Below are 57,671 nucleotides of genomic sequence, written 5' to 3'. Positions count from 1 at the left end.
TCTGTTTGCTGATTGTTGTGCACGGACATATTGAGCACCCTCTTCAATTTCTGCAGCACGTGCAAGCAGAGGAGCAAGAGAGAAACCATAAGCATTGGCAATCACACCTTGTTTATCTTTATGAGCGTAACGCTTACCGTTTGGACTATCCTTGCGAATGATCAGACCAGCTTCTAACAGGCAAGCTAAATGCCGACGCAATGTAGCATCTGCCATGCCATGGGCACGCAGTGACAATTGACGGTTCGATGGAAACACTATTAGGCTGTTGTCCGTGCTCAACATATTGGACGGATAAAATGACAATAAAGCATTGAGCACAGCAAGGGTACGATCCCCTACTTTGAATAATGACTTACCTTCACACAGCCAGCGATAGAGTTTCCATTTATCGACGGATGTATTTTCAGTGATTCGGTGTGCTTGCTTTTGTGTAGAAAAAAGAGCAAACGACATCGGTCGAGCACCAAACGGTGTCGATACAATATTGGAATCCATGTTTTCCTCACCTAAAATCAGGCAAAAGAAATCATGCCGCCAAAATGACGCTCAAAAAGCTTGACAGTGATTCGGGGAAATGCGATTCTCAAGTTACCACACACGAGAAGGGCTTCCACGACGGCGACGTTAAGGGGGCCTTTTTCTTTTGCTGTTTAATGTCTCCAGTTAATCTGACGTTTTACGTGCACGATACTCGTCAAAAAGCGCATCCATACGCTCTTCAACAAAGCTTGCAAAATCATCCGCAGCTTTACGATCGAAGACAAAAGTTACCTTTGAATTCGTCTCAGTAATTTTAAGCGGCTTTACACCTGTCGGAGCAGTCCACACACGGGTGAACTTTTCTGACGGAGTCTTGGTTTTCAAAGTCTCATAAAGCTTGATGAAGCGATCATCACTGCGCAGAAGAACGAAATCCGGTTGCTCAATAAGCAGTTTTGCCTTTGAAAAGCGGGGTTTTTCATCCAAAAGATCAGCAAGTTCAGCCCATCTTTGACGACCAAAGGAAGGCGCTGCACCAATTGCTTTGATAAATTCGGCCGGAAGACGCTCAACCAGCGAAATCATGCGGGAAAGTGCTGCTTTATCAACACCGAGCGATGACATGATAATCTCACGCGAGAAACCGCGCTGCTCCAGCTGCCATCCAAAGAAACAACGCTCAATGAAGCTTAAATCAGTACGGGCATTGTTTTCTTGACCCTGACTGACAACCAGCTGCTCATCGCTTAGAGCGCGTACAACCGCTTTGATCTTGCCGCCAATGGTTTTGATCGCGGCTAAACGACGATGACCATATGCAACCTGATAAAAGCCAGGTTTCTCAGGATGTGGACGCACCAAAATAGGCACTTGCTGACCATGTTCTTTGATCTGATCGATCAAAGCCTGCTGATCTTCAAGTTCAACGCCTAAACGGTCGACAACAAACGAACTTTCCAGAAATTCGGGATCCAACTCGACGATTGTTTGACCTTCGGCAAGCTGTTTTTCAATTTCATCTGCACGATTGGCGCGCACATTCATATTTTCCAATGATTGTGAAATCGCACCAACAGGGCTTGATGGCTTAATGTTTTCACCAAGCCCCATCAAAGGACGGCCTAACGGACGTGTTCTTTGTTCAACTGGTTCATTAGCTTCAGTTGGCGGAGTTACCTTGATATCAAACAGGTTTTTACGTGCCATGGATTACTTGCGCCCCCATGTTTTACGGATCATTTCTTCAATCTCGCCATTAACAAGTGTCAGAGATTCAAGCGCGCGGTCATAAGTGCCACGCGTAAATTGTGCACGGTCAACTTCATAAAGCGTTTGCTTTGTCAGGCCGGCATCGGAAATAGCGGTGGATTTAACCATCGCATTCTCAAGTACGCGATTGCCGAAGATGGAACGCATAAAGCCGGCCATTTGGCTTTGCGGTCCATCATTAGGCTCAAAACGCGTAATCAGATAACGCATCCAGTCATATTCAGTATTGCCCCCTGCTCTCTCAACAACATTGAGAAGATCAGAGGTCATATGCAAAAACTGCGACATAGACATAACGTCAAGCATTTGTGGATGAACAGTGATCAGAACCGAAGTCGCAGCACACAAAGCAGACAGGGTCAAAAAGCCCAGTTGTGGCGGACAGTCGATAACGATCACATCATAAACGCTTTCAATCTCAGCCAGACATTCGCCAATACGGGAGAAGAACATTGTCTCCTGTTGGCGGTCGGCCAGAACTTTTGGCGTTTCATGTTCAAATTCCATAAGCTCCAGATTGCCGGGAATGATATGTAAGCCAGGTGTATAAGTGGAACGTACGATTTCGGTGATGTGACGACGATGTTTATCATAGCGGATCGCCGCATAGATCGTTTCGTTGTGATCAACATCAATTTCAGGCTGATGCCCAAACATTGCTGAAAGACTGGCTTGCGGATCAAGATCAATGGCAAGTACGCGGTAACCGCGCAAAGCCAGATATTGAGCAAGATGTGCAGTGCTGGTGGTTTTTGCACTGCCGCCTTTAAAGTTCATCACCGAGATGATTTGTAGCTTTTCACCTTCGCGACGATGACGGATATATTTTGGCGAGTTTTTGCCTGAACCTTCATCTAAGATTGTGCGAAGTTCTTCGATGTCGTGAATGGAGTACATACGGCGGCCATTTGGCAATGGTTCTGGCCCGTGCCCTTCAGCAACGATCTGACGCAGATAACCCTCATGAATGCCGATAAATTCTGCGGCTTCATGGGGGGTAAATAAACGGATGGTTTTTTGGGCTGTCGGCGGAAATGTTCTCAACTGATGCGCTTGTAGCTGCCGCGATAATTCCGCAGCATCAGCAGCAATCAAAGAACGCAGACTTTCGCCAACCGGACGTTCTGTTTCATTGTTGATAGACATACCCACCTCGTTGATCAGCGCTTTTTTCCGAAATGGACTAATATAAGCGCTGATTATTATGACCCGATTCTAATCAGAGAGCAATCGCTGATTAAGAGATTAGTTACCATAGTGATATCAGCTCTTTAAACGCCGTACAACAGCTGCAATTAGCAGAGGATGCCTTGTTATCTTACAAGAATCAAGCAGTTACTTGGTTTTTATAATCGGCTTAGTTTTGCTGACAGGCTGAGTTTGAGCGGTGCCAGAATGATTAATCTGCCGGCATCAGCGCTGCTGAAGATATTCAGCACTTTAAGCGCATATTGTGATGTGTGTTTTCATAGCAATGAAATGCATAGTTTGGTTGTACACGTACAACAAAAGATCAAGGAGTTGTACGTGTACAACTCCTTGAGTGATATTTTAATGGTGCATTGTTTTTAAAAGGTAGCGTTGAATTTTGCCTGTAGGTGTTTTTGGCAGCGCATCAACAAACAAAATTCTGCGAGGATATTTATAAGGCGCGATTAGCTGTTTTACATGGTCTTGTAAGCGCTTTATCATTTCGTCTGATTGTACGGCGCCTTTCTGCAAGACAATATAGGCCTGCACGCGTTGGCCGCGCTCTTCATCTTCGGCTCCAATAACAGCGCATTCACTGACATCGGGATGGGCGAGGAGGGCTGCTTCAACCTCAGGGCCGGCAATATTATATCCGGCTGAGATAATCATATCATCATTGCGCGCTGCAAAATGAAAATAGCCATTGTCGTCTTGATAAAATGCATCGCCGGTTAAGTTCCAGCCATCGCGAACATAATCTTGCTGGCGTTTGTCGGAAAGGTAGCGACAGCCGGTTGGCCCGCGCACAGCCAGACGCCCGACCGTATTGCGCGGAACTTCCTGCATATTGTCATCGACGATTTTTGCTTCATAGCCGCTAACCGGTTTGCCGGTGCTTCCGGGGCTGGAATCCTCCAGGCGGTTACTGATGAAAATATGGAGCATTTCGGTTGCTCCAATGCCGTCAAGCAAAGGTTTGCCGGTCGCTTTGATCCATGCCTCATAAATAGGCGCTGGCAAAGTTTCACCGGCAGCAACCGCCACACGAAGGGAGGAAAGATCGGCGCCATCTTCCATTGCTTGTAGCATCACCCGATAGGCTGTGGGTGCGGTAAAGCTGATGGTTGCTTTATAGGTTTCAATGAGTTTGATCATATTGGGCGGGCTTGCCTGTTCCAGCAAAGCGGCAGTTGCGCCAAAACGCAGAGGAAATACCGCCAATCCCCCAAGGCCGAATGTAAAGGCGAGAGGAGGGGAGCCGACAAAAATGTCTTCTGGCTGCACATTAAGTACTTCTTTGGCATAGCCATCGGCAATCATCAGCAGGTCACGATGAAAGTGCATAGTTGCTTTTGGCTCACCAGTCGTTCCGGATGTGAAACCAAGCAGAGCGACATCATCGCGGCCGGTTTTTATCGCCTCAAATTGCACCGGTTTATCCAGAGCCGCATAATCAAGCTCGGCGTCATGATTGGCAGTGCCGTCAAAGGCGACGACACGTTTGAGGTATTTGCTGCCTTCAGCGCATGCCAACATGTCATCCATTAAACGATTATCGCAGAGTGCGAGACTGACTTGCGCCTTATCGACGATTTTTGTCAGTTCACCAGCGCGCAGCATCGGCATGGTATTAATGACCACCGCGCCCGCTTTAGTGGCAGCCAGCCAACAGGCGACCATCGCAGGGTTATTGGCCGAGCGTATCAGGACGCGGTTACCCGGTACAATGCCGTAATCTTCCACCAGCACATGCGCCAGACGGTTGGTCCAGTCGGATAATTCTTTGTAAGTACGACGCCGTCCATTCCCGATCAGTGCGGTTTTGTCACCAAAGCCCTTGGCAACCATAGCATCGGTTAGTTCGACGGCAGCGTTAAGATAGTCTGGGTATTGAAAGTTGTACGTGTGCAACTCAGGCCATTCCTGAAATGGCGGCAAATTTTTTCGCGAAAAATCATCAATATGCGCGGAAGGACCAAGCATGTTTATTCCCCTGCTATGCTCTATATTTGTTTTAAATAAAACAATAGGCAGGCTGTGGGAGGTCAGCCTTCAGTAAAACCACGGGAGTGGTCAATTTCATCCATTATCGTTAAAAGCGCGGCGCTTTGTTCAGGCTCCAAAACCTGCAAGACGTCGTCAATCCATTTTTCATGTGCGTCGGCTAAGGTTTCAAAGCTAGCTTTGCCAGTTTTTGTCAACCGCACAATGGTTGCCCGTTTGTCACCAGAAACGGTTTCTCTGATGACAAGACCATCAGAAACCAGCCGTTCAATAATGCCGGTAACATTGCCGTTTGAAACGCGTAAGGCGGCGGATAGTTCCGACATGCGCAATCCTTCATCAAAACGATAAAGCGCGGACATCACGTCGAAACGGGGCAATGTTGTATCGAATTCATCACGAAGTTTTTCGCGAATCATAGCTTCAATATGCTTGGTCGTTTTAAGAACTTTCAGCCAAACGCGCAGGTTTTGCTTTGATGTTAAACGGTCAGCACATGTCATTTTGGACGCTAAAACTTTGTTTTCTGGCATTAGCGAGGTTCATCCGGCCAAAGCAGTATGGTCATATAAGACATTGTTTCCTCCCAAAAACGGATATCTTATTCACTCATCCATCCTGACACCAAACAAAATAATTTCAAGTATGAAACTTCATGCTTGAAATTATTTTCATCTTGTGTCGACAATAGGGGCGTTGCCACGCATATTATCATGGTAAAAAGAAACGGGCAGCAAAATTCGACTGAACACACGGGGAGGTGCGAAGTTTGAATGAGAGGATAAAAACAGATTGGGATCTGGCTTATTCCAATGTGCTGCATGTTGCCAATTCGGCGGATTATCCGCTGTTATGGCAAGAGAAATCGCTTAAATTTCGCGAAAAGGCACAGCAAGATGAAAGATTGGAAGCCGATATTGCTTACGGGGCATTGCCACGTAACCATTACGATTTGTTTTTTCCGGTCAATAAAAAAGATAAAAAGAATCAAAGCATTAAGGGCTTAGTCGTCTATGTTCATGGCGGCTACTGGATGAAGCTTGATAAGTCTTATTCTTCTTATTTAGCATCTGGGGCTCTTGCTCACGGCTATGCAGTTGCAGTCGTTTCTTACACTTTATGCCCTGATGCTTTGATTGGAGATATTGTGCGTGAGGTGGCCATAGCAATTCACCACGCAGCACAAAAAATCAATGGGCCGGTATATCTGGTCGGGCATTCAGCTGGTGGCCAGATTGTCGGCCGTATGATTACAAAAACATCGCCACTTGAGGTGAAAACGCAGCAAAGAATAAAAAATACGGTTTCGATCTCAGGTTTAAGTGACTTACGGCCATTGATGAAAACGCAAATGAACGCGGTTTTACGGCTTGATGATGATCAGGCTTATACAGAAAGCCCGGCTTTGTTGGAGCCTGTCAGCGGAGCCAAGCTGACAACATGGGTCGGCGGCGCAGAACTCCCTGAATTTATTAGACAAAGTGCTTTGCATGCGAATGTCTGGCGTGGGTTCGATTGTGATACTTATTCTGTCGGCGAGGCGGGTAAGCACCACTTAAATATTATAGACGGATTAAGTGATCCGGAACATATTCTAATAAAAACGCTTCTGGAAATTGCTTGAATTTATGCTAGCAAAGAACAAAACGAATAAAAATAAAGAGCGAGGGGAATTTCATGAGAAAACTATCATCAGCTATTTTAGGGCTTAGCATGTTGCTTTCCGGCACAGCTTTGGCCGAACCTATTAAAGTGGGAATGATCACCACATTGTCCGGCGGAGGAGCGGGGCTTGGCGTTGATATTCGCGACGGCTTTTTGTTGGCTTTGAAACAGGCCGGCAATAAAGATATTGAAGTCGTTGTTGAAGACGATGCGCAAAAGCCTGAATTGGCGGTGCAAATTGCCGATAAAATGATTCAGAGCGATAAGGTAGACATTCTTACCGGTATTGTTTGGTCGAATTTGGCGATGGCTGTGGTGCCAGGCGCTGTCGCACAAGATAAGATTTATATCTCCACCAATGCGGGGCCTTCGGCTTTGGCAGGTGAAAAATGCAGCCCTAACTACTTCAATGCCGCTTATCAGAACGATAATTTGCATGAAGCTGTTGGCAATTATGCCAATGATGCAGGCTATAAAAAAGCTTTCATCCTCGCGCCAAATTATCCGGCAGGTACGGATGCGCTGACTGGTTTCAAGCGTTTCTTCAAAGGCGAATTGGCTGGTGAAGTTTATACCAAAGTTGGACAGACCGATTATGCGGCTGAAATTGCTGAAATCCGCGCCTCCGGTGCAGATTCTGTCTACTTCTTCTTACCAGGCGGCATGGGCATTGCTTTCATGAAGCAATATTCACAGTCTGGCGTTGACATTCCGGTGATGGGACCAGGGTTTTCCTTCGATCAGGATGTTTTGGCCGCGATTGGTGATGCAGCGCTGGGTGTGAAAAACTCGTCGCATTGGTCGAAAGATCTCGATAACGCAGCCAACAAGAAATATGTCGAAGCGTTTAAAGCTGAGTTTGGCCGCATCCCATCGCTTTATGCGACCCAAGGTTATGATGCTGCTAATCTGATTTTGTCAGCTGCGACGAAAGCAAGCATTAAAGACAAAGATGCTTTCCGCGCTGCTTTGAAAGAAGCAGATTTTGACAGCGTTCGTGGCAAGTTTAAATTCGGCAATAATAATCACCCGATTCAGGATATTTATATCCGTGAAGTGATTAAAGAAGATGGCGTGCTGACCAACAAGATCGTAGCGACATCCTTCACCGACCATCAAGATGCTTACGCGTCCGAGTGCAAAATGTAAAAACGCTGTGGTTTCAAGCGTTTAAATCCAAGCCATTGAAACATGCGGATGCCGTGTAGGGAGCATTCGCATGTTTTAATCACCTGATTAACTAACTTATTGATATATCAGGTTTTTACGGCAGGCGCTTAAACAGTCTTCCCACATTTAACCACAGGATGATCGTGTGTCGCTGGCTCTTATTATTGAACAGCTCCTCAACGGCCTGCAATTTGGCGTAATGCTATTTTTGATGGCGGCAGGGCTGACCCTGATTTTCGGTGTTATGGGCATTATCAACCTTGCTCATGGCTCTCTTTTTATGATTGGCGCTTTTGCCTGTGCGGCAGTTGCGGCTTATACCGGCTCATTTTGGATCGGGCTGATGGCAAGTCTCGCAGGCGCTGCGGCGGCTGGCGCATTGATGGAAATTACCGTTGTGCGAAGGCTCTACGGGCGCGAGCATTTGGATCAGGTTTTGGCGACTTTCGCGCTGATTTTGATATTTTCCGATGCAACGCGCTATGTTTTCGGCTCATTTCCGCTTTATCTCGACATTCCGCCCCTGTTACAGGGCTCTGTTACATTGCCGGGCGGGGCGCATTATCAGCTATATCGTTTAGCGATTATCGGCGCTGGTATTTTGGTCGCGCTGGGGCTTTACCTTCTCATCAACAAAACGCGTCTTGGAATGCGTATTCGGGCCGGTGAATCTGATCGTGAAATGATCAGCGCATTGGGAGTTGATATTGCTAAGCTCAATACGATTGTTTTTGCGCTTGGTGCGGCACTTGCTGGTTTTGCCGGTGCGCTGGTGGGAGCTTTGCAATCGGTGCAGGTTGGCATGGGTGAACCGGTGCTTATTCTGGCCTTTGTGGTGATTGTTATTGGCGGTATCGGTTCGATTAAAGGCGCGCTTTATGCGGCAATTCTGGTGGGCGTAGTAGATACAATGGGGCGTTTTTTGCTGCCAAAGCTGTTTGCGCTGTTCATTCCGCCATCACAGGCCTCCACAACTGGTACAGCCCTTGCTTCCATGCTGATTTATATTGTTATGGCGATTATTCTGACATTCAGGCCAAAAGGCCTGTTTGTGACTGAGCGATAGGGAAGTGTGATGAAAACAGAAACTCTTCTCAATCTTTTCCTCGCACTCGTTTTGCCATTGGTCGCAATGGTGGCTTATTGGATCGGCGAGCCGTTTTATTTCAATTTAACCACCCGCATTGCGGTTTTGGCACTTGCAGCAACAGGTTTAAACCTGGCTCTTGGTCTTGGCGGGCTGGTCTCCTTCGGTCATGCGGCGTTTTTTGGCATTGGCGGCTATGTGGCGGGCATTTTTGCCACTCATGCCATGTCCGGCACGCCCTTTATTGAATGGCCGTTTGCTATTGGTGCAACCAATCAGATGCTGGTCATCTGGGTTGTCGCGATGCTGGTTGCAGGGCTTGCAGCACTGGTGATTGGTGCGATCAGTTTGCGCACTTCCGGTGTTTATTTTATCATGATTACGCTCGCTTTCGCGCAGATGGTTTATTATTTCGCCATCTCATGGCCGGCTTATGGTGGTGAAGACGGCCTGTCCATGCCTGTGCGCAATACGTTTTTCGGTCTCAATACATTTGATCCGCTTAATCTGTTTTTGATTGCTTATCTGGTGTTGATGGCGGTGATTTATGGCTTTTGGCGGCTGACAAATTCACGCTTTGGTGCGGCACTACAAGGCGCGCGCCAAAATGAGGTGCGGCTTGCCTCCATTGGTATCAAACCGTTTCAGATCCGTTTGACGGCTTTTGTGCTTTCAGCGATGATCACCGCGCTGGCGGGGGCGCTTTTTGCTGATCTTAATCGCTTTGTCAGTCCGACAATGTTGTCATGGCATATGTCGGGTGAGCTGATTGTGCTGATCGTTTTGGGTGGAACGGGGCGTTTGTTCGGGCCTTTGGCAGGTGCTGTGCTTTATGTTCTGTTTGAGTTTGCTTTGGGCAGCACGGTGGAGCATTGGCAATTTTTCTTAGGGCTGATCTTGTTGGGTGTGGTGATGTTCGCACGTGGCGGATTGATAGGCCTCATTGCGGGGAGGGCACGTCATGGCTGAACCAATTCTCTCCATTCAGAACTTAAAGAAGACATTTGGTGCTCTTAAAGCCACGGATGATGTCAGCGTTGATTTACGTAAAGGTGAGATTCATGCGCTTATTGGCCCCAATGGAGCGGGCAAATCAACGCTGATCCATCAAATTGCGGGCACTTTGCGTCAAAACAGCGGGACAATTCACTTCAATGGCGCGGAAATTTCCGATCTGTCTGTAGCAGAGCGCGCGCAATGCGGTCTGGGGCGGACATTTCAAATTTCATCTTTGATGCCAGGATATTCAGCACTGCGTAATGTCACTTTGGCACTGCAATCAAGGCAAGGCTCAAGTTTTCGCTTTTGGAAATCAGCGATTACGGATCTCGCGCTGGTGGATGAAGCAGAAGAGATTTTGCAACGCGTCGGGCTTTATGAGCGTCGCTTAATCACCAGCGCAGAGCTTTCTCATGGTGAAAGGCGGCAATTAGAAATCGCAATTGTGCTGGCTTTGCAGGCAAAAGCACTGTTGCTGGATGAACCGATGGCTGGTATGGGACCGGAAGGCTCACTGGCGCTCACCGGCTTTCTTGATAAATTACGCGATGAAGCCCCGATCTTGCTGGTTGAGCATGATATGGATGCGGTTTTCGCGCTCGCAGATCGCATTTCTGTGCTGGTCTATGGCCGCGTCATTGCGACGGGAAGCGTTAGTGAAATTCGTAACAATCCGCTGGTGCGGGAAGCTTATTTGGGGGAGGGGCATTAAATGTTGCTGCAAATTGAACAGCTCGAGACATTTTATGGCGCTTCACAGGCTTTGTTCGGCGTTGATCTCTCCATTGCCAAAGGTGAGGTGCTGGCGCTGATGGGGCGCAATGGTATGGGTAAAACCACTACAATCAGCTCTGTTTTCGGGCTTAATCCGGCAAAACGTGGCAAAGTGGTATTCAATGGTACCGATATCACCAAGCAAAAGCCTTACAAGATTGCCCGTCTCGGCCTTGGACTTGTGCCGGAGGGACGGCGTTGTTTTCCTAATCTGACTGTTAATGAAAATCTGCTGGCTTCAGCGCGTCATGGCGAATGGACGATTGAAGGGGTGCGTAAGCTTTTTCCGCGTCTTGAAGAACGCGGCCAGCAATCCGCTCAGACGCTTTCGGGCGGCGAGCAGCAAATGCTGGCGGTAGGGCGCGCTTTAATGACCAATCCGGAGCTGATCGTGCTGGATGAAGCAACGGAAGGGTTGGCACCTGTTATCCGGCAGGAAATATGGAAAGCGATCCGGGCTTTAAAAAACACCGGACAGTCCATTATCGTCGTTGATAAAACTCTGTCGGAATTATTGCCTGTCGCCGATCAGTGCGTGATTTTAGAAAAAGGTGTGACGGTTTGGCGGGGGACACCGGATAATCTTGATGCCGATGTGCAGGAGCGCTATCTCGGCGTTTGATAAGTAATTGATAATATAAAGCTTTAAATCATTGCTTTGAGGGTAAAAGCAATGGTTATTTGCATGATTCTCTGTCTAATTATATAGATGTATCCTTCCTTTTTCGGAAATTCTTTCTAATTTCGGTCATACTGAGAATGATTCTTCTCCGCGGTTCAGGCTGAAACAGGGATTTTTATTGATGACATTACCCCAAATTCTGGCCTCTGGAACAATTGCGCTGATGATGGCTGCCTTTTTATGGGGCAAGTTTCGTTATGACCTCGTGGCTGTGTGTGCGCTATTATTAGGTATCGCGGTTGGTGTTGTGCCTTATGATAAGGCATTTAGTGGTTTCAGTGATGAAATTGTCATTATTGTCGGCAGCGCTCTCATCGTTTCCGCAGGGGTAGCGCGTTCCGGTTTGATGGAAGCAGCAGTTCAGAAATTTTTTCCGAAAGTGTCTTCTGTACGCATCCAACTGGTCATTCTGGTTGCTGTTGTGACAGTTTTATCGGCTTTTATCAAAAATGTCGGCGCTTTGGCGATTATGATACCGGTGGCGTTTCAATTTGCGCGTCGCTCCAATGTATCGGCATCGGTATTTTTAATGCCAATGGCTTTTGGCGCTTTGCTTGGCGGATTGATGACGCAGATTGGCACATCGCCTAACATTGTCGTTTCGCGCTTGCGCGCCGAAATGGTGGGCGATAGTTTCACTATGTTTGATTTTACCCCTGTTGGCGCTACGCTTGCCGTTGTGGGTATTCTTTACTTGGCTTTTTTCTACAAGCTGATCCCTGAGCGAAAAAAGGAAAATGTCTCTGCAACGGATGCGATTGCGATCAGAAACTACGCATCGGAAGCAAAAATTGCCAAAAATTCCAGCGTCATCGGCAAAACAATCGTTGAACTGATTAAACCTGCGGAAGGTAATGCGATGATTACCGCGATCATCCGCGATGGCCGCCGCATCACGCCTTTGCCTGACCGCACCGTGTTAGAAGGCGATGTGGTGTTGCTGGAAGGTGATTCCAAAGCGCTGGATGCAGTTATCAGCAATGGTAAGCTTCAAATCGCCGAAAATCGTAATCCGAATGATACGGACGGTTCTGAAGAGATTGAGGCGATTGAAGCCGTTATCGGGAAGAATTCGCCGTTGATTGGTATGTCGGCGCGTAATCTCGATCTTTATAGTCGTTATGATGTGAACCTGCTGGCGGTTAGCCGTGAGGAAGAACGTATTACGCAGCGCTTAGGCGAAGTAGAGTTTCGTTTTGGCGATGTGATTGTGTTGCAGGGGCGTGCAAACATTTTACCGCCATTGTTGCGCGAATTTGGTTGTTTGCCACTTGCCAAGCGCACGATTTTGCTTGGCAGCGTGCGCCGCGGACTGGTGCCTTTGGCAATTCTGGTCGTCGCGATCATGGCGACTGTATTAGGGCTTTTGCCGGTGTCGATTGCTTTCTTTGCCGCAGCTGTGGCGATGATCTTGTTTAAAGTGATCCCGATCAATGAGATTTATTCGGCAATTGACGGACCAATTTTGATCATGCTGGCCGCACTCATTCCGGTCAGTGATGCCTTGCGCACAACGGGCAGTACAGATTTGATTGCTGAAGGCCTGTCAATGGTCGCCACTTATCTGCCGCCATCAGGCGCATTGGCAATGATTTTGCTGACTGCAATGGCTGTCACGCCGTTTCTCAATAACGCGGCAACTGTGCTGGTGATGGCACCGATTGCCACGAGTTTTGCCGCTGGTTTAGGTTATAAGCCGGAAGCATTCCTCATGGCGGTTGCCATTGGCGCTGGTTGCGATTTTCTGACCCCCATTGGTCATCAGTGCAATATGCTGGTGATGAGTCCAGGTGGTTATAAATTCAGCGATTATCCGCGGCTCGGTCTGCCACTGTCAGCAATTATTGCTCTTGTGGCGGTGCCTGCATTGATTTTCTTCTGGCCGCTGAGTTAAAAAGTAAAAGAAGCCCAAAAAAAAGCCCCGCATGAAATCACTTTTATGCGGGGCTTTTGATGATTTGAAGCTTGATAATTTTATATCGCCAGATACTCGTTGCGAAGTTCAGGATTATCGAGCAATTCTTTGGCGCTGCCGCTAAAGACCAGCTCGCCGGAATCCAAGATCACCGCCCGGTCAGAAAGTCGCAAAGCTGCAACTGCATTTTGCTCGACGATGATCGTTGTAATGCCGCGCTCTTTAATATCATAGACGATATTTTCGATCTCCTTGACGATAACCGGTGCCAAGCCTTCATAAGGCTCATCCAGCAGCAGAAGCTTCACGTCACGCGCAAGCGCGCGTGCTACGGCCAGCATTTGCTGCTCACCGCCTGACATCGTCACGCCTTCCTGATTACGCCGCTCGGCCAAACGTGGAAAATGCGCGTAAATTTGCTCTAAACTCCAGCCTTTATTCGGTGCAATTTGCGACAAAATCAGGTTTTCTTCCACTGTCATGCCCGGAATAATACGGCGATCTTCCGGCACCAATTGAATGCCGGCTTGCGCGGCCTGGTAGGATTTCATGGTGTGTAAAGGCTGGCCCTCAAGCCAGATTTCACCCGCACGGGCTTCCGGCTCGGCTAAACGCGCAATGGCGCGCATGGTAGAGGTTTTTCCTGCACCATTTCGGCCAAGGAGCGCCAGAATTTCACCCTTTTTAATGTCGAGATTAACACCTTGAACAATGTAGCTCTCGCCATAATAGGCGTGAAGGTCGCGGATGGCGAAAAACTCCTGCGAAGGATCACTATTATTGGCGGCAGAGATTGCCTCTTTTTTCATTGAGACTGCACTCATTCCTCAATCCCTCCCAGATAAGCCATTTTTACGCGTGGATCGTCTTTAATCTCTTCCGGCAGGCCGGTTGCGATAATCTTGCCCTGAGCCAGCACTGAAATTTTATCGGCCAAAGAAAACACAACATGCATGTCATGCTCAATGATGACCTTGGTCATGCCGGTCATTTTGATTTTTTTGAGCAGTTCAATGGTGGTGTTGGTATCGTGGCGCGACATACCCGCAGTTGGCTCATCCAGCAGCAGCAAACGCGGGCGCTGGATCAGGCACATGGCAAGCTCCAACCGTCTTTTGTCACCGCGCGATAAAACGCCAGCCAGGCTTTCACGATGATTATAAAGACCGATATCATTAAGCAAAGCCTCCGCTTCATCGCGAATTTCGGCTTCCTTGGCGACAGAGCGGAACATATTGACTTTAAACGCACCATCACGGCGGGCAAATGCCGGTGCCATAACATTTTGCAAAACATCAAGATCAGCAAAGATTTCCGGTGTTTGGAAAACGCGGGAGATACCGAGCTGATTGATTTCATGCGGCTTTTTACCGGTCAGAATAGTGCCGTCAAAGACAACAGCACCACTGCTTGGCGGAATACGCCCGATGATCACATTAAGGAGTGTTGATTTACCGGCCCCGTTGGGGCCGATAATCGCGTGGGTTTTGCCTTCTTCGATTTGCAGGTCAATATCGGACAAAGCCTGCAAACCACCAAAGTTTTTAAATACATCTGCTGCATGCAGAACAATATTACCTGGTGTCTCACTCATGACATCATAATCCTATTCTGCGGGTTGCGGATGAAGGGCTTTGGCGGTTTTGGGTTCTGGCCTGAGCTTTTTTAACAAGCGCTGGTAACCTTCAACCAAACCACCTGGCAGGAACACGACGATCAGCACAAAGATGAGGCCGAGGGTCAGGTGCCAGCCTTCGCCGACAAATTTGGAAAGCACGGTGACAACTACATTTTCCAAACCATCCGGTAAGAAGGAAAAGGCTTTATGCAGCGTGTTGATATTGATGGCGGAGAAAATATTTTCGAAATATTTGATCAGCCATGCGCCAATGACAGGGCCTGTGAGCGTGCCGACACCACCTAAAATGGTCATAAGCACAACATTGCCGGATTCTGTCCATTTCATGCGCTCGGCACCTGCAATCGGGTCGGTAACGGCAAGAAGAGCGCCTGCAAGTCCTGCGAACATACCTGAAATAACAAAGGCCGAAAGCATATAAGGCTTGGTGTTAAATCCGGTATAGACCATACGGGTCTGATTGGATTTGATGCCGCGTAGTGCCATGCCAAAAGGAGAGGCAAAGATTTTCTGCGACAGATAGAAAGCCAGGATCAGCAGAACAGCCGAGATATAGAAGCCGAAATAACCACTGATTTCCATACCGAACAGACTTGGTGTCGGCAGACCGGTGCCGCTGGTGGTAGCGCCGACCATTTTGTCGAAAACCCGCGGATCATCGCGCGCCAAAAGTAGGCCGGTTTCACCATTGGTGATCGGAGTGAGCACTGAATAGGCCAGACTGTAGCTCATTTGCGCAAAAGCGAGGGTCAGAATGGAGAAGTAAATACCGGATCTGCGCAGGCTGAAAAAGCCGATGATCAGGGCAAAAATACCAGCCATTACCACTGCCAGCAGGGTGGCAGGTATAATATCCATGGAAAAAAGCTTGAATGACCAAACTGCGGTGTAAGAGCCGACGCCTAAGAATACGGCATGGCCGAAGCTTAAATAGCCGGTAAGACCAAAAAGAATGTTAAAACCGATTGCAAAGATGGCGTAGATGGCGAATTTTTGCATCAAACCCGGATAGGCTGCGCCGATAGGGGCAAGCCATAAAGGCATGGCAATCACAACCAGCGCAAAAATTGCAAATGTAAGCGTGTCTTTTCTGGATAGTGAAAACATGGCTATCAGGTCTCCATCACACCGCGGCGTCCCATCAGACCACGCGGACGTACCAGCAGAATAACCACAGCCACCAGATAGATAATGACTTGGTCAATGCCCGGAATAATTGACTTAATCTCGGTCATCGAAGCGAAAGATTGCAGGATGCCGAGTAGGAAACCGGCAATAACAGCGCCCGGCAGCGAGCCCATACCGCCCACCACAACGACCACGAAGCTGAGAACAAGGAAGTCCATGCCGATATGATAGTTCGGCGGCAATAATGGCGTGTACATAACGCCTGCAACACCGGCCACAACGGCCGCAAGCCCGAAAACCACGGTAAAGCGGCGGTCAATATCAATGCCCAGCAGCCCGACTGTTTCACGATCAGCCATACCAGCGCGTACAACCATACCGAAAGTGGTGAATTGCAGAAAGGCAAAAACCCCACCGATAACGGCTAAAGAGAAGACGAGATAAACAAGACGCCACCACGGATAGGTGAGGGTGTGTGCCTGCATACCGATCCAAGAGCCGATATCTGCCGCACCGCGTAAATCTGACGGCACCGGTTGAGGCACGGGATTGGCGCCGAAAAAGCTTTTGATGATTTCCTGCAGAACAATCGCCAACCCGAAAGTGACGAGAATTTGCTCGGCATGGGTGCGTTTGTAAAAATGTTTGATCAGGCCGCGTTCCAACACGATACCGATAATCAGCATCACCGGAACGGCCAGAAGGATGGAAATGGGTACCGAATAATCGACAAGCACCGCGCCGAAATCGCCAAGCCAGTTCTGCACCAGTGGTGTGCGCACTTCCAGCGGTGCACCCCAAGGTGAGAGTTTCGTCGGGTCTGTGGTGACGACTTCCATCGTGATGAGATAGCGAAACATCACTGCACAAAAGCAGCCAAGCATAAATAAAGCGCCGTGAGCGAAGTTAACCACGCCCAGCGTACCAAAGACCAGCGTAAGGCCAAGGGCGATAAGAGCGTATGCACCGCCTTTATCCAGACCATTGAGCAATTGCGCAAATAACGCGTTCATATCTGTTCCTGCGGGTTAGAACCTTAAAAGGTGAAAATGATGATTTATCCGGCGCATGGTTTGCGCCGGATAAAATGCCCGTATTTTATGATCAGCAGGTTTTAGGGTCGTAAGGGCCCAGTTCACCGCCAAAAATGCTCGGGTCATAGGTCACATCGGCGCGTGCTGCCTTGCCAACCACATTGAGAACATCGAATTTGCTGGTCGGATTTTCATTGCCGCGCACCACAAGCACATCTTTGAAGCACTGGTGATCGCTGCCGCGATAAAGGGTAGGGCCATTGCCCATACCGTCAAATTCAAAATCTTCCAGCGCTTTGATAACTTCCGGCGGATAGAATGTGCCGGCACGCTCACAGGCATCGGCATAAAGAATAGCCTGAACATAGCCTGTATGGGCGGACTGTGATGGCGGTGAACCATAGGCTTCACCATAGGCTTTGGTGAAGGCTTTGGTACCTTCATCATCAAGCGCCCAATGCCAGTTGGACGTGCCGAAAATACCTTTCACGGCTTCGCCTGCACCAACAGCCATCAATTCAGAGAACATCGGCACAACGATTTCAAAGTTTTTGCCGTTTGCCTGACGGTCACGCAGACCAAATTGTACGGCCTGCGGCAGTGAGTTGACCATATCATGGCCGTAGTGGTTGAGGATCAGCACGTCAGCGCCTGAATTCATCACCGGTGTCAGATATTGCGAATAGTCGCCAAGACCAAGCGGTGTGCGCACGGTTGCGACGGTTTCCCAGCCCAGCGCTTCTGTAGCGGCTTTGATGGATTCTTCCTGTGTCCAGCCCCATGTATAGTCGGCGGTCAGGTGATAAGCACGGCGCTCGCGGCCATATTCTTCGGCCAAAAATGGTGCAATCGCGACACCGGATTGATAGGCGTTGAAGAAGTGGCGGAAGCCATAACGGCGTTTGTCTTTACCGGTGGTATCATTGGAGTGGGTCAGGCCGGACATGTAAATCACGCCTTTTTCCTGACAAAGGCTCTGTACGGCAATCGCTTCACCCGATGTCACGGAGCCCGTTACCATAACGGCTTTGTCGCGTTCGATCATGCGGCGTGCGCCATCGCGTGCGGCGTCAGTGTTTGTTTGGGTGTCACCCGTTACAAACTCGACTTTTTTACCTAAGATACCGTTCCCCTTCAAGGATAGTGGTTTGAGTGTGTTGAGAGCGCCGCCGTCGCCTTCACCATTGATATGTTTGATAGCCAGTTCATAGGCTTTCAGCTGCTCCAGACCTTCTTCGGCATAAGAGCCGGTTTGTGGTACGATGAAACCGAATACAGGGTTGCCGCTGCCAGGATTGTTGCAAAATTCTTGCGCCCAAGCGCCTTTGCTGAATACAAGCGGGGTGGCGAGAGAGGTCACCAGACCAGCACCGGCACCTTTGATAACAGAACGCCTGTTGATACGAAATGACATATGAGCTCCTCCTCGAGCATAGTTTTTTTATGCTTATTGTTCCCAAGGAGTAGTGTCGTTCAAAAGAAATATACTTCAATAACAAATTGATATTGCTACATGAATTTGTAAAGAATATAGTTTTTGTAAATGTTATTTTGTCAATAATTTACATATCTGTTTAATCATAACCGGAGTTACCATGCGCGCACCCATCGGTTTACAGATCAGAAAGCAAAGAAAAGCGACCGGGCAATCACAGGCAAGTCTGGCAAAAGCTGTTGGCATTTCAGCCAGTTACTTAAATCTTATCGAGAGCAACAAGCGTGCTATTGGTGGCGCATTATTATTGCGTTTGGCCGAGCGTCTCAATCTGGATGTGGAGCATTTATCCGGCCGAAGCGAGCAGCGCCAGATTTTGGCTCTGCAGGAAATTGCGACCGATCCGGTTTTGCAAAAAATTGACCTGAGCGCGATTGAAATGACGGATTTTGTCGCCCGCTATCCGGAAGCGGCAAAAGCAATTCAGCTGCTTTATCAGGCCTATACGGATGCGAATGAAGATATGGAGGCCTATGCCAGCCGCCTGCGTTCCGACCCGTTTTTGTCGGAAACGCTGCATGAAGTGCTGAACCGCATTGCCGCGATCCGCTCAAGTGCGGAAATCCTTTTCACCATGCCGGATTTGAATGCTTCTGACCGGCATCGCTTCACCGGCATGATAAATAGCGAAGGCGGCAGCCTGACCAGCACGGTACGAAATCTCGCTTCTTATTTTGATGAATCGACCGCTCGGCGCAAAGCAATTACGCCTTTGCAGGAGGTGGAAGAGGCAATTATTGCCTGGGAAAATTATTATCCGCGTCTGGAAGAGGCGGCTGTTGAATTGCGCCGTGAAATTGAAGCGCATGGAGAGTTTTCAGAAACAACATTGACTTTAGCGCTGGAGAAGAAGCTGAAAATCCGCTGCCGCAAATGGGCGGAAAAGCAAAATGTCAGTTGGGGGCATTGGTTTGATGCGGGCAATGACACGCTTTGGTTTCGCGGTAATACAACAGCTGCGACACGCCAGTTTCAGATGGCCAATCTTTATGCAGCTCAACTAAGCCGAAATGTGATTGTCGCGCAGGCCGATCTTTTCAACCTGTCTTCACCGGAAGCGCGCAGTATCGCAGAACATGCTCTATCATCTTATATCGCTGGTGCGATTATGATGCCCTATGAAGCGTTTTTTAACGATGCGGAAGAACATTTCTATGACATTGATTTATTAGCGCAAATCTATAGTTCCAGCTTTGAGCAGGTGGCGCATCGGCTGGTGACATTGCGGCGTAAGGGACAAGAAGGCGTACCTTTTGGCTTTTTGCGCGCTGATATGGCAGGGCGTTTGAGTAAGCGTTTTCCGCTTCCAGGATTTACATTGCCGGTTTCGGGGCATGGTTGTTTACTCTGGCCACTTTATGATGCTTTTGCTTCCAATAGCGCAATCCGGCAAATTTCTGAATTTACCAATGGAAACAAATATTTGCTGATCGCTAAAGCGGTGCCGAAACGTGTTTCTGCTTTTGGTGATCGCCCGCTTGTGTTTTCGGTGATGCTGGCTTGCGATATTTTGCATGCCGACAGAACCATTTATGGCAAAGGGCTGGAATTGAGCGCTAAACCGGTGCCGATCGGCCCTTCTTGCCGCCTTTGCATCCGTTATGATTGCAGTCACCGGCAGGAACCGGCATCAGCGCCTTGAGTTTCAGGCACTGACAGGCTGGCGCAAAGGCAGGCTGATGCGGAAACAAACACCGGTCTGTCCATTATTGACCAGTTGAAGTGAACCACTCATTTTAGTGATGATGCGGTGGCTGATATTAAGCCCCAAGCCTAAACCATGGCTGCCATGAGCGTTTTCACGTGATGAACCACGCACAAATTTATCGAAAATGCTGCGTCTAAACTCTTCCGGTATGCCGGAGCCATTATCGGAAATATCGACATGGTAATGATCTGCAGCAATATAGGAGCTGATTTTTACCACTGGAAAGACCGCATCATTATGAGCAATTGCATTGGCGATAATATTGATAAACACCTGTGAAAGCCGGTCGGGATCGGTGTGTACCCAGGCTTCTTTAACCCGTTCACCGCTTTCAACCATCATGGATCTTTGTTGCGCCAATGCTTCGCAAACGGCAACCGCACGCTCTAAAACTTCCTCCGCATTGGCTTCGATATTTTCCCAGTTGCGTTCGCCATGCTCCAAAGCGTTGAGGTCGAGGATTTCATCCAGCAGCTTGGTCAGACGCATGCTTTCGCGATGGATTGTATTTATAAAGCGCTTTTTGTGATCGTCGTCGAGCTGATCATCGGTGAGCAAAATTTCAGAAAATGAACGAATTGACGTCATGGGGGTGCGCACTTCATGGCTTACCTGAGACAAAAAATCATCCTTTTGCCGGTGCAATTCATGCAAAAGTGCGTTGGCTTCGGTTAGTTTTTGTGCTGTTTCGCGTAGTTCCTGCGATTTTTCTTCCAATTCATGCGAATATTCGATCACTTGTTGCGTTTCATCGGCAATGCGCATCACCTCTTCCAATGTGATGATATCGCCGGCGACAATTTTGCTGAGCAACAGATGCGCAGAGGCAGAACCGATGGAGCTGGCAAGACTGCGCTCCAATTCGGCAATAAATTCAGCGGAAGCCTCAAACCGTTCGCGACCGTGACCGCGTGGAATATTATGGATATCGAAGAAGTTTTTGGCGCGTGACCAGCCAAGCACACGTTCGGCCACGAAAAAAAGTTCATCCGTTGAGACCGAGCCTTGAATGATATGTGATTGCGCTGCCTGACCGGGCTTAAATACATCCACAAATAAGGCTGCCTGAATGTGCTCCATGACGCTTTGATTGGTGAGCATGGAAACGGAAATCAGCGTGGAGATGTTAAAAAACATACTCCAGAAAACGGAATGTACCAGCGGATCATAACCTTCCATGCCAAAAAGCGCTTCAGGGCGCAGCATGGACAGGCCCCATGGGCCAAATTCCACGATCTGCGCGACAACTTGGCTGGTTGTGCCAAAGCTTGGCAAAAAGGATGTCCATGCCCAGATGATAAAACCGATGAGAATGCCGGAAAATGCACCTTTAACGGTTGCTGCATGCCAATAAAGGGCGGCGACCATAGCGGGCAATAATTGCGCGACACCGGCAAAGGAAATCAGCCCGATTGGTGCCAAAGCATCGGAATTGGAGGTAAACCAAAAATAAAGAAAGCCGAGACATAAAAGGGCGGCAATGGAAATGCGCCTTGTGCGCAGCAAAAGCCGCGCAATACCACGCTCGCCTGCTGCTTCCAGATTGTCGGAATGACGCAGCGCAATTGGCAAAACGACATGGTTGGAAACCATGATGGAAAGCGCAATTGAGGCGACAATAATCATTGAAGTGGCGCTGGAAAAGCCGCCGATAAAGGCAAAAAGTGCCAATCCGTCATTGCCGGTGGACATCGGCAATGTGAGCACAAACATATCCGGATTGGAACCGGCAGGCATGGTGGAAAGGCCATAAAGCGCAATCGGCATGGTAAAAATGCTCATTACCAGCAAATAAGCCGGAAACGCCCAGCCAGCGGTGCGTAAATGCTCTTCATTGGAGTTTTCCACGACAGTGATTTGAAACTGGCGCGGCAGGCAAATGACGGCACAGGCTGATAAAAATAAGACGGTTACCCAGCGGCTGCCGAAACTTTCGCGCTCATGAATATTAATACCGGTTTCAGCTGCCTGGGCATAAATCTGCTCCATACCGCCTCCGAGGCTGAAAACCACAAAAATACCAACAGCAATCAGTGCAAGCAGTTTAACAATGGCTTCAAAGGCAATGGCAGCAACAACGCCATGATGCTGTTCGCGCGCGTCCACATTGCGGGTGCCGAATAAAATGGTGAAAAGTGCCATACCGATGGCCACACCAAGCGCAAGTTTCACCTCATCCAGCCCGCCGCCGCTTTTGGCAATGGAAATGACCTGAATGGAGCCGGTAATGGCTTTGAGTTGCAGTGCAATATAGGGCGTAATGGTTATCACTGCGATGAGGGTTACCAACACTGCGAGCGGGCTGGATTTTCCAAAGCGGGAGGATAATAAATCCGCCACCGATGTGATGCGCTGCACATGGCTGATGCGGATGAGTTTGCGCAGTAAAAACCACCAGCCGACAAAAACTAAAGTCGGCCCCATATAGATGGCCATATATTCCAGCCCGCTACGTGCTGCCGTGCCGACAGCGCCGTAAAATGTCCAGCTGGTACAATAAACCGAGATAGAAAGCGTATAAATAAAAGGAGAGCGCAGAAAACCGGCATTGCCGCGCTGCGCGCGTTGATCGGAAATATAAGCTAGCAGAAATAAAAGCCCGACATAGGCAACGGCTGTCAGAATAACGAAATTCGGTGACAGCATCACATTTGCCTGTTCTGATCTGAGCTAAGATCGGCTGTTTGAAGTGTGGTGTCAGGGGAGGGTGATGTTGTTTTGCGGCTTTTACGCGAAATCAGGAAAGCAATCAGAACCATCAAAAACCAAACGCCAAGCAAATATAAAAAGGCGAGCGGTATACCGAAGACGAGGACTTTGTGATTAAACAGGTTCATCATCGGCGGCAGAGAGAAAATACAACCGAAAAGAGGCAACAAAAACACTGCATTATCGCGTTTTTTATCGCCATCTCCTTGGGCAAGACGTGCATGACTCCGATTTTGAACCATGTTAACTCGCCACAATTTGCGGGGTCGACAATAAACGACTAACCTCGGCGATGACCTCGCTGTTGGAATAAGGTTTGGTAATAAAGCCGTCGGCGTTTAAATCCGAAGCCATTTTACGATCATAACGCTGGCCACGCGCGGTCAGTACCAAGACATTGGCCTGATAAAGATCTGGCTGGGCACGGATCGTTTTTAAAACATCCATGCCGTTTTTACGCGGCAGCATAATGTCGAGCAATAATAAGCGCGGTTGCAGCCGAACGAGGGCTTCTAAAGCGGCCTCACCATCATGGACCGCGGCGACGCTCCAGCCTTTTCGTTGCAGGATAAACTCAAGGGATTCTAAAATTGCGGGTTCATCTTCTGCGATAAGAATATCCAGCACCACTTAACTCCCTATTGTGAAGTCTTGATCAGCGCCGTTCCCTTGATCTTTTATGGTTGTTAAAGCGCTGCTGACTTTTTTCTTTATGTTTTGTCACTATTGAAGCCGAAAAACACCGGCGGCACAAGCCGCATCCCTCAATCACCGATATTGTTTCAATGCCCAACGTGATTCTTTTAGTTTAATATGGGCTGTTGTTATAAGCAGCCTATTCAATGGTCTAATACTGGCGTAAATAGCGGCATTTACGTTCTTTGCAGTTTAAAACGATTATGTATGCTTTGCAAAACAATCCCAATATGAAATGTTGCGATCTCTTTGTAAGATTAAGAACTAACAATAATTAAAATGACGGACACTTGAGAATGACGGGTATTGATACATATGAACTGGTGTGGCTGGTCATCGGCCTGCTGGTTGCCGGTGGTATTACAGGAATGCTGGCCGGATTGTTTGGCGTTGGCGGCGGCACGGTCGCTGTACCTATTCTCTATGAATTGTTCCGTTATTTAGGTGTGCCGGAAGATGTGCGCATGCAATTATGTATCGGTACATCGCTGGCAATTATCGTACCAACATCCATCCGCTCTTTTTACAGCCATCGTTCAAAAGGCGCGATTGATCTGGCCTTGCTGCAAAGCTGGGCAGTTCCGATGGTGGTGGGTGTTATTATCGGTGCGCTGATTGCGCGCTATGCTCCGGCAGAACTGTTTAAAATCATTTTCGTTGTGGTGGCTGGTTTCACTGCTATCCGGTTGCTGTTTGGCAAAGATAACTGGCATTTGGGCGAAGTTTATCCGAAAAAAATCATCGTCAAACTGGTTGGTGGTGTTATCGGCGTTCTTGCCTCTTTGATGGGCATTGGCGGCGGTCAGCTTTCCACCTTGTTCATGACCTTTTACAAACGCCCGATCCATGAAGCCGTGGCAACATCATCAGGTGTTGGTGTGCTGATCTCTATTCCGGGTGCTTTGGGTTATATTTATGCAGGTTGGCCAACCGCAGCACTTTACCCGGATGTGGCGGCTTTGCAGCCGCCGATGACATTGGGTTATGTGTCACTGGTCGGCTTCCTGCTCTTCATCCCGACCAGCATTTACATGGCACCGGTTGGTGCAAAATTGGCGCATAGCCTTTCCCGCCGTAAGCTGGAAATGGCATTTGGTCTGTTCCTGACCGCAATTTGTCTGCGCTTTTTATACAGCATTTTCTTTTAAGAGCTGCTTTTTACGTTCTGCCGCGCGCTTTTGCTCGCGGTAGAACACAAATAATCCGCTGCCAACAACGATGAAGCCGCCGATAAATGTCCAGAGATCCGGCATATCGCGGAAAACAATCCAGCCGACAATGATGGACCAGACCAGCTGCAAATAGTTAAATGGTTGCAATAATGTTGCCGGTGCCAGTGTCAGCGCTTTAATCAAAAAGAAATGCGCGGACATGGCCATCACGCATAAAAGTCCAAGCCATAATAAATCAACCGGTGCCATACTGACCCAGAAAAGTGGCAGACCTAGTGTCATGAGAACCGCACCAACAGCTCCCACATAAAAGAATGATGTGACAGCACTGTCGCTGGTGCCGGAAACGCGGGTTAAAATCTGATATAGTGCATAAGCAATAGCACCAAGCATGGTGTAAACGGCACCAAATTCCATCACGCCGCTGCCGGGGCGCAAGATGACCAAAATACCGCCGAAACCAACGGCCAAAGCCAGCCAGCGGCGCCAACCAACTTTTTCGCCTAAAAAAATCGCCGCTAACGCGGTAACAAAGAGAGGGTAGGATTGAAAGAGAGCGATAACTTCCGCAAGCCCCATGGTTTTGAACGCCAAACCAACCATGGCAATTTCAAAAACTAATATCAGTCCGCGTGCGATTTGAATGGCAGGTTTACGGCTGCGGACAGTATTTTTAAAACCCGCATCGGCGCGCGCTGCCATGATAGTTCCGACGGCAAAAAATACCCAGTAACGCGCCATAATAATAAAAGTGATAGGATAATCAGTGACCAGATGCTTGGTAATTGCATCCTGCATAGCGAAAATGGCGGTTGCGCCGATCACCAATGCAATGCCGACTTTATGGTTGTGCTCGGTTTGGCTGTTTGCAACCGGACTGGATGAGCCGGAAAGGCCAGCGGAACCTTGTGCAGGTTCAACAGCGTGATGTTTTTTATTATTCAACTATTTATGCCAACCTGATGGATATTTGCTGAAAGAAGAGAAAATATCAGTAAAAATAGCCCGCTTATGAATAAAGCGATGCGTCTAAAAACAGCCTATATGATTTTACTTAATGATCAATTCCTAAAAAAATCAACATAAAATCAAGGCCAATACCGAAGGATAAAAGGCCAATCAGGAAGAACTGGAATTTCTTTGTTTTAACGCGCATAGCGAGCAGAATGCACAGCGTGCTAAAAGCTAAAAGGCCAAATTCTATTATCAAGCCTCTCATATTATGAGCGCTTAGTTCATTACGAATTTCATTCAGGTTTTGCACGATATTGATGGCGATAAAAAATGAGAAAAGCCATTTTTTGCGCGAGAAGAAATATTCTTCATAGCCGCCATATTCGTTCACATCATCGGGTGTTAGGGTTACGCATATAAAGAAAAGGCCGAAAACATAAGATAAATCAACTATATAGGTGTAGATGTCGTAGACTTTTTCGCCGCTTTCAAACAGATAATCCCACCAGAACTGGATGATCCAGAGCAGGATGACAAAAACCCAGCCCATATGGATTTTGGAGATTTTGTGCTTTGTCGGGTGCTGGATGAAACGGGATAAAAAAATCAGAATACGCGACAGGCACAGGCTGATCCCCATGCCATTGATAATGCGCATATGTGTAAATGTATCCGACGCAGTAATTGCGGTTTCAAGACCGGAAGCCAACAAAACACCTGAATTTTGTTTGAAATAAACGAGATTGATAAGCACTTTTGAGGAAAGGATATACTCCGTAATGATTTGACGCAACAAGCTAAAAAAGCGAGCTTTCGTGTGATTTCAAATCGGTAAGCGGCTTAAACGCCCGGTCAGTAGCGTGAAAAAGCCATCTGCATCGACATCGTGGATATAATAAGCGTTTTTTGGGCGTTGCGTTACGCCCCATCAGTCTACAACGGTTGTACCGATGGTAAGATCGGAGTTGATCTCAATTTCAACATTGCAATGGCGGCCGGAGTAAAGCTCTGGTTTGAGTAAATATGCAATAAAGTTCGGGTCATGTAACGGTGCACCGTCAGTGCCATATTCGGCCTCATCATGGCGCTGATAAGAGGTCAGCCATGCAGCAACAATCTGACTGCCTCGCGTGCCAATGTGGCGGATGGCATCAATGCGATTTTTGGTGGTTAAATCCTGATGCGTGACATCCAGTGGCAGTATTGTCCGGTGTAAACCGGCATTGAAAACGACATGGGCTGCATGCGGATCAACATAGATATTAAACTCGGCAATTGGCGTAATAATGGCCTTAATGCACCGGCAAATCTCTTCACATCTTTTCGCCCTGCCACTTCACAAATCTTGCGCGCATTGTTTTGAGTGCGTGCCAGCGGGATGTTACCCGCCACGGTGGTGATGCCTAGAATATCGAGTTCAGGACTGGCGAGTGCCAGTAAAATCGCCACCGCATCATCTTGTCCCGGATCGGTATCAATAATGATCTTTGTTTTCACGATGAAACCTTCCGGTTGTTACGCAGAGAATGGAGCCAATAATATGTGCATTGGTCAATCATAGCAGCGCTTATTTCAATATATATATAACTTATTCAAATGATATTGGTTTTTTCTTTGCCATACTGAATTTTCATTGACAACATGCCTGTGAAGGGCAATCAATTACAGTAAAAATGCGCATCTGTTTTAATTGTGCGGATGATTTTAATAATAGTATATACGGGATCACTTTATGTCATATTCGATCATGCCAAAATACTTGATATTAATTGCGGCTTTGTTGGTTTCTTGCGGAGGCATATTAACTGCACATGCGAAGAATAAAGCATCGCCTTTGCCTGGTGGTGCAAGTTCTTTGTCTGAAACGCACGGTGACTGGGCAGTGCAATGTCGTTTGCAGGCAATAAAAGATGAGGCACCTAAGCCGCTTTGCTCACTTTCACAGCAACAGCAGGATAATAAAGGTTCTCGTGTTTTGGCGGTTGAACTACAGCCAACAACGGATGGTGCAACAGGTGCGCTGGTGCTGCCTTTTGGCCTGCAATTGAGCAAAGGTGTTTCTTTGCAGATCGATGAAGCTAAAGCCGGCGCTGCGCAGCCATTTTCAACTTGCTTGCCTGCCGGTTGTATTGTTCCGCTCAATTTTGGTGATGCGCAGTTAAAGGCACTCAATTCCGGCAAGGCACTGAATTTGATTGCGGAAGCCGTGTCTGGTGATGAAGTAAAGCTTAGTGTTTCACTGGAAGGTTTTTCGGCAGCTTTGAACCGCGTTAAAGAACTGCTGAAATAAATTTTTTGAAATTATGCAGTAAAAAGGCAGATTATTCTGCCTTTTTTATGTTATTTTTCACAAACTCTATGAATAATGCATAAAGTGAGCGGGAATATGAATAAAGATGTTGCTGAGATTTCGGGGCAATGCCACTGCGGTGGCGTTAAATTCCATGTGCGTTTGTCGGATGGGCTACATACTGCGCGCCGCTGCACATGTTCTTATTGCCGTATGCGTGGCGCAATTGCAGTTTCTGCCGAATTATCCGACATTCATATTCTAGAAGGCGAAGATAAACTCACGCTTTATCAATTTAACACGAAAAGTGCGAAGCACTATTTCTGCTCGGTTTGTGGTATTTATACGCATCATCAACGACGCTCTAATCCACATCAATATGGCGTGAATGTTGCGTGCCTGGAAGGTATCAGCCCGTTTGATTTTGATGAGGTGCCGGTCAATGATGGTGTCTCTCATCCTTCAGATGTAGTTGCGCAAGAACCTAAAAAAGCGGTGCAATTGGCAGGGATTTTGAAGTTCGTTGCCACGGATGCAACCGGACAAAAATCTTAAAACTTTTAAAGAGAAAAAAATTATAAAAATGCCCCTGCAAAACAGGGGCATTTTTTGATCATATCAGAGCTTTTGCAATTTAAGTTTTGATGCACGGCCTTTGTGCATGAAAACTGTATTCACGGCTGTTTTCTTACGGCGGCTGGTGCCTTCCGGTTCGCCGGTGTTTGGGTTCACATCATATTTAGGGAAATTTGATGAGGAAATATCCAAACGGATGCGGTGGCCTTTTTTGAACATATTGGCTGTCGCAAAAGGGGAAATGGTGATTTTAAACACTTCACCTTTGCCAACCGGTTCCGGCTTGTCAAAACCATTGCGATAGCGCACGCGGAAAATACCGTCGGTAATATTGAGCGCGTAGCCACGCGGATAGTCTTCAGATGGCGGATAAACATCAACCAGTTTGGCGGTGAAATCCGTATCCAAAGCGTCTGTTGTGACCCAAAGTTCAATTTCAACCGGCCCTGCAATGCTGGTATCTTCAGCCAAAATATCGGTTTCGAAGCTTAAAACATCATGACGTGCTGTCAGTGGCAGACCCGGACGGGAGCAGCCATAAAAGGCTTCCGATTCAACCTGATTGAAGCCGCCGCCCGTGAAAATCGGTTCACCGGATGTGAGCGAGCCGCCAATGGTCGGCACCGGATTGCGGGGGTCAAAATCATAGCTGATTGCTGCTGTTTCTGCTTGCGGCGCTGATGTTTGCAGACTCATATCTGCATGCAGATAGAGATCAAGCGGCTTTGCTTCCGGCAGCGGCCAGTCGGTGCTTTCAATCCAGCGGCCGCCATGGTCGAGATGTCCGGCTTCGGTTTTTTTGCCCGTTCCTGTCCCCATCAGGAAGAGATGAACGCGTCCGGCCTGTTTCGGGTTTGCTTGATCTTTTAAATAATGCGCAAACCATTTTTCACGATAGGTCAGCCAATCTTCGTCGATCTGGCCGTCAAAAACGGCCTGTGCACCAAAATCCACATCGCCAAAAATCTGTCGTGAACGATTGCCATGGGTCCAGGGACCCATGATGAGGCTCAACGGGCGCTCGGAATCGCCTTTCAGCGCGGTGAAATTTTCAAGTGTTGTAGTGACATAGGCATCATACCAGCTCGACATGAAAATCGTCGGCACTTTTGGAAACGTGTCGTAGTAACCGGCGGCATAAATACCGACTTTTTTCCAAAAATCATTGAAAGTGCCGTTTTGCCACTGTTCAATGAGATAATCTTCATATTCTCCGTTCCAGCGCACTGGTGAACGGCCTTTTGTCCACGGCATCTGGGCAAACCAGTCATGCAGGTTTTCATCTGCCACTGCCGCCGCAGTGCGATCGTCAGTTCCCTCTTGCGCGCGGTGATATGCCCATGTGGCCTGTTTTAATTCAAATGCGCCGCCCTGACGGATGCCGCAGGTATAAGCATTGGAAAAACCACCGGAATCGACAGACATGGCAGCAAGTCCGGGGGGATTAAGACATGCCATCGCCATCTGGGTATGCGCATTATAAGAAAGGCCTTGCGTGCCGATACGCCCGTTCATCCAAGGTTGCGCAGCAATCCACTCCATCGTGTCGAAGCCATCTTCGCCTTCAGACAGATATTTGGTGAAATGGCCTTCGCTTTCATAGCGGCCTCGGCAATCCTGCCAAACAGCAATATAACCAAGACGCACCAGATGGATCGCCAGTTCCTGACGCGACATGGGGGTCGGTTTTTTCACCGACAATTCTGTGCGAGGCGTGCCTGCTTTATCATAGGGCGTGCGCTCCAAAATAACCGGCAAAGGCTTTTCCACCGGTTTACCGTCCTTGGAAGGACGGTAAATATCAGTTGCCAGATGAACGCCGTCACGCATCGCAATCATCACGTTGCGATGCACGATGACATCGTCGGCGACCAAAGTCGCCGACGTCAATTCATTCGGTGTAAAGGTCATTTTTGCTTCCGCACATCCTGTGCAATGGTTCGTTCGGACAAGTTGGGGGTGAAATCGAGGCCGTCACGCGATGCCCAGTAAATTTTCTGGAAGTAGAGCGGCACAATCGCCTGATCTTCCATGGCAATTTTGGTGGCATCTTCCAGCTTTTTCATGCGGGTTTCATGGTCAAATTCTTCCATGGCTGAAGTTAGCATCGCATCAAATTCGGGGTTGGAATAACGCATACGGTTGAAGCCACCGGTGCCGGCATCTTTGCTATAGGTTTGCAAAAGCGAACGCAGGCTGCCTTCTGAGTTTGGTGTGGATGCACCGAGCGAGAAGATATAAGCGCCATACTCGCCCTTGGTGGCTGCTGCCGCATAGACGTTATAGGGCTGTGTCTGCACGCCGTTGACCTTCAAACCGCCACGCGCCAACATCTGGCCCATAGCCTGAGCAATGTCGCCGTCCCCTGGGAAGCGGTTGTTGGAGGAATAAAGCGTGATGCCGAAACCTTCAGGGAAACCGGCTTCAGTCAGAAGCTTTTTGGCTTCAGCAGCATCCGGTTTGGTTGGCTGCAAGTCTTTGACATAGCCACCCAGAACCGACGGGACGATCTGTGCGGAGGCAACGCCGGAACCATTCAAAATACGATCAACCATCAGGTTGCGGTCGATCATGCTTGAAATCGCTTTACGAACGCGTGCATCGCGGAACGGATTTGGCTCGATGAGCTTGCCCGCAGCATCCACTACGCCTGGTGCTGTGTCATCACGCATATTCAGCGCGAGATAAACCAGACGGCCGGATTCAATTGGGTAGACTTTGATGCTTTTTTCGCCTTGTAAACGAGCAACATCGGCAGGGGAGACGGCGTCAATCAGATCAACGGAGCCGGAAAGAAGAGCGGCAGTACGTGCAGCATCATTGGCGATAAAGCGGAATTCAACATTGTCGTAATCGGGCTTTTCACCCCAATAGCCGTCATAAGCGACGAGCTTCAAAGATTCTGCTGGTTTCCATTCAACAAATTTGTAAGGGCCGGTGCCGATAGCCGCTTTGCCGGAGTTGAAGTCTTCAAGGCTTGCATTTTCGGCGGCTTTTTTGGAAACGAGGAAAACACGGCCGATTTGTTCCATCAATGCCGGATTAGGGCGTTTGGTGGTTACACGGATGGTGTGGTCGTCGATTTTTTCAGCTTTGGCGACCGTGCTGACCATATCCGTAAATGGTGCCGGGCTGTTTGGCACTTTATCGGTGCGCTCAATGGAGAAAACCACATCATCCGCAGTAAAAGGCGAACCATCATGGAAGGTTACGTCTTTGCGTAAAGAAATTTCCCATGTCAGCGGATCGATATTTTTCCACTCTGTGGCCAGATGCGGATGCATTTGCAGATTGGCATCGGTTGACAACAATGTTTCAAACATATTGTCGGCGGTCATCTGATTGTTGCCGGTGCGCGAAAATTGCGGGTCAATCGCTGATGGTTCATTGGCGCGGCCGATAACCACATTATCAGCGAAAGCTGAAAGCGATGTGGTTGCCAGCATTGCAGCTGCAAAAGCAGCGGTTGTTACAGATTTCAAAAACGTCATGACAGGTTCTCCCTTTTATGCCCCGTATTGTCGAAGAGTGGTCTTTGTTCGAGATCGTTTAAGTGACAAGCACTTTGGTGCCGGTTTTCCAGACTGCGCAAAACCGGCCGCTCATTGCGGCAGCGGTCCATTGCATAAGGGCAACGCGGATGGAAATGGCAGCCTGCCGGCGGGTTCATCGGTGAAGGAATTTCACCTTTTACCGGACTGAATGCACGGTGGCGGCGATCAATTCGCGGCACCTCTGCCAGCAAGGCTGCGGTATATGGATGGTTAGGATTTTCAAAAATTGTCTCGGCAGTGCCTGCCTCGACAATACGTCCCAGATACATAATCACCACACGATCTGCGATGTGGTTCACAACGCTTAGATCATGACTGATGAAAAGATAGGTGAGATCAAAGCTTTTGCGCAGATCCATAAACAGGTTGATCACTTGCGCCTGAATGGAAATATCAAGCGCTGCGATACTTTCATCACAGATCAGAAATTCCGGTTTGACCGCCAAAGCGCGGGCAATACCGATACGCTGGCGCTGACCACCGGAAAACTGGTGCGGATAGCGGTTGGCCATTGACGGATCAAGACCGACGGTTTCCAGAAGCTCGGTGACAAGTTTTTCTTTTTCGCTGCGCTTAATCAGACCATGGGCGACAGGCGCTTCACCGATAATATCAATGACGCGCTTGCGCGGATTAAGCGATGACATCGGATCCTGAAAGATGATCTGCGTGTTCAAACGGGTATTTTTGGCCGCCTTGCCGCGCAGTTTGTTGCGCTCTTCGCCTTTGATAAACACTTCGCCTTCAGTTGCAGGCAGCATTCCGGCAATAACACGGCCGAGGGTGGATTTTCCGCAACCGGATTCACCCACCAAACCAACCACTTCACCTTTGCGGATTTGCAGATCAACGCCATCCAGCGCATGAACCACACGCGGGTCGGATTGTGCGCCGAGTTTGGCGGCGATTTTCTCGGCAAAGTCAGGCTCGGTAAAAAAGCGTTTGGAGACATTTTTGGCTTCAGCAAAAATTTCACTCATAATGTTTGCTCCCCTGCAACAGGTGAAAGCGGATGGAAACAACGCCAGCGATGGCTATGCTCGCCAAATGTTTCCGCAGGTTCTGAAAGGCAGGTATCATTTGCAAAATCGCAGCGTGTGCGGAACGCACAACCTTCAGGGCGCTTGAGCGGATGGGGAGCTGCACCGCGAATTTGCGTAAGCCGCGCACCACGTTCATTGGCCGCTGGTGCTGAGCCGATAAGCCCTGCCGTATAAGGATGTTTCGGGCGATCCAGCACATCATCAACCAAGCCTTGCTCAACGATGCGTCCGGCATACATAACCGCCACACGGTCGGCGAGGCCTGCAACAACGCCCAGATCATGGCTGATCCAAATCAGCCCCATGCCCAGCTCACGGCAAAGCGTTTGCACTTCTGATAAGATCTGGCTTTGAATGGTCACATCCAAAGCGGTTGTCGGTTCATCGGCGATAATCAGGTCAGGTTTGTGCAAAAGAGCAATCGCAATAGCAACACGCTGGCGCATACCGCCAGAAAACTCATGCGGATAGCTCTCAATGCGCAATTCAGGCTGCGAAATTCCTACCATACTAAGTGCTTCAATCGAGCGGCGTAATGCTTCCTGACGGCTGACATTGTCATGGGCAAGCACGGTTTCAATCATATGGGTTTTGACCGATAAAACCGGATTAAGGGTCATCATCGGGTCTTGGAAAATCATCGCAATGCGATTGCCGCGCAAATGCTGCAATTGCTTGGGCGAAGCATTGAGCAGTTCCTCACCCTTGAAAAGAATGGAACCGCCAACATTGCGCCCCGGCTTATCCACCAGACCGATGATCGAAAAACCGGTGATGGATTTACCTGAGCCGGATTCACCGACAAGCCCTAAAATTTCGCCACGGCGAACCGTCAGGCTGACACCATCTACAGATTTGACCACGCCAGCTGGTGTGAAAAAATGCGTTTGCAGATTACGGACATCGAGGACGATTTCGCCGTTCAAATTTTGCGCTTCCGTCATTGTGCCAACCTCGGATTGAGAACCTCACGCAGACGGTCGCCTACGATATTGATGGAAAAAACCAGTGTGAGTAGCAACAGGCCGGGGAAAACGCTGATCCAATAAAGGCCGGCGAGAAGTACCTGATAACCGTTGGAAATGAGCAAGCCGAGGGAAGGTTCGGTGATCGGCAAGCCGATACCTAAAAAACTGAGCGTCGCCTCGGCAGCGATAGCGCTGGCGATCTGGATTGTGCCGATAACAATGAGCGGCGGCATGCAGTTTGGCAGTAAATGTGCAAACAGAATGCGGGCTTTTCCAAGCCCCAAACAGCGTGCAGCCTCGACATAATCTTTATTCACTTCAACAAGCGCTGCGGCGCGCGCGGCACGGGCAAAATAAGCCCATTGTACAAAAACCAGCGCCATAATGACTTTCCATGTGCCTTGTCCAAGCACGGCCAAAATCAGCAAAGCCACCAGAATGGTCGGGAAACCGAGCATCAGATCGACAAAACGCATGATAAATGCATCAAGACGGCCACCGCTATAAGCAGCCAGAAGACCAAGTGCCGAACCGATAAAAAGTGCAAGCAAACCGGCCGTCAGGCCAACGCTCAAGCTGGTGCGCAGCCCGTAAAGCATGGCGGAAAGCATGTCGCGACCCTGGCCATCGGTGCCAAGCCAATAGATCATGCCATTATAGCCTTCTGACATTGGCGGCAGTTTGGCATCGAAAATGTCGATCTGCATTAGATCATAAGGGTTTTGCGGCGCAAGAAATGGCGCAAAAACCGCACAGAAAATCAGAATAATACAGATAATTAGTGCAAGCGTGGCTTTAATGCTGCCGAAAATGCCGGTGATAGCAGTGGTGACAAGACCATCACCGAAGACGGAGTGAACAAGACGGAGCATTAGCGTTTACTCCTGATGCGTGGATCGAGGAGCGAATATAAAATGTCGACGACCAGATTAATGATGATGAACATGGAAACGACGACCAGAATATAAGCAACGACAATTGGCCGGTCGAGAATATTGATACTGTCGATGATCAACTTGCCGACGCCCGGCCATGCGAAGATGGTTTCGGTAACAACAGCAAAGGCAATAAGCGAGCCGAACTCGATGCCGATCACGGTGATGATCGGGATAAGAATGTTTTTCAAAACATGCACGCTGATGATGCGGAAAGGCGAAAGACCGCGCGCGCGAGCAAATTTAACAAAATCCAGCGGTATGGTTTCCTGCACGCCGGTGCGGGTGAGGCGGATTACCAGCGAGATTTTAGCCAAGGACAAATTGATGGCAGGCAGGATGAGATGCTGGATGCCGTCCCATGTCGCCAGACTGGTTTCAATGCCTAAAATAGTACCGGTCTGGCCGCGTCCGGTGGATGGCAACCAGCCAAGATAAACCGAAAAAATCATGATCAGCATCATGCCTTGCCAGAAATTCGGCAGACTGAAACCGAGGATAGAGCAGGTCATGATGGTTTCATCGGTTGCGCTGCCGCTTTTAAGGCCGGACAGTAGCCCAAGCGGAATACCGATCAGGAGCGCCAAAATCAACGCGCAAAAAGCCAGTTCCAATGTGGCGGGTAAGCGTTGCAAAATAACGCTGACAGAGGGCTGGTTATAAACAAAGGATGTGCCGAGATCGCCATGCAGGGCATTCCACAAGAAATGGCCGTATTGAATGATCAAAGGCTTATCTAGACCTAAAGATTGTGTGACCTGTGCGCGTTCTGCCATGGTGGCATCAGCAGGGAGCAAAATCTCCAGCGGGTCGCCGATTGCGTAAACACCGGCAAAGACAATCACAGATGTAATAAATAAAACGATCAGTGCCTGAAAAAGGCGGCGAATGATAAACGCCGTCATTGCAAGCCCGCCTGATCAAAATTGGCTGATAAAACTTCCACCCATCCACCTCCAGTTTGGAATTAGAATAATTTGACACAACCATAAAACACTTGCAATATTATGATATAAACGCGAATATGTATGCGTAAAGCGCATAGATATTGACATGAGTTTTAAGTTGGCTGCTGATGAAGTTTAAAGATCTGGAAGCCTATCGTGCTGTTATGAGTACCGGCTCGACGCAGGCTGCGTCGGAACTTTTGGGCATTTCGCAATCGGCTATCAGCCGTCGGATCACGCAATTGGAAGAAGATCTGGAAATTGATCTTTTTGTGCGTGAAGGCGCGCGGCTGGTGCCCTCGCGTATCAACCATCTGCTTGAAACTTATGTTTCTGATGTGATGGAGCGCATCCATATTCTTAATGAGGCAGCACAGAAAATCCGCTCTGGCCGCTATTCCAATGCTCTGCTGCGGGTAGCTGTACCGCCAGGTCTTTGCCGCCGTATCCTGCCTGAAATCATTGCGGATTTTCTAAAAGTCCATCCTGATGTGCGCTTTGAGATTTTGCATGGCACTTATGATGTGATCCAGCGTTTCATGGAAGAGAAAACTGCCGATATTGGCTTCATGCGTCTGCCCGCTATTGAGCAGGGTTTTGTGCGCTCCGAAACAGTTTTGGGGCATTCGGTTTGCGTCATGGCGAAAGATCACCGGCTGACAAAGTTGAAAGTGATAAGGCCTGAAGATTTGCGCGATGAGCCACTTGTTCTGCTTGGCTGGCGCCGCGCGCCGCGTCATGATCTGGAACTGGCTTTTTCAGCGCATGGGATCAAACCGCATGTGCGGTTGGAGGCGCATTCGGTGAGTTCCGCATGCGGCTTTTCGGCACAAGGCATAGGTGTTTCCATTGTTAACTCATTGCTTGTACAAGATTGTCTTGATTTGGATATCGAAGTGCGCAGTTTTCTCCCCGATATTCCGCATCATTTTGCGTTTATTTATCCGGAGCGTCCGAGCATTTCGGAAATTGGTGCCGAATTTGTGGAGTTTACCACTGCACGACTACAAAAAATTGCAGACCGCTTATCTCTTTAAAATATAAGCTCCGGCCACAATGACCGGAGCTTTTTTATGGCAAGGATGCAGCGTATTAACGAAGCGGATGATGGATGCAGATATTTTTGATCAGCTGATATGCGCCAAGAACTACCAAGCCTTTTTCACGGCCAAAGCCTCAAAATTTATAGCCACTGAGCGGAAACTCCACATCAAGTACGACACCAACAGAATTGACCCAGACCTGCGCGCAGATGCTGACGAAAGCCTAAAGCGCGGTTGATATTGGTAGTATCTACACCAGCCACCAAGCCAAAATCTGAATCATTGGCAATGCGAATGGCTTCTTCTTCTGATCAAACGGAATAACCGTCATAATAGAACCAAAATTTCTTCACGTGCAATGCGCGTCATATTGTTGGCACACACAATCAAAACAGGGCGCACGAATGCCCCATCACTAAGCTCATGCGCTTGTGGCAGGTCTGCATCCCGCAAAACTTCTCCGTCCTTGGCGGCCGCATCATAATAGCTGCCATTGCACTCGATGGCGGAAAACCACGCGCATATTAAGGGAGAGAGAATAATGCTGAATAAGCAGATACAGCGTGATGGTGGTGTCACTATCGTTCAATGGCTTCTCGGTGCCGGTGAGCAGCGTCATCAGCCCGTAAATTGAATATACTTCTTAATATAAAGTCTGAGCTGTGCTGTGTTTTCATTGAAAATGCAGCGCAGTTTGAACTTTGCCGATTATCACATGGCTGATAAACCAGAGAGATAATTGAACATCTGGAAAGATGGCGACAAGCACGGCATTACACCGCCTAATCATTATGGCGGAACTGAAAAATCTGGCACAACGCCTCGGCCTTGATAAAGAGTTCTTTAAAGATGAGGGCGGACATTACGGCCTTTCCAGCGTTAAGGCGCTTGGTGGTGCTTATGCGGTTGCGCGGGTTGTGCATACCTATGTGGAAGAAAAGCCTGGCCGCAAAATTGCGCCACCCGAACTCACCAGCGATGAATGTAAAAAAGTGGCAAGCGAATTGACAATTTGCTGTGCGATTGATGGCAATTATGGCCAAGCTTAGCTTGAAGAGTGATTCCCTCGAGCTGCTGACTGGCACAAAAGGCGCGGCAGACGAAGCACTTTATCAGTGCCTGCTTACCGGCCGACGCTTGTAAAATTTAGGAAAAATTTCGCTAAAATTCCGGACGGCAGCTTTTCCGTCCTGAAATGCGCGATAAAAATTAAAAATAAAATTTATCCAGTCGTTGTTGAACGCGATTGAAGCGTACTTTGATCCTTTGCAATGTAAAGAAAGGACAGTATTGCTTACCTATTGAAAGAATTGAATAAACCGACACTTTTATGTCAGTTTGGAATAAGGTTGGAATAAAATATTCAGCTTATACGAACGAAAATTTCGTTTTGTGCCTTTTCAAGCGGGAGACTGCAAGCAACTATCTTATTGATATTCCGTCTTAATTAGTTCAGAAAATTATAAAAATGTGAATTGAGAGTTACGTTTGCAGTAAATTCCACCAGATAAAATACGGGAGACTTTATCTTGTCCATCAGGAAGATTCTTGTCGCTAATCGTTCCGAGATTGCTATCCGTGTGTTTCGCGCGGCCAACGAACTGGGGCTTAAAACGGTAGCCATATGGGCTGAAGAAGATAAACTTTCCCTTCATCGCTTTAAAGCGGATGAGAGTTATCAGGTGGGACGCGGGCCGCATCTGGAGCGTGATCTGGGGCCGATTGAAAGCTATCTCTCTATTGATGAAATTATCCGTGTTGCCAAATTATCCGGCGCTGATGCCATTCATCCGGGCTATGGATTGCTTTCCGAAAGCCCTGAATTTGTTGATGCCTGCCGTGAAAATGGTTTGATTTTTATCGGCCCTAAAGCCGAAACCATGCGCCGTCTGGGCAATAAAGTGGCTGCGCGCAATCTGGCTATCGAAGTGGGCGTGCCGGTGGTGCCTGCCACTGATCCGCTGCCTGATGATATTGAAGAAGTGAAAAAACTGGCAGCTAAAATCGGCTATCCGGTGATGCTGAAAGCCTCTTGGGGTGGTGGTGGCCGCGGTATGCGTGCTATCCGCTCTGAAAAGGATTTGGAACGCGAAGTGGTGGAAGCCAAGCGCGAGGCCAAGGCGGCTTTCGGTAAAGACGAAGTTTATCTGGAAAAGCTGCTGGAGCGCGCGCGCCATGTGGAAGTGCAGATTTTGGGCGACCGCCACGGCAATGCTGTTCATTTATATGAGCGCGATTGTTCTATTCAGCGCCGCAACCAAAAGGTGGTTGAGCGCGCACCGGCGCCTTATTTAAGCGATGAAAAGCGGCAGGAAGTGGCGTCTTATGCGCTGAAAATTGCTAAAGCCACCGATTATATCGGCGCTGGCACTGTCGAATTTTTGATGGATGTCGACAGTAATGAATTTTATTTCATTGAGGTCAATCCGCGTATTCAGGTTGAGCATACCGTGACTGAAGAAGTCACAGGTATTGATATTGTCAAAGCGCAAATTCACATTTTGGAAGGCTTTGCCATTGGCACGCCGGAATCCGGTGTGCCTGCGCAAGAAGACATTCATTTGCATGGCCATGCGCTGCAATGTCGTATCACAACAGAAGATCCGGAACAGAATTTCATTCCCGACTATGGCCGTATTCAGGCCTATCGTTCGGCTTCCGGTTTCGGCATTCGTCTTGATGGCGGCACGGCTTATTCGGGCGCTTATATTACCCGTTATTATGACCCGCTGCTGGTAAAAGTGACAGCTTCCGGCTCTACGCCGATTGAAGCAATCCGCCGGATGGACAGAGCTTTACGAGAATTCCGTATTCGTGGTGTTGCAACCAATCTGACCTTTGTGGAAGCGATTATTAATCATCCAAGCTTTCAGGCTAATGATTATACCACGCGTTTCATTGATACGACGCCTGAGCTTTTCACCCATATGAAGCGTCAGGATCGCGCGACCAAGCTTTTGACCTATATTGCCGATGTGACGGTTAATGGTCACCCTGAAGCACGCGGTCGCGCCAAACCTGTTGCAACTGCCGCACCAAAAATTCCTTATACGCCTGACAAAAAGATCGTCGACGGCACCAGGCAATTGCTCGATCAATTGGGCGCGGAAAAATTTGCGCAATGGATGCGTGATCAAAAACGCGTGCTGGTAACCGACACCACTATGCGCGACGGGCATCAGTCATTGTTGGCCACACGTCTTCGTACCTACGATATTGCGCGTATCGCCGACACTTATGCACGGGCTTTGCCTAATCTTTTCTCGCTCGAATGCTGGGGCGGCGCGACATTTGATGTGTCGATGCGCTTCCTGACAGAAGACCCGTGGGAGCGTCTGGCGATGGTGCGTGAAAATGCACCCAATATTCTGCTGCAAATGTTACTGCGCGGCGCCAATGGCGTTGGTTATAAGAGCTATCCGGATAATGTCGTTAAATATTTCGTGCGTGAAGCAGCACGCGGCGGCGTTGATTTGTTCCGTGTGTTTGACAGCCTGAACTGGGTTGAAAATATGCGCGTTTCGATGGACGCGATCCGTGAAGAAGGCAAACTTTGCGAGGCAGCGATTTGCTATACCGGCGATATTTTAAACAGCGCCCGCCCGAAATATGATTTGCAATATTATGTTGATCTGGCGCGTGAGGTGGAAAAAGCCGGCGCCAATATCATTGCGATCAAGGATATGGCTGGCTTGTTGAAACCGGCTGCCGCCAAGCAATTGTTCAAAGCTTTGCGTGAAGCCACCGATCTGCCATTGCATTTCCACACTCATGACACATCAGGCATTGCAGCAGCCACCGTTTTGGCGGCAGTGGATGCGGGTGTTGATGCTGTGGATGCGGCGATGGATGCTCTTTCCGGCAATACATCGCAGCCGTGCTTGGGCTCGATCGTCGAAGCCTTGCATGGTGATGAGCGTGATACCGGCCTTGATGCCGATGCTATTCGCAAAATCTCCTTCTATTGGGAAGGCGTGCGCAATCAATATGCCGCCTTTGAAAGCGATCTCAAAGGCCCTGCATCGGAAGTTTACCTGCATGAAATGCCGGGCGGTCAGTTCACCAACTTGAAAGAACAGGCGCGCTCATTAGGGCTTGAAAGCCGCTGGCACGAAGTGGCACAGGCCTATGCGGATGTGAACCAGATGTTTGGCGATATTGTCAAAGTCACACCATCTTCCAAAGTGGTGGGTGATATGGCTTTGATGATGGTGAGCCAGGATCTGACCGTCAAGGATGTTGAAAATCCGGACAAGGATATTTCTTTCCCGGACTCCGTCGTGTCGATGATGCGTGGCGATTTGGGGCAGCCGCCTGCGGGGTGGCCGCAAGCTTTGCAGAAGAAAATTCTGAAAGGTGAAAAGCCTTTTACGGTGCGTCCGGGCTCATTATTGGCCCCTGCCGATCTGGAGGCCGAGCGCAAGAGTGTTGAGGCAACGGTTGGTCGTTCTGTTACTGATCAGGAATTTGCATCATCGCTGATGTATCCGAAAGTGTTTGCCGATTATTCGGCGGCGCAGGAAAATTATGGCCCGACCAGCGTTTTGCCGACACCTGTCTACTTCTACGGACTGGCTTCCGAGCAGGAAGTGTTTGTTGATCTGGAAAAGGGTAAAACCCTTGTTGTCGTCAATCAGGCGATCAGTGAAACAGACGAAAAAGGCATGGTCACTGTGTTCTTTGAACTCAATGGTCAGCCGCGCCGTGTTAAAGTGCCAAATCGTGCCAAGGGAGCTGCGGGCGGTGTGAAGCGCAAAGCGGAAGCCGGCAATGATAAACATGTCGGCGCACCGATGCCGGGTGTGGTTTCAACCGTCGTGGTGGCGAGCGGTCAGGCGGTTAAGGCGGGCGATGTGTTACTGTCGCTGGAAGCTATGAAAATGGAAACCGCAATTCATGCAGAGCGTGATGGCACATTGGCCGAAGTGCTGGTGCGCGCTGGTGAGCAGGTAGATGCAAAAGACCTGCTGATTACTTACGAATAAATTTTGCAAAATATTGGTAATAAAAAACCCCGACAGCAATGTCGGGGTTTTGCTTTTTTAATATTAGCGTAGCTCGCTTGATAATTCCCTGATGTCGCTGGGATTGAGCGACGTATTGTGTCCCGTATCATTACGCAAAAAGGCGAGATCATCACGCGGTTCAATATCATCAGGGCTTGCTTGCAGAAAATGTGCTGCAATGGCATTTAGTTTATGGGTCATTTGCGACGAAACCACATGTACAGCACCGCCGCTCAATGACCCGCCGCAACTGCCCCATGTGCCGACCGAATAGGGCGATCCCATCGTGTCTCCATGCTTGACGAAAACGTCATCCGATCTCACCTAAAGCGTTGGCCGCAACCCGCGCCATGGTGGATTCCAGCCCCTGACCATGACTTTGCAATCCTAGATTGATGGTCACGGTGCCGTCTGGTGCCATTTTCACATGAACTGCAATATAGCCGGTTTCAATCGGTATCCGGTAGCGGGTAAAATCCGGCGTTCCAGGCCCGATCACCGGCAGCGGTAAACGGGAATGTCGAATAGGGCATTGTCGCCGGAAATTAAAACCATTGTCGATCAGGCCATGGCGGAAACGCAGGAATGGACACGTGGCTGGTTTCAGAAAAATCCGGACGAACAGACAGGCTTGATGATAAAGGCCGGCACAATGCGGTTATCCGCGCCACGTGTGATAGTGAGGTTGGTAATCCGGCGGTTATTCCTGCCCATTTGTTTGAATAACTCGGGCAATTACAAGGTGATCGCGGCGTGCGTATGTTGATTGAAACAAGCGCTGTAAGAGTGATTGATGTCGTAATTTGCGCGGCGGATTTGAGTGATGTTGATACGGCCGAAGCCTTGGAAAAAGCTGGCGGCTATTTGGCAGATTAATTGTTTTTAACCACTTGAAGTGAGTTTTTTGCTAAAATTTATGCTATGGACAGAAACGCCAAGCAACATTGTTTATCTTTTTTTATGCTTGCTTTTTATTGCATATTAGAGCTTCTCGAGTGTTGCTGTTTAAAGTACAGTATTTAATGTCCTGTATATAAAATAATCTGAAAGCATAAAAATTATGGACCCGGTGAATATAGTAGCGCTTTTGCTACTGGCGGGGCTTGCAGCCTATATGCAAACTTTAACTGGCTTTGCGCTTGGTCTTATTATGATGGGCGGCATTGCGCTGGCCTCTATCATGCCGATCAATGAAGCGGCGATATTGGTGAGCTTTTTAACAATCATCAATGCGGTTCAGGTACTGGCAAAAGGTTGGCGTGATATTGCCAAGCGTGAATTTACCCTGATTATTATTCCGAGCCTTTTCTTTTTGCTTGTGGGCTATTGGTTGCTTGGGCTGTTGCTGGGCAGCTCCGTCAATTGGTTGAAATTGGTGCTGGGCATTTTTATTGTTATTTCCAGCATTCAATTGCTGATGAAGCCAACACCTCTGGAAAAGCGTTCGTCCGCGGGTTCGTTTGTGTTTTTTGGTTCACTTGCCGGACTGATGGGCGGCTTGTTTTCAACGGCAGGGCCACCATTAGTTTATCATTTATACCGACAGCCTTTAAGGCTTGCAGTTATTCGCGAGACGCTGGTTGCAATTTTCGGGCTGAATGCATTGTTGCGCCTTGGCACTGTGACGTTCACAGGGCAGATGCCGTCGGGCGGATTTTGGTGGAGTTTACTGGCTATACCGGCGGTGATCATGTGTACATATCTGGCACGCCGTTTTCCGCCGCCGCTTTCACCGGTCGCCTTACGCCGATTAGCATTTGTTTTATTGTTCTTGTCTGGCGCTTCACTGGTCATACCTGCATTTTTCACGCTTGTTGCAGTTAATTAAAAGGCTCCCCAATATTAATTAGGGAGCCTATTATTGTTTACAGCGTGTTCGGGCGTTTGCCTTCGAGCAGATCAAGCACGGTGCGTGCTGCTTCCATCACATTGGTGCCAGGGCCAAAAACGGCCGCAACACCATTTTCATAAAGATATTCATAGTCTTGGCGCGGTATAACACCGCCAACCACTACTATAACCTGACCCGCACCGCGCTCTTTCAAAGCTTTGATGAGCTGCGGAGCGAGCGTTTTATGGCCTGCTGCCAGTGATGACATACCAACCACGTGCACCTTTTGCTGCACGGCCATGTCGGCTGCTTCTTCCGGTGTCTGGAAGAGCGGGCCAGCGAGCACATCAAAGCCCATATCGCCAAAGGCAGAGGCGATGATTTTGGCGCCGCGATCATGGCCATCCTGACCAAGTTTTGCCACCATGATTTTGGGTTTCTGGCTTAAGGCTTGTGAGAATTCGCCTAAGCGTTCCACCAGCGTTTGATATTCAGGGTCGCCATCATAGGCGTCGCCATAAACATCACTGACCACTTCCGGAATGGCAGCATGATCACCATAAACCGCGCGCATTGCATCGGAAATTTCGCCAACTGTTGCGCGTTGACGTGCGGCTTCCACGGCAGCTTCCAGAATATTACCTTCGCGCGTGCGGGCAACTTCCGTCAAGGCTTTGAGTGCTGCTTCGACCTTAACTGCATCGCGATTGCGCTTCATTTTTTCGATGCGCTCAATCTGCGCCAGTCTTACAGCCGTATTGTCGATCTCGAGAATATCTAGCTGATCTTCGTTTTCCAGACGATATTTATTGACGCCGACAATCACTTCATCGCCACGGTCAACCGCAGCCTGACGCCGTGTTGCAGCTTCTTCAATTAGTCGTTTTGGCATGCCCGTGGCAACCGCTTTGGTCATGCCGCCGAGTGCTTCCACTTCTTCAATGAGCGCCCATGCTTTTTCAGCCAGATCATGGGTCAGGCTCTCGACATAATAAGAACCAGCCAGCGGATCCACCACATTGGTGACGCCGGTTTCATGCTGCAAAATAAGCTGCGTATTACGAGCAATACGTGCCGAAAATTCGGTTGGCAGCGCGATCGCCTCATCAAGCGCGTTGGTATGGAGCGATTGTGTGCCGCCAAGGGCTGCCGACATTGCTTCATAGGCGGTGCGGATGACGTTGTTATACGGGTCTTGTTCCTGTAACGACACGCCGGAGGTCTGGCAGTGGGTGCGCAACATCAAGGAGGAGGCCTTTTTCGGCTCAAATTCTTCCATGATACGCGTCCAGAGCAAACGCGCGGCGCGAAGCTTTGCCGCTTCCATGAAGAAGTTCATGCCGATGGCGAAGAAGAAGGACAGGCGTCCGGCAAAATCATCGACATTCAAGCCTTTTTTCAAGGCTGCGCGTACATATTCGCGCCCGTCTGCCAGTGTGAAAGCCAGCTCCTGCACCAATGTCGAACCCGCTTCCTGCATGTGGTAGCCGGAAATGGAAATCGAGTTAAAACGCGGCATTTCTTTAGCGGTATATTCGATAATATCCGCGATAATCCGCATGGATGGCTCGGGCGGATAAATATAGGTGTTACGCACCATGAATTCTTTCAGAATATCATTCTGAATGGTGCCGGAAAGCTCGGCGCGTGAGCAGCCTTGTTCTTCGCCCGCGACAATGAAATTGGCGAGGATCGGAATAACCGCGCCATTCATAGTCATGGAAACCGACATGTCTTTGAGCGGAATTCCGTCAAAAAGGATTTTCATATCCTCGACACTGTCAATGGCCACACCTGCTTTACCGACATCGCCGACAACGCGCGGATGGTCGCTGTCATAGCCGCGATGTGTTGCCAGATCGAAGGCAACCGACAAGCCTTTTTGTCCGGCAGCCAGATTGCGTTTATAAAAAGCATTGGATGCCTCAGCAGTGGAGAAACCGGCATATTGGCGGATTGTCCACGGACGGCCGGCATACATGGTGGCGCGGGGGCCGCGCACGAATGGTGCAAAACCTGGCAGCGTGTCCAGATGTTGCACACGCTCCAGATCATCGGCTGTGTAGAGTGGTTTCACCGGAATGCCTTCCGGTGTTTGCCATGTCAGTGTGTCGGGAGATCGTTTGATCTCCTTTTCCGCCAGCTTCTGCCAATCGTCGATATTTACTTTATCCGTCATTAAATGAACTCCAGAATAAGCTCATCAACAGCCAGACTTTGACCGGCAGATGCCAGTACACGTTTCACCACGCCGCTTTTTTCTGCGCGCAAGGTGTTTTCCATTTTCATTGCTTCAACAATTGCCAATGCTTGTCCTGCCTCCACGTGATCGCCCTCCGCGACTTGAATGGAGGTTATCACACCCGGCATCGGGCACAATAGCATCTTGGATGTATCCGGTGCTTGTTTAACCGGCATTAATTGTGCAAGTTCTGCCACACGAGGGCGGCGGACAAAACATTTTACATCAATGCCGCGATAACGAAGCCGCAAAGCATTGCCGTTCATGTCGATTTTGACACCCAGCGTTTCGCCATCAACATTAAAGGTGCCAAGACCGTTACCCGGTTTCCAGTCACTTGAAACATGGAGCACTGTATCGGCACCAATGAGGACGCGCAAACCTGCCTCATGATCTTCAATCATCACGCCGGTCGTCTGCTGGTCAAGGCTGACAACCCATTCTTTGGCCAAAGGTGCGATATGGTCAGTTAAAGTTCCGCTTATCTGTGCGGCGCGTTCTTGCACGATTTTATTGATGAAGGCTGCAACCGCTGCCAATTTTTGAGCGGTTTTCGTATCGGCTTCAACGCCGTGGAACCCTTCTGGAAACTCTTCAGCAATGAAAGCAGTGGTGATATTGCCATCACGGAAGCGCTGGTGCTGCATGACCGCAGACAGGAACGGCAGATTGTGGCCGATGCCTTCCAGCTCAAACTCGTCCAAAGCACTGCTCATCGCGTCAATGGCAGTGATGCGATTTGGTGCCCATGTGCAAAGTTTTGCGACCATCGGGTCGTAATACATGGAAATTTCGCCGCCTTCATAAACGCCGGTATCATTGCGCACAATGGTGCCGTCTGCACTTTCACCTTCGCTTGGCGGGCGGTAGCGGGTGAGGCGGCCAATCGATGGCAGGAAGTTGCGATAAGGATCTTCAGCGTAAAGGCGGCTTTCAATTGCCCAGCCATTAAGCTTTACATCAGTCTGCTTGATGGTCAGTTTTTCACCGGCTGCCACGCGGATCATCTGCTCAACAAGATCAATGCCGGTGATGAGTTCGGTTACCGGATGTTCGACCTGCAAACGGGTGTTCATTTCGAGGAAGTAGAAGTTGCGTGAACCATCGACGATGAATTCAACCGTACCGGCTGAATGATAGCCAACGGCGCTGGCCAGGGCCACAGCCTGCTCGCCCATGGCGCGCCGTGTTGCTTCATCCAAAAATGGTGATGGCGCTTCTTCAACTACTTTTTGGTTGCGGCGCTGAATGGAACATTCACGCTCGCCTAAGTAAATAATATTGCCGTGCTTGTCGCCAAGCACCTGAATTTCGATATGGCGTGGCTGAGTGACGAATTTTTCAATGAAAATACGGTCGTCACCGAATGAGTTTTTAGCCTCATTTTTTGCAGCCTGAAAGCCTTCACGAGCTTCCAGGTCGTTCTCGGCAATACGCATACCCTTGCCGCCACCGCCGGCAGAGGCTTTGATCATCACCGGATAGCCGATATTGGAAGCAATTTTAACCGCTTCATCAGCACTTTCGATCAGCCCCATATGACCGGGAACTGTGGAAACGCCCGCCTCAGAAGCCAGTTTTTTCGAGGTGATTTTATCACCCATTGCAAGAATTGCGCCTTCTGGCGGGCCAATGAAAGCAACGCCGAGCTTGTCGAGAGCTGCGGCAAATGTCGGATTTTCCGACAAGAAGCCATAGCCCGGATGAACAGCATCAGCACCGGTTTGACGGATGGCATCCAGAATTTTGTCGATGACAATATAGGACTGATTAGACGGTGCTGGCCCGATATGGACAGCTTCATCAGCCATTGAGACATGAAGTGCGTTACGGTCGGCGTCTGAATAAACAGCAACTGTGGCAATGCCCATTTTCTTCGCGGTTTTGATGACGCGACAGGCAATTTCACCTCGGTTAGCAATGAGAATTTTTTTAAACATATTAAATCCAGCTTCGGTTGAATGGTTTAAGCCCGAGGGAAAAAATCACAGCGGAATTGTATCGTGCTTGCGCCAGCGCTTTTCAGTGCGCTTGTTGCGCAGTGAAGCAAAGGCACGGGCGATACGGCGGCGCGATGAATGAGGCATGATAACCTCGTCGATAAAGCCGCGTTCTGCTGCCACAAACGGATTGGCAAAACGGGTTTCATATTCCGCTGTGCGTTCCGCGATTTTTTCCGGATCATTCAGTTCCGAGCGATAGAGAATTTCGGTTGCGCCTTTTGCACCCATCACAGCAATTTCTGCCGTTGGCCATGCATAGTTGATATCAGCGCCGATATGTTTGGAAGCCATCACGTCATAAGCACCGCCATAGGCTTTACGTGTAATGAGTGTGACCATCGGTACAGTGGCTTGTGAATAAGCAAAGAGCAATTTCGCGCCATGCTTGATGACGCCGCCATATTCCTGTGCGGTGCCCGGCAAAAAGCCCGGTACGTCGACAAGGGTGAGGATCGGGATGTTGAACGCATCGCAGAAGCGCACAAAACGTGCCGCTTTACGGGACGCATCAATATCAAGGCAACCAGCCAGCACCATCGGCTGGTTAGCAACAACACCGACGGTCTGGCCATCAATGCGGACAAAGCCGGTGAGAATGTTTTTGGCGAAAGCTTCTTGAATTTGAAAGAAAGCACCTTCATCGGCGATAGCGTAAATCAACTCGCACATATCATATGGCTTGTTGGATGCATCCGGAATGAGGGTGTCGAGGCGTTGCTCAAGGCGTGCCGGATCATCAAAGCTTGGACGCTTTGGTGTGCTTTCCAGATTGTTGAGCGGCAGGTAATCAAACAGGATGCGCACTTGTTCAAGCGCTTCAATGTCGTTTTCATAAGCGCCGTCCGCAACAGAAGATTTGCTGGTATGGGTGCGTGCGCCGCCCAGTTCTTCAGCAGTAACAATTTCGTTGGTGACGGTTTTAACCACATCAGGGCCGGTGACAAACATATAAGAACTGTCACGCACCATGAAGATAAAATCGGTCATGGCAGGGGAGTAAACCGCACCACCGGCGCATGGCCCCATGATGACGGAAATCTGCGGCACAACGCCGGAGGCTTCGACATTGCGTTTAAACACTTCGGCATAACCCGCCAGCGATGCAACGCCTTCCTGAATACGTGCGCCGCCGGAATCATTCAAGCCAATGACAGGCGCGCCGTTTTGCAGCGCCATATCCATAATTTTGCAAATTTTTTGCGCGTGTGTTTCAGACAAAGATCCGCCGAGAACGGTAAAGTCCTGACTAAACACATAGACCTGACGGCCATTGATGGTGCCCCAGCCGGTTACAACGCCGTCACCGGCGATTTTCTGGGAGGCCATGCCGAAATCCACCGCGCGGTGGGTGACATACATGTCGTATTCTTCAAACGACCCTTCATCCAGCAGCACTTCGATACGCTCACGGGCGGTCAGCTTACCTTTTGAATGTTGGGCATCAATTCGCTTCTGGCCGCCACCAAGCCTTGCTTCCGCACGGCGTGTTTCGAGTTGCTCTAAAATAGATCGCATTTCATCTCCCAATTGCAAAATATTGCACTTTTTTTAACACCTTAACGGAAGAGGGGGCTTCACAGAACCGGTAAACATGTGGCAATGTGTAAATTATAAAAATGCAAACTCAAAATTGCGAAATTGCAAATGGCTATTGGTAAACTCTATATCGGGCGTAAAATTCGTGAATTGCGCGATGCGCATAAATCCACGCAGAGTAAGTTTGCCGAGCGCATTGGCATTTCAACCAGCTATCTTAATCAGATTGAGAATAATCAGCGTCCGGTTTCCGCGTCTGTCCTGGTGGCTCTGGCTGAAAAATTCGAGATTAATATCTCCGAATTGTCTTCAGGCGAAGGTGACCGATTGCTTTCGGCTTTGTCCGAGGCGCTGAATGATCCGATTTTTGACAATCTCAATATGACCGCGCAGGAGCTTAAACTTGTCAGCCAAAGTGCGCCGAATATGGCGCATGCTTTGATCCGTGCGCATCAGGGATTTCGTCGTAATAGCGAGCAGTTAGCATCACTTAGCGATAGTTTGGGGCGCAGTGCCTCATTAGCAGAAACCACGCCTTTTGAAGAAGTGCGCGACTTTTTCCATTTCGTAGATAATTATATTCATGCACTCGATATTGAGGCAGAAAAACTATCGCAGGAATTGCAGCTCGAAAATAGCGATCGTCGATATACACAGCTTTGCCAGTTTTTAGAGCAAAAGCATCAAATTCAAGTGGTGAGCGACAAGGATAGCGGCGAGATTTTGCGGCAGTTTGATCCGCTGACTTCGACCTTACGCATGAACCCTTATGCGGCGCCTTCAACACGTGATTTTCAGTTAGGCTTGCAAATTGCGCAGGTTCACGCCAGTGAGCTGATCGAGAATATTGCAAAAAATGCAAATTTTCGCACGCAGGAAGCCTTTGAAATTTGCAAAATCGGCTTACAAAATTATTTCGCTGGTGCGCTATTGCTGCCCTATACGTTTTTTCATAGCACAGCCGCAGAACTGCGCCATGATCTGGAACTATTATCGGTGCGCTTCGGGGCAAGTCTTGAACAGGTTTGCCATCGTTTGAGCACATTGCAACGTCCGGGTTTAAAAGGCGTGCCGGTGTTTTTTGCCCGTGTGGATCGTGCCGGTAATATTACCAAGCGCCACAGTGCGGCGCGGTTGCAATTTGCTCGTTTTGGTTCGGCCTGTCCGCTGTGGAATGTGCATGAGGCCTTTGAAACCCATGATCGCATCATTCGCCAATTAGCGGAAACACCGGATGGTGCGCGTTATCTTTGCTTAGCAACACAGATTTCTAAAGGTACGGGTGGTTTCAGCCGGCCGCAGCAGCGTTATGCTTTGGCATTTGGCTGTGAAATTTCCTACGCGCATACATTTATTTATTCGGATGATCTGGATTTATCGGCGCGTGCAAGTTTTACGCCAATTGGCGTTTCCTGCCGTATTTGTGAGCGCACGCAATGTCCGCAGCGCGCTGTACCGCCATTAATGCAGAAAATTCAGGTCGATCATAATAGCAGAGCGACATTGCCATATTCGATTGCTAAATCTTGAAGAGTCCACTTAGTTGAGAAAACTAAGACGCCCTTCCTGTATTTTTTGTTCAATCCATTGACGCTCGGCATCCCATGCATGGCGCTTCCAGCCCTCCCATGTGAAACCGCAAATGCGGATATCCCATTCGCCAGCATCATGGGTTTGCAACATATGCCAAATGCCTAAAAAGCCGGTGCTTGGGAAAAGTCTCTTCATGTCTTTTTCCGCAATGCCGAGTTCGGCGCAAGCCTGCATATAAAATTGCGGTGACATGATATGGATGTCTTTATATTCGCCAATAATATCAATCGTTTGATGCGTCCAATCGGCACGACGTCCTTTCAGTCGTGAAAGAATATTCGGTTGCGGGTGATATTTTGCGATAATGCTTGGATGATAAGGCAGGAGGATTTCTTGTGCGGCTTTAAAAACCGGCGACTGAATAAAGTCAGGTTCCTGCAAACGTTTTTGCATATGTTTACTGGTAGCGGCAACCATGAGCAGGTCGGTTTTACTGCTGCTCTGACCAACGGGGTGTTGGGCATCATTAAAGCGAACAACATAATCTGCACTGTCTATGGCTTGTGAGAGATCCGAGCCAAGTGGACCATTGCCGACCAGAACCAAAGTTTTTTTCATTATCAGATACTGCTTTTCGTATAAGTAGGTAATTTCCATTCAACCAGCGCAATGTGACAACAAAACGAAACGCGAAATCACTTTTTTTGCATTAGTAATATGTAATGTAAAAATTCGTGAGCAGATACATCAAACTGACATGAACTCGTCATGAGCAGATTACATCTATGCGTTAATGGGAGCGGATAATATTTATCAGCACCTTTTAAAGGCTTGGTTCTCGTGAAAAAGCTCTCTGTCACACCGCTCGTGCATGACACTGCCGACATAAAAAACAGCACATTGGGTGCTTACACCGAAGTGGGGGCGCGCAGTCGCGTCTCCGAAACAGCACTGGGTGATTATTCATATCTTGGTATCGATTGCGAAATCTGGTGTGCCGATATTGGCAAATTTGCAAATATTGCCAGTCATGTTCGCATTAATGCGACAAACCATCCGACATGGCGTGCGACTTTGCACCATTTTACCTATCGTGCCAGCTATTACTGGCCGGATGAGCAGGATGAAGCCGAGTTTTTTGAATGGCGCAGAAACCATATGGTGACGATTGGTCATGACACATGGTTTGGTCATGGTTCTACCATTTTACCCGGAGTCAGTGTTGGTAATGGTGCCGTGATTGGTGCAGGAGCGGTCGTTAGTCGTGATGTGGCGCCTTATACGATTGTTGGCGGCGTACCTGCACGTCTCATCCGCGAGCGTTTTGATCTGGCCACAGGGCAGCGTCTTAATAAACTGGCTTGGTGGGATTGGGATCATCAGCAATTGCATAAAGCACTCGATGATTTTCGCAGCCTCGATATTGAGGCGTTTCTTGCAAAATATGAAAGTGCTGTGAACACAAAGACTGTGATGCAGCATTTAAACCATGATGCATAAAATAAGCTTTTATCATGCTTGCAACCGGTCGACTTTCTATCTGCCAACTATTAAACCCATGCATGCACGCGTTGGCAGAGTGACAATTTTTGCACCGCTTGCAAAGGAGGCCTGTAACATCAATGCAGAATGAGAATTCCCAAGGCTGTTTCATTGCGGTTGTAGGCCCCAGCGGAGCCGGTAAAGATACAATCATGGATGCTGCGCGTGAAGCGCTGAAAGATGATGATCGTTTTCATTTTGCTCGTCGTATTATAACGCGTCCGCAAATGGCAGGCACAGAAGATCATGACACGCTGAATGAAGATGAATTTGCTCAGGCCGTTGCAGAAGGTGCTTTTGCGCTTCACTGGCAGGCTCATGGTTTAAACTATGCTTTGCCGCGCTCAATAGACGAAGAAATCGCCAAAGGTGCGATAATGATCGCGAATGTCTCGCGCCGTGTACTTGATGAAATTCGTGCCAATTATCCATGTCGTTCGGTGGTTATGATTACGGCACGTTCCGATGTGTTGGCAAAGCGATTGGCTGCACGAGGCCGCGAAACAGCACAGGACATTGCAGCACGTCTTGCTCGAGAAGTCCGCTTCGATGATGATGCATCAGATGTCGTTACAATCGACAATTCCGGCGATGTCTCTTTTGCGATTGAGGCCTTTTTACAGCATTTGAGAAGGTTTAAAGCGTAAAATTTATTGTTCATCGTCATTTGATAACAACAAAAAGCCCCGATGATCGGGGCTTTTTGTTGTTAGCGGTTTATCACGATAAAATTAATGCTGAAGGTCATGAACTTGTCTCGCTAGTTTCATACGCCCTACACAAACTATAGCTAAAACATAAGTCATCCGAATGACTATGAGGCTTTTAAGTTGCGGGAACAGTGGCAGATAATTCGTGATGAAATCGCTGAGGATATTACCAAAGGTAGCATTCTTTCGGGTGAAAAATTGCCGACCGAACCGGAGCTCTGTCAGAAGTTCGGCGTAGGGCGACATTCTGTGCGCCGCGCTATCGATGCGCTTGCCGTTGAAGGCAAATTAAGGGTCGAGCATGGCCGCGGCATCTTTGTAGAAGATGCACCGCTGATTGATTATAATATTGGTCGTCGTGCGCGTTTCCGGCAAAACTTGCGCGCGCAAGGTGTGGTGCCGGGCGGTAGTGTCATCGGTTATGAATTGTGCCCTGCATCATCAGTTGTGGCCAAGGCTCTGCAATTGGCGGAAGGAACGCCGGTACATTGTCTCTTTAGTCAGGGCATGGCTGACGGTGTGCCGATTTGCCTTGGATATTCTTATCATGATGCAGCACGCTTTGCGGATCTGCCAGCTTTGCGGCAGAAAAACGTACCGATTACCGATGTCTATCGTCATTATGGAATTCAGGATTATTTTCGTCTGACCACATCAATCTATGCCCGCCGTGCAGAAAAAGATGAAGCGCAAATGCTGCGTCAGCATGCAGCGCAGCCGGTGCTGGTGGTGTGTAAAACGGACTCGGATTCTGCCCGCCGACCGATTGCTTATTCAGAAGGCATCTGGGCGTCAGATCGCGTAAAATTTACCTTCGAAGAACGAGAAGAAGGTCAGTAGGCCGGCTTCTTATCAAAGACTGAACTTTAAATGAGGAGACGCCGGAGGTTTAAAAAAACCAAAGGCTATTTCCAAGGGCTAATTAAGGAAAAAGCATGGCTGAACAATGCAGCTCCCTGTTTGCAGGGGGAACGATGACGCACGGCCGGATGCTGAGTGTTCTGGCGCGTATGCCGAAGGAACCTGTGAAAGCATTTGCCGAAAAACTTCTCAATCAGCACGCTGACATCAATGTGCTGAAAAACCGTACCGGCCTTGTAATGCTGCCGATGCGCGACACCGTCAAATCCACTGATTTTCATTTAGGCGAAGTGTTGGTGGCAGAAGCGCATATCCAAAATGATCAGGGCTTGCAGGGCTATGGCATGGTAATTGGCCGTGATTTGGAGCAGGCCATGGCTATGGCGGTGATTGATTTAAGCTTTGCGGCACAAAATGCCGTCGAGGAAATCAGCAATTTTGTCGTAGAGGGCGAAAAAAACATCAGTAAAATGGATGAAGATGTCTTGCGTCATGTGGAAGCAACACGTGTTCAGATGGAGACATTTTGATGACTATGCAGACAGTTATCACGCCTGATGCGGATGAAGCACGCGATAATGCTGTGTTTGACGTGTTGATGAATACGGCTGCGCGCCCGGGTAAAATTTTGTCGTTGCCACATGGGCAATCAACCACACAAACCATGCAGGAAATTGCATTGGCGCTGGTTGATAATGAAACCAGCTTTCATTGTGATGATGAGGCACTGCACAATTTTGTGTCGCTGACCGGCGCATTGAATGCCAAACCGGACGAAGCTGATTTTCTCTTTACCGTTAATGATGCGCAGGCAGCTTTGATGCAGGCAAAGACCTGTGATGCGCTTTATCCGGATGAAGCGGCAACCATTGTGATGCAGGCCAAACTGAGCGGTGGGCAGGCTTTGATCCTGACCGGTCCGGGTATTGAAACAACAGAAATTATTGCGCCGCAAATTGATCCGAAGCTTTGGGACATACGCAATAAGCGCATTCGCTATCCATCTGGTTTTGATTTGATTTTAGTTGATGGCGAGCAAGTGCTGAGCCTGCCGCGCTCTACAAAAATTGAGGTGCAATAATGGCTTATGTCGCAACACGTGGCGGTGAACACGCCATTCATCAGGCTGAATGTCTATATCGGTCGATGATGGGAACGATCAGTCATCAACGGGTTGATGAAGTAAAAAAGGCACTGCCTTTGTTGATTGACCGTGTGATGGGTGAGGCATCGCTTTATGAACCCGATCTGGCAGCACTGGCATTGAGCCAAACCGGTGGTGATCTGTATGAAGCCGTTTTGTTGTTGCGTGCATGGCGTACAACACAGCCGCGTCTGGCAATTGCTAAGCCGGTTTTGCAAGATGAAATTATAACGCATCGCCGTATCTCGGCAGCATTTAAAGACATTCCGGGCGGACAGATTTTAGGCCCGACACTTGATTATTCGCATCGCATTTTGGCAACAGAAGTGCTGGACGCCCATGATTTTGAGCCCGAACCTGTAACCCCTGCGAATAAGCCGGCTCCTGCCTGTCATCCTTCGCTTGCTGCATGGCAAAAGTCACAAGGTCTGGTTCAGGATTACCCGCATGCAGACGTGCCCCGGGAGGATATTCCCGACATTACCCGTGAGCCGCTGCTTTTTCCTTCGCCACGCGCACATACATTGCAAAGCTTGGCGCGTGCTGATACGGGCGGCCTGCTGGCACTTGGCTACTCAGCCATGCGTGGCTATGGCAATGCGCATCCAACCGTCAATGAGCTGCGCCTTGGTGAGGCGGATGTGGTGGTTACACACCCTTCAGGCACAGAATTTTCTGTTGGCCGTGTGAAGATTTCGCAGGCGGAAGTGGTCGATAAAAAAGCCAAAGGCTTGAGCCTTGGTTTCTCCGCCACATTAGGCTGGAACGAGGTCAAGGTTATTTCCGCTGCCACGCTGGATTTGAATGCGGAAGGGGCTGCAAAAGGCTCGCCGGTTGAGGAAGAATTCTTCCTTTACCACACTGAACCGGTGGAAGCGTCAGGCTTCTGTATTCACTTTAAATTGCCGCATTATGTGACCTTCCAATCGTCGCTGGATGCAATCCGCGATGCTCAAAAGAACGCATCTGGTCAACAAGACAATGCAAAATCTGATGCGCGTGAAGAGGAGCCGGCCCTATGAATGCTCTTACCCAATTGACCAAGCCGTGGAGCGCTATGAGCTACGGTTTTCTGGATGCTTCGGCCAAGCGCGAAATACGCCGCAAAATGCTGAAAGCCATTGCGGTTCCAGGCTGTCAGATGCCTTATGCCAGCCGTGAAGTGCCAATGGCGCGTGGTTGGGGAACCGGCGGTTTGCAGGTAACTTTAACGCTTGTAAACCCGAAATCCGTGGTCAAAGTCATTGATCAGGGCGCAGATGACAGCGTGAATGCGGCTTCGATCCGCAAATTTGTCAGCCGTGTTTCGGGTGCGGGTGAAACATGGGATACGCGTGAAGCAACCATCATTCAATCGCGACACCGTATACCTGAAGAAGTGATGGGAGAAGACCAGATTTTGGTGCTGCAAGTGCCAAATCCGGAGCCTTTGCGCCCTGTCGAGCCGAATATGTCGATTGCGCGTGAGATGCATGCGGATGCAGATTATGGCCGTCTTTGGTTGGTGCTTTATGAACAATTGGTGCGCTCAGGCCGCATCATGCAAGGGGCTTCTTATCCCGCACTTGTCAATGGTCGTCATGTGATGACACCATCGCCGATCCCGCGCTGGGATGTGCCGAAGCTTAATATGGCGAAACATCTGACCTTTTTGTCGGCAGGGCGTGAAAAACGCATTTATGCGGTGCCGCCATACACCAAAGTAGAGCCGCTGGTGTTTTCCGATGTGCCTTATCAGGTGGAAGATCACGCCAAACTGACCTGCCATCGCTCCGGTGTTGAAGGCTTCTTCATGAATGAAATTCCGCAAGACAACGGCGGTTCGCTGTTTGAAGTTTCCGACAGTAATTTCGGCATCAAGGCCATTCAGCAAAGCGAAGGCGAAGCCGTTGAAATCGGCAATACATGGTATGAAAATGGTGAGATGAAATGAAGCTTCAGGATTATGACAGTGCGGCATCAGGCGCGATGCAGCTTCTTGCACCGCAATTAATGACCACTAAGCCAATTTTGCAAATGAACAATATCACGCGCCATTATGGTGATGTCACCGCGCTTGATGATGTCTCGGTGGAAGTTTTTCCGGGCGAAGTTTTAGGCATTGTCGGTGAATCGGGCTCGGGTAAATCAACG

55 protein-coding genes and 1 pseudogene (2 of these 56 cut by a window edge) are annotated in these 57,671 nt (G+C 48.9%); 27 read left to right on the top strand and 29 right to left on the bottom strand.

What is annotated here, in order from left to right; translation table 11 throughout:
• The 5 genes from repC to FHS77_RS09850 form a co-directional block, all read right to left on the bottom strand.
• A protein-coding gene (gene repC / locus FHS77_RS09870) for a plasmid replication protein RepC (protein WP_184222847.1) crosses the window boundary here: on the bottom strand, positions 1-498 show its beginning. Its footprint begins 693 nt before the window's first position; the window shows 498 of its 1,191 coding nt (coding positions 1-498); its start codon is at positions 496-498; the stop codon falls past the left edge of the window.
• 168 nt (positions 499-666) lie between these two features.
• A complete protein-coding gene (gene repB / locus FHS77_RS09865) occupies positions 667-1,689 on the bottom strand; it encodes a plasmid partitioning protein RepB (protein ID WP_184222845.1) in 1,023 nt (340 codons plus the stop codon).
• Positions 1,690-1,692: 3 nt separating this feature from the next.
• A complete protein-coding gene (gene repA, locus FHS77_RS09860; protein WP_184222843.1) occupies positions 1,693-2,898 on the bottom strand; it encodes a plasmid partitioning protein RepA in 1,206 nt (401 codons plus the stop codon).
• A 405-nt stretch (positions 2,899-3,303) separates the two neighbouring features.
• Positions 3,304-4,926: an AMP-binding protein gene (locus FHS77_RS09855; protein WP_184222841.1), complete on the bottom strand. Its 1,623-nt coding sequence runs from the start codon at positions 4,924-4,926 to the stop codon at positions 3,304-3,306.
• Positions 4,927-4,988: 62 nt separating this feature from the next.
• A complete protein-coding gene (locus tag FHS77_RS09850; RefSeq protein WP_246431287.1) occupies positions 4,989-5,480 on the bottom strand; it encodes a MarR family winged helix-turn-helix transcriptional regulator in 492 nt (163 codons plus the stop codon).
• A 281-nt stretch (positions 5,481-5,761) separates the two neighbouring features.
• On the opposite strand from FHS77_RS09850, the gene FHS77_RS09845 reads away from it, so the two are divergent.
• The 7 genes from FHS77_RS09845 to FHS77_RS09815 all read left to right on the top strand — a co-directional run bounded on the left by FHS77_RS09845 (position 5,762) and on the right by FHS77_RS09815 (position 13,218).
• Positions 5,762-6,571, top strand: a complete 810-nt coding sequence (locus FHS77_RS09845; protein ID WP_343060991.1) for an alpha/beta hydrolase — start codon at positions 5,762-5,764, stop codon at positions 6,569-6,571.
• A gap of 53 nt (positions 6,572-6,624) precedes the next feature.
• A complete protein-coding gene (locus FHS77_RS09840) occupies positions 6,625-7,761 on the top strand; it encodes an ABC transporter substrate-binding protein (protein WP_184222837.1) in 1,137 nt (378 codons plus the stop codon).
• 166 nt (positions 7,762-7,927) lie between these two features.
• Positions 7,928-8,848 (top strand): ABC transporter permease subunit, encoded by a 921-nt coding sequence (locus tag FHS77_RS09835; protein WP_184222835.1) that lies wholly within the window; start codon positions 7,928-7,930, stop codon positions 8,846-8,848.
• A 9-nt stretch (positions 8,849-8,857) separates the two neighbouring features.
• The gene (locus tag FHS77_RS09830) at positions 8,858-9,838 is read left to right on the top strand and encodes a branched-chain amino acid ABC transporter permease (protein WP_184222833.1); all 981 of its coding nucleotides are present in this window, start codon (positions 8,858-8,860) and stop codon (positions 9,836-9,838) included.
• Positions 9,831-10,580: an ABC transporter ATP-binding protein gene (locus tag FHS77_RS09825; protein WP_184222831.1), complete on the top strand. Its 750-nt coding sequence runs from the start codon at positions 9,831-9,833 to the stop codon at positions 10,578-10,580. The genes FHS77_RS09830 and FHS77_RS09825 overlap by 8 nt, the downstream gene beginning before the upstream one ends.
• Positions 10,581-11,264 (top strand): ABC transporter ATP-binding protein, encoded by a 684-nt coding sequence (locus FHS77_RS09820; protein ID WP_184222829.1) that lies wholly within the window; start codon positions 10,581-10,583, stop codon positions 11,262-11,264.
• A gap of 181 nt (positions 11,265-11,445) precedes the next feature.
• Complete coding sequence (locus FHS77_RS09815; protein WP_184222827.1) at positions 11,446-13,218, top strand: SLC13 family permease; 1,773 nt, start codon at positions 11,446-11,448, stop codon at positions 13,216-13,218.
• 80 nt (positions 13,219-13,298) lie between these two features.
• Here FHS77_RS09815 and FHS77_RS09810 read toward each other — a convergent pair whose 3' ends face one another.
• The 5 genes from FHS77_RS09810 to FHS77_RS09790 form a co-directional block, all read right to left on the bottom strand.
• On the bottom strand, positions 13,299-14,048 hold the full coding sequence (locus FHS77_RS09810; RefSeq protein ID WP_246431288.1) for an ABC transporter ATP-binding protein: 750 nt from the start codon (positions 14,046-14,048) through the stop codon (positions 13,299-13,301).
• 11 nt (positions 14,049-14,059) lie between these two features.
• Complete coding sequence (locus FHS77_RS09805; RefSeq protein ID WP_184222823.1) at positions 14,060-14,833, bottom strand: ABC transporter ATP-binding protein; 774 nt, start codon at positions 14,831-14,833, stop codon at positions 14,060-14,062.
• A 12-nt stretch (positions 14,834-14,845) separates the two neighbouring features.
• The gene (locus tag FHS77_RS09800) at positions 14,846-15,985 is read right to left on the bottom strand and encodes a branched-chain amino acid ABC transporter permease (protein ID WP_184222821.1); all 1,140 of its coding nucleotides are present in this window, start codon (positions 15,983-15,985) and stop codon (positions 14,846-14,848) included.
• Positions 15,986-15,990: 5 nt separating this feature from the next.
• On the bottom strand, positions 15,991-17,019 hold the full coding sequence (locus tag FHS77_RS09795) for a branched-chain amino acid ABC transporter permease (RefSeq protein ID WP_184222819.1): 1,029 nt from the start codon (positions 17,017-17,019) through the stop codon (positions 15,991-15,993).
• A 91-nt stretch (positions 17,020-17,110) separates the two neighbouring features.
• On the bottom strand, positions 17,111-18,454 hold the full coding sequence (locus tag FHS77_RS09790; RefSeq protein WP_184222818.1) for a substrate-binding protein: 1,344 nt from the start codon (positions 18,452-18,454) through the stop codon (positions 17,111-17,113).
• Between the two features lie 181 nt (positions 18,455-18,635).
• Here FHS77_RS09790 and FHS77_RS09785 point away from each other — a divergent pair, with 181 nt between their 5' ends.
• A complete protein-coding gene (locus FHS77_RS09785) occupies positions 18,636-20,177 on the top strand; it encodes a helix-turn-helix domain-containing protein (protein ID WP_184222816.1) in 1,542 nt (513 codons plus the stop codon).
• A 3-nt stretch (positions 20,178-20,180) separates the two neighbouring features.
• Here FHS77_RS09785 and FHS77_RS09780 read toward each other — a convergent pair whose 3' ends face one another.
• The 3 genes from FHS77_RS09780 to FHS77_RS09770 are packed head-to-tail and all read right to left on the bottom strand — an operon-like array spanning position 20,181 to position 23,582.
• Entirely contained in the window at positions 20,181-22,889 is a 2,709-nt protein-coding gene (locus tag FHS77_RS09780; RefSeq protein ID WP_184222814.1) for a sensor histidine kinase, read from the bottom strand.
• Positions 22,889-23,194, bottom strand: a complete 306-nt coding sequence (locus FHS77_RS09775) for a hypothetical protein (RefSeq protein WP_184222812.1) — start codon at positions 23,192-23,194, stop codon at positions 22,889-22,891. Before FHS77_RS09775 ends, FHS77_RS09780 begins: the two co-directional genes overlap by 1 nt.
• A 1-nt stretch (position 23,195) precedes the next feature.
• The gene (locus tag FHS77_RS09770; protein WP_343060990.1) at positions 23,196-23,582 is read right to left on the bottom strand and encodes a response regulator transcription factor; all 387 of its coding nucleotides are present in this window, start codon (positions 23,580-23,582) and stop codon (positions 23,196-23,198) included.
• 362 nt (positions 23,583-23,944) lie between these two features.
• Here FHS77_RS09770 and FHS77_RS09765 point away from each other — a divergent pair, with 362 nt between their 5' ends.
• A complete protein-coding gene (locus tag FHS77_RS09765) occupies positions 23,945-24,796 on the top strand; it encodes a sulfite exporter TauE/SafE family protein (protein ID WP_184222810.1) in 852 nt (283 codons plus the stop codon).
• Here FHS77_RS09765 and FHS77_RS09760 read toward each other — a convergent pair.
• The 3 genes and pseudogenes from FHS77_RS09760 to FHS77_RS09750 all read right to left on the bottom strand — a co-directional run bounded on the left by FHS77_RS09760 (position 24,776) and on the right by FHS77_RS09750 (position 27,271).
• Positions 24,776-25,765, bottom strand: a complete 990-nt coding sequence (locus FHS77_RS09760) for a DMT family transporter (protein WP_246431286.1) — start codon at positions 25,763-25,765, stop codon at positions 24,776-24,778. The genes FHS77_RS09765 and FHS77_RS09760 overlap by 21 nt on opposite strands.
• A 109-nt stretch (positions 25,766-25,874) precedes the next feature.
• Positions 25,875-26,483 (bottom strand): hypothetical protein, encoded by a 609-nt coding sequence (locus tag FHS77_RS09755; RefSeq protein ID WP_184222808.1) that lies wholly within the window; start codon positions 26,481-26,483, stop codon positions 25,875-25,877.
• A 114-nt stretch (positions 26,484-26,597) separates the two neighbouring features.
• Positions 26,598-27,271 (bottom strand): annotated as a pseudogene (locus tag FHS77_RS09750) (nucleoside hydrolase).
• A 358-nt stretch (positions 27,272-27,629) separates the two neighbouring features.
• Here FHS77_RS09750 and FHS77_RS09745 point away from each other — a divergent pair.
• Together FHS77_RS09745 and FHS77_RS09740 are read left to right on the top strand one after the other, a co-directional pair.
• Positions 27,630-28,064 (top strand): invasion associated locus B family protein, encoded by a 435-nt coding sequence (locus tag FHS77_RS09745; RefSeq protein WP_246431285.1) that lies wholly within the window; start codon positions 27,630-27,632, stop codon positions 28,062-28,064.
• 96 nt (positions 28,065-28,160) lie between these two features.
• Positions 28,161-28,619 (top strand): GFA family protein, encoded by a 459-nt coding sequence (locus tag FHS77_RS09740; RefSeq protein WP_184222807.1) that lies wholly within the window; start codon positions 28,161-28,163, stop codon positions 28,617-28,619.
• Between the two features lie 63 nt (positions 28,620-28,682).
• Here the strand turns inward: FHS77_RS09740 and FHS77_RS09735 are convergent, their stop codons facing one another.
• From FHS77_RS09735 to FHS77_RS09710, 6 genes are read right to left on the bottom strand one after another with little or no spacing between them, the layout of a single operon-like run.
• Positions 28,683-30,551: a CocE/NonD family hydrolase gene (locus FHS77_RS09735; protein WP_246431284.1), complete on the bottom strand. Its 1,869-nt coding sequence runs from the start codon at positions 30,549-30,551 to the stop codon at positions 28,683-28,685.
• Entirely contained in the window at positions 30,548-32,131 is a 1,584-nt protein-coding gene (locus FHS77_RS09730) for an ABC transporter substrate-binding protein (protein WP_184222805.1), read from the bottom strand. The genes FHS77_RS09735 and FHS77_RS09730 overlap by 4 nt, the downstream gene beginning before the upstream one ends.
• Positions 32,128-33,174 (bottom strand): ABC transporter ATP-binding protein, encoded by a 1,047-nt coding sequence (locus FHS77_RS09725; protein ID WP_184222803.1) that lies wholly within the window; start codon positions 33,172-33,174, stop codon positions 32,128-32,130. The genes FHS77_RS09730 and FHS77_RS09725 overlap by 4 nt, the downstream gene beginning before the upstream one ends.
• Complete coding sequence (locus FHS77_RS09720; protein ID WP_184222801.1) at positions 33,171-34,181, bottom strand: ABC transporter ATP-binding protein; 1,011 nt, start codon at positions 34,179-34,181, stop codon at positions 33,171-33,173. The genes FHS77_RS09725 and FHS77_RS09720 overlap by 4 nt, the downstream gene beginning before the upstream one ends.
• The gene (locus tag FHS77_RS09715) at positions 34,178-35,077 is read right to left on the bottom strand and encodes an ABC transporter permease (protein WP_184222799.1); all 900 of its coding nucleotides are present in this window, start codon (positions 35,075-35,077) and stop codon (positions 34,178-34,180) included. The genes FHS77_RS09720 and FHS77_RS09715 overlap by 4 nt, the downstream gene beginning before the upstream one ends.
• A complete protein-coding gene (locus FHS77_RS09710; RefSeq protein WP_184222797.1) occupies positions 35,077-36,045 on the bottom strand; it encodes an ABC transporter permease in 969 nt (322 codons plus the stop codon). Before FHS77_RS09710 ends, FHS77_RS09715 begins: the two co-directional genes overlap by 1 nt.
• 170 nt (positions 36,046-36,215) lie before the next feature.
• Here FHS77_RS09710 and FHS77_RS09705 point away from each other — a divergent pair, with 170 nt between their 5' ends.
• Positions 36,216-37,124 (top strand): LysR family transcriptional regulator, encoded by a 909-nt coding sequence (locus FHS77_RS09705; protein ID WP_184222795.1) that lies wholly within the window; start codon positions 36,216-36,218, stop codon positions 37,122-37,124.
• A 70-nt stretch (positions 37,125-37,194) separates the two neighbouring features.
• Positions 37,195-37,368, top strand: coding sequence for a hypothetical protein (locus tag FHS77_RS16120; protein WP_210307099.1), 174 nt, complete (start codon positions 37,195-37,197; stop codon positions 37,366-37,368).
• An 89-nt stretch (positions 37,369-37,457) separates the two neighbouring features.
• On the opposite strand, the gene FHS77_RS16400 is transcribed toward FHS77_RS16120, so the two are convergent.
• Complete coding sequence (locus FHS77_RS16400) at positions 37,458-37,583, bottom strand: hypothetical protein (RefSeq protein WP_281383598.1); 126 nt, start codon at positions 37,581-37,583, stop codon at positions 37,458-37,460.
• 338 nt (positions 37,584-37,921) lie between these two features.
• On the opposite strand from FHS77_RS16400, the gene FHS77_RS09695 reads away from it, so the two are divergent.
• Both FHS77_RS09695 and pyc read left to right on the top strand, forming a co-directional pair.
• Entirely contained in the window at positions 37,922-38,179 is a 258-nt protein-coding gene (locus tag FHS77_RS09695) for a hypothetical protein (RefSeq protein WP_184222793.1), read from the top strand.
• Positions 38,180-38,659: 480 nt separating this feature from the next.
• Entirely contained in the window at positions 38,660-42,115 is a 3,456-nt protein-coding gene (pyc, locus tag FHS77_RS09690; RefSeq protein WP_184222791.1) for a pyruvate carboxylase, read from the top strand.
• 63 nt (positions 42,116-42,178) lie between these two features.
• Here the strand turns inward: pyc and FHS77_RS16395 are convergent, their stop codons facing one another.
• The gene (locus FHS77_RS16395) at positions 42,179-42,421 is read right to left on the bottom strand and encodes a molybdopterin cofactor-binding domain-containing protein (protein ID WP_184222789.1); all 243 of its coding nucleotides are present in this window, start codon (positions 42,419-42,421) and stop codon (positions 42,179-42,181) included.
• Positions 42,422-42,446: 25 nt separating this feature from the next.
• A complete protein-coding gene (locus tag FHS77_RS16390) occupies positions 42,447-42,635 on the bottom strand; it encodes a molybdopterin cofactor-binding domain-containing protein (RefSeq protein ID WP_184222786.1) in 189 nt (62 codons plus the stop codon).
• Positions 42,636-42,721: 86 nt separating this feature from the next.
• Here FHS77_RS16390 and FHS77_RS09675 point away from each other — a divergent pair, with 86 nt between their 5' ends.
• The 3 genes from FHS77_RS09675 (at position 42,722) to FHS77_RS09670 (ending at position 43,964) form a co-directional block, all read left to right on the top strand.
• On the top strand, positions 42,722-42,862 hold the full coding sequence (locus tag FHS77_RS09675; RefSeq protein WP_184222784.1) for a hypothetical protein: 141 nt from the start codon (positions 42,722-42,724) through the stop codon (positions 42,860-42,862).
• A gap of 27 nt (positions 42,863-42,889) precedes the next feature.
• Positions 42,890-43,012, top strand: a complete 123-nt coding sequence (locus tag FHS77_RS16385; protein WP_281383597.1) for a hypothetical protein — start codon at positions 42,890-42,892, stop codon at positions 43,010-43,012.
• Positions 43,013-43,196: 184 nt separating this feature from the next.
• On the top strand, positions 43,197-43,964 hold the full coding sequence (locus FHS77_RS09670) for a sulfite exporter TauE/SafE family protein (protein ID WP_184222782.1): 768 nt from the start codon (positions 43,197-43,199) through the stop codon (positions 43,962-43,964).
• A 37-nt stretch (positions 43,965-44,001) separates the two neighbouring features.
• Here the strand turns inward: FHS77_RS09670 and scpA are convergent, their stop codons facing one another.
• The 3 genes from scpA to FHS77_RS09655 are packed head-to-tail and all read right to left on the bottom strand — an operon-like array spanning position 44,002 to position 49,727.
• Positions 44,002-46,146: a methylmalonyl-CoA mutase gene (gene scpA / locus FHS77_RS09665; RefSeq protein ID WP_184222780.1), complete on the bottom strand. Its 2,145-nt coding sequence runs from the start codon at positions 46,144-46,146 to the stop codon at positions 44,002-44,004.
• Complete coding sequence (locus tag FHS77_RS09660) at positions 46,146-48,149, bottom strand: acetyl-CoA carboxylase biotin carboxylase subunit (RefSeq protein ID WP_184222778.1); 2,004 nt, start codon at positions 48,147-48,149, stop codon at positions 46,146-46,148. Before FHS77_RS09660 ends, scpA begins: the two co-directional genes overlap by 1 nt.
• A 45-nt stretch (positions 48,150-48,194) precedes the next feature.
• Positions 48,195-49,727 (bottom strand): acyl-CoA carboxylase subunit beta, encoded by a 1,533-nt coding sequence (locus FHS77_RS09655; RefSeq protein ID WP_184222776.1) that lies wholly within the window; start codon positions 49,725-49,727, stop codon positions 48,195-48,197.
• A 129-nt stretch (positions 49,728-49,856) separates the two neighbouring features.
• Here FHS77_RS09655 and FHS77_RS09650 point away from each other — a divergent pair, with 129 nt between their 5' ends.
• The gene (locus tag FHS77_RS09650; protein WP_184222774.1) at positions 49,857-51,278 is read left to right on the top strand and encodes a helix-turn-helix domain-containing protein; all 1,422 of its coding nucleotides are present in this window, start codon (positions 49,857-49,859) and stop codon (positions 51,276-51,278) included.
• Positions 51,279-51,287: 9 nt separating this feature from the next.
• Here the strand turns inward: FHS77_RS09650 and FHS77_RS09645 are convergent, their stop codons facing one another.
• Positions 51,288-51,899, bottom strand: coding sequence for a glycosyltransferase family 29 protein (locus tag FHS77_RS09645; protein ID WP_184222772.1), 612 nt, complete (start codon positions 51,897-51,899; stop codon positions 51,288-51,290).
• Between the two features lie 222 nt (positions 51,900-52,121).
• On the opposite strand from FHS77_RS09645, the gene FHS77_RS09640 reads away from it, so the two are divergent.
• The 8 genes from FHS77_RS09640 to FHS77_RS09605 form a co-directional block, all read left to right on the top strand.
• A complete protein-coding gene (locus FHS77_RS09640) occupies positions 52,122-52,781 on the top strand; it encodes a DapH/DapD/GlmU-related protein (RefSeq protein WP_184222770.1) in 660 nt (219 codons plus the stop codon).
• 122 nt (positions 52,782-52,903) lie between these two features.
• A complete protein-coding gene (phnN, locus tag FHS77_RS09635) occupies positions 52,904-53,470 on the top strand; it encodes a phosphonate metabolism protein/1,5-bisphosphokinase (PRPP-forming) PhnN (RefSeq protein ID WP_184222768.1) in 567 nt (188 codons plus the stop codon).
• Between the two features lie 183 nt (positions 53,471-53,653).
• On the top strand, positions 53,654-54,373 hold the full coding sequence (gene phnF / locus FHS77_RS09630) for a phosphonate metabolism transcriptional regulator PhnF (RefSeq protein ID WP_184222766.1): 720 nt from the start codon (positions 53,654-53,656) through the stop codon (positions 54,371-54,373).
• 95 nt (positions 54,374-54,468) lie between these two features.
• A complete protein-coding gene (phnG, locus tag FHS77_RS09625; protein ID WP_210307092.1) occupies positions 54,469-54,924 on the top strand; it encodes a phosphonate C-P lyase system protein PhnG in 456 nt (151 codons plus the stop codon).
• Entirely contained in the window at positions 54,924-55,475 is a 552-nt protein-coding gene (phnH, locus tag FHS77_RS09620) for a phosphonate C-P lyase system protein PhnH (RefSeq protein WP_184222764.1), read from the top strand. The genes phnG and phnH overlap by 1 nt, the downstream gene beginning before the upstream one ends.
• A complete protein-coding gene (locus tag FHS77_RS09615; protein ID WP_184222762.1) occupies positions 55,475-56,560 on the top strand; it encodes a carbon-phosphorus lyase complex subunit PhnI in 1,086 nt (361 codons plus the stop codon). The genes phnH and FHS77_RS09615 overlap by 1 nt, the downstream gene beginning before the upstream one ends.
• Positions 56,557-57,471: an alpha-D-ribose 1-methylphosphonate 5-phosphate C-P-lyase PhnJ gene (locus FHS77_RS09610; protein WP_184222760.1), complete on the top strand. Its 915-nt coding sequence runs from the start codon at positions 56,557-56,559 to the stop codon at positions 57,469-57,471. The genes FHS77_RS09615 and FHS77_RS09610 overlap by 4 nt, the downstream gene beginning before the upstream one ends.
• A protein-coding gene (locus FHS77_RS09605; RefSeq protein WP_184222758.1) for an ATP-binding cassette domain-containing protein crosses the window boundary here: on the top strand, positions 57,468-57,671 show its 5' end (the start). The gene runs 627 nt beyond the window's last position; the window shows 204 of its 831 coding nt (coding positions 1-204); it begins with the start codon at positions 57,468-57,470; its stop codon lies off the right edge, out of view. The genes FHS77_RS09610 and FHS77_RS09605 overlap by 4 nt, the downstream gene beginning before the upstream one ends.

The organism is Paenochrobactrum gallinarii, assembly GCF_014205685.1.
In the GTDB taxonomy this organism is placed as follows: domain Bacteria; phylum Pseudomonadota; class Alphaproteobacteria; order Rhizobiales; family Rhizobiaceae; genus Paenochrobactrum; species Paenochrobactrum gallinarii.
This window is presented reverse-complemented; position numbering and strand designations above follow the sequence as displayed.

What these genes read in the sequence shown, in the direction of transcription:
- FHS77_RS09655 (WP_184222776.1), bottom strand. Translation starts at nt 49,727, where the DNA reads ATGCGATCTATTTTAGAGCAACTCGAAACACGCCGTGCGGAAGCAAGG.
- FHS77_RS09805 (WP_184222823.1), bottom strand. Translation starts at nt 14,833, where the DNA reads ATGAGTGAGACACCAGGTAATATTGTTCTGCATGCAGCAGATGTATTT.
- FHS77_RS09615 (WP_184222762.1), top strand. Translation starts at nt 55,475, where the DNA reads ATGGCTTATGTCGCAACACGTGGCGGTGAACACGCCATTCATCAGGCT.
- FHS77_RS09720 (WP_184222801.1), bottom strand. Translation starts at nt 34,181, where the DNA reads ATGACGGAAGCGCAAAATTTGAACGGCGAAATCGTCCTCGATGTCCGT.
- FHS77_RS09740 (WP_184222807.1), top strand. Translation starts at nt 28,161, where the DNA reads ATGAATAAAGATGTTGCTGAGATTTCGGGGCAATGCCACTGCGGTGGC.
- FHS77_RS09780 (WP_184222814.1), bottom strand. Translation starts at nt 22,889, where the DNA reads ATGCTGTCACCGAATTTCGTTATTCTGACAGCCGTTGCCTATGTCGGG.
- scpA (WP_184222780.1), bottom strand. Translation starts at nt 46,146, where the DNA reads ATGACGGATAAAGTAAATATCGACGATTGGCAGAAGCTGGCGGAAAAG.
- phnH (WP_184222764.1), top strand. Translation starts at nt 54,924, where the DNA reads ATGACTATGCAGACAGTTATCACGCCTGATGCGGATGAAGCACGCGAT.
- FHS77_RS09650 (WP_184222774.1), top strand. Translation starts at nt 49,857, where the DNA reads ATGGCTATTGGTAAACTCTATATCGGGCGTAAAATTCGTGAATTGCGC.
- phnN (WP_184222768.1), top strand. Translation starts at nt 52,904, where the DNA reads ATGCAGAATGAGAATTCCCAAGGCTGTTTCATTGCGGTTGTAGGCCCC.
- FHS77_RS09695 (WP_184222793.1), top strand. Translation starts at nt 37,922, where the DNA reads ATGGCGGAACTGAAAAATCTGGCACAACGCCTCGGCCTTGATAAAGAG.
- FHS77_RS09785 (WP_184222816.1), top strand. Translation starts at nt 18,636, where the DNA reads ATGCGCGCACCCATCGGTTTACAGATCAGAAAGCAAAGAAAAGCGACC.
- FHS77_RS09830 (WP_184222833.1), top strand. Translation starts at nt 8,858, where the DNA reads ATGAAAACAGAAACTCTTCTCAATCTTTTCCTCGCACTCGTTTTGCCA.
- repA (WP_184222843.1), bottom strand. Translation starts at nt 2,898, where the DNA reads ATGTCTATCAACAATGAAACAGAACGTCCGGTTGGCGAAAGTCTGCGT.
- FHS77_RS16120 (WP_210307099.1), top strand. Translation starts at nt 37,195, where the DNA reads ATGGATGCAGATATTTTTGATCAGCTGATATGCGCCAAGAACTACCAA.
- FHS77_RS09850 (WP_246431287.1), bottom strand. Translation starts at nt 5,480, where the DNA reads ATGCCAGAAAACAAAGTTTTAGCGTCCAAAATGACATGTGCTGACCGT.
- FHS77_RS09800 (WP_184222821.1), bottom strand. Translation starts at nt 15,985, where the DNA reads ATGTTTTCACTATCCAGAAAAGACACGCTTACATTTGCAATTTTTGCG.
- FHS77_RS09660 (WP_184222778.1), bottom strand. Translation starts at nt 48,149, where the DNA reads ATGTTTAAAAAAATTCTCATTGCTAACCGAGGTGAAATTGCCTGTCGC.
- FHS77_RS09765 (WP_184222810.1), top strand. Translation starts at nt 23,945, where the DNA reads ATGACGGGTATTGATACATATGAACTGGTGTGGCTGGTCATCGGCCTG.
- FHS77_RS09790 (WP_184222818.1), bottom strand. Translation starts at nt 18,454, where the DNA reads ATGTCATTTCGTATCAACAGGCGTTCTGTTATCAAAGGTGCCGGTGCT.
- FHS77_RS09730 (WP_184222805.1), bottom strand. Translation starts at nt 32,131, where the DNA reads ATGACGTTTTTGAAATCTGTAACAACCGCTGCTTTTGCAGCTGCAATG.
- FHS77_RS09855 (WP_184222841.1), bottom strand. Translation starts at nt 4,926, where the DNA reads ATGCTTGGTCCTTCCGCGCATATTGATGATTTTTCGCGAAAAAATTTG.
- FHS77_RS09670 (WP_184222782.1), top strand. Translation starts at nt 43,197, where the DNA reads ATGGACCCGGTGAATATAGTAGCGCTTTTGCTACTGGCGGGGCTTGCA.
- FHS77_RS09815 (WP_184222827.1), top strand. Translation starts at nt 11,446, where the DNA reads ATGACATTACCCCAAATTCTGGCCTCTGGAACAATTGCGCTGATGATG.
- FHS77_RS09840 (WP_184222837.1), top strand. Translation starts at nt 6,625, where the DNA reads ATGAGAAAACTATCATCAGCTATTTTAGGGCTTAGCATGTTGCTTTCC.
- FHS77_RS09610 (WP_184222760.1), top strand. Translation starts at nt 56,557, where the DNA reads ATGAATGCTCTTACCCAATTGACCAAGCCGTGGAGCGCTATGAGCTAC.
- FHS77_RS09715 (WP_184222799.1), bottom strand. Translation starts at nt 35,077, where the DNA reads ATGCTCCGTCTTGTTCACTCCGTCTTCGGTGATGGTCTTGTCACCACT.
- FHS77_RS09645 (WP_184222772.1), bottom strand. Translation starts at nt 51,899, where the DNA reads ATGAAAAAAACTTTGGTTCTGGTCGGCAATGGTCCACTTGGCTCGGAT.
- FHS77_RS09825 (WP_184222831.1), top strand. Translation starts at nt 9,831, where the DNA reads ATGGCTGAACCAATTCTCTCCATTCAGAACTTAAAGAAGACATTTGGT.
- FHS77_RS09725 (WP_184222803.1), bottom strand. Translation starts at nt 33,174, where the DNA reads ATGAGTGAAATTTTTGCTGAAGCCAAAAATGTCTCCAAACGCTTTTTT.
- FHS77_RS09775 (WP_184222812.1), bottom strand. Translation starts at nt 23,194, where the DNA reads ATGGTTCAAAATCGGAGTCATGCACGTCTTGCCCAAGGAGATGGCGAT.
- FHS77_RS09710 (WP_184222797.1), bottom strand. Translation starts at nt 36,045, where the DNA reads ATGACGGCGTTTATCATTCGCCGCCTTTTTCAGGCACTGATCGTTTTA.
- FHS77_RS16395 (WP_184222789.1), bottom strand. Translation starts at nt 42,421, where the DNA reads ATGGGATCGCCCTATTCGGTCGGCACATGGGGCAGTTGCGGCGGGTCA.
- phnG (WP_210307092.1), top strand. Translation starts at nt 54,469, where the DNA reads ATGGCTGAACAATGCAGCTCCCTGTTTGCAGGGGGAACGATGACGCAC.
- FHS77_RS09795 (WP_184222819.1), bottom strand. Translation starts at nt 17,019, where the DNA reads ATGAACGCGTTATTTGCGCAATTGCTCAATGGTCTGGATAAAGGCGGT.
- FHS77_RS09735 (WP_246431284.1), bottom strand. Translation starts at nt 30,551, where the DNA reads ATGACCTTTACACCGAATGAATTGACGTCGGCGACTTTGGTCGCCGAC.
- FHS77_RS09675 (WP_184222784.1), top strand. Translation starts at nt 42,722, where the DNA reads ATGGACACGTGGCTGGTTTCAGAAAAATCCGGACGAACAGACAGGCTT.
- FHS77_RS09820 (WP_184222829.1), top strand. Translation starts at nt 10,581, where the DNA reads ATGTTGCTGCAAATTGAACAGCTCGAGACATTTTATGGCGCTTCACAG.
- repB (WP_184222845.1), bottom strand. Translation starts at nt 1,689, where the DNA reads ATGGCACGTAAAAACCTGTTTGATATCAAGGTAACTCCGCCAACTGAA.
- FHS77_RS09810 (WP_246431288.1), bottom strand. Translation starts at nt 14,048, where the DNA reads ATGAAAAAAGAGGCAATCTCTGCCGCCAATAATAGTGATCCTTCGCAG.
- FHS77_RS09705 (WP_184222795.1), top strand. Translation starts at nt 36,216, where the DNA reads ATGAAGTTTAAAGATCTGGAAGCCTATCGTGCTGTTATGAGTACCGGC.